The sequence below is a fragment of the Desulfovibrio sp. UIB00 genome (genome assembly GCF_022508225.1).
Lineage (GTDB): Bacteria > Desulfobacterota > Desulfovibrionia > Desulfovibrionales > Desulfovibrionaceae > Desulfovibrio.
The window spans coordinates 115,343-166,557 of the sequence record NZ_JAETXJ010000008.1 but is presented as its reverse complement, the minus strand read 5'-3'; the positions used below and the strand labels follow the sequence as shown (position 1 = coordinate 166,557).

Sequence of the window (51,215 nt, the reverse complement as noted above, 5' to 3'; positions counted from 1 at the left end):
CGGCGACCGTCAGTCGTTTTTCTCAAGGCGCGAGGAGCGTTTATGCTCCCCTTTGCTTTCGAAGTCAACAACTTTTTTTTCATTTCGTGAAACTTTCGTTTCGCCGTGAAGCCAGTCGTTTTCTTCAATCGCGAGGAGCGTTTATGCTCCCCCTTGCCTTCGAAGTCAACAACTTTTTTTCATTTCGTGAAACTTTCGTTTCACCGTGAAGCCAAGTCGTTTTCTTCAATCGCGAGGAGCGGTTATGCTCCCCTTCGCTTCAGGAGTCAACCGTTATTTTCGTTTCCGCGAAAATTCTTTTCGCTTGCGTTTCCCTTAACCGTTTTCCCTTGTCGCGAAGGGGGAGATTGCCTTAAAGCCCCCCGCAAGTCAAGCAACAAATGCAATTTTTTACAAAACAATCCATCCATATCTGCGCAAACTGGCTAACAGTGCGGCTTTCAGTCTACTGTTCCACAACAAGACGCGCGCCCGTGCGCAGGTTCTTTTCGTCCACGCTGTTCCAGCGCTTCAGATCATCCACACTCACATTGTAGGTGCGGGCTATCTTCCACAAGGTATCGTTGGCCTGTACGGTGTAGGTAGTTTTGCTGGCTTTGGCTGCTTTGGCAGACTTGTCCTTATCACGATCCTTGCCAAGACGCCCATCAGGCCCGGCAGCCACTGGCCGCCCAACTGCGGGCACAGCCTGCCCGCTGCTCTGACCGCCCCCCTGTGCCGGGATGCGCAGCACAGCGCCTGCATGCACCTTGTGCGGATCAGAAATACCATTGCTCTGCTGGAGATCCTGCACGCTCACACCATATTTGCGGGCCACAGAGGTGAGTGTTTCGTCCGACCGCAGGGTATGCTTTGGCCCATCATTGGCGGCAATCACCCGTGCAGAGGATGCCTGCGGTTCCCGGCTGGCAGCCTCATTGCCGGACTTGCCCGCCTTGGCCTGCCCCTTAGCCGGTTTGGCATCCAGAGCCGCCACCGCCTGGGCAGACATGTTCACCGAGCGCGGAACCAGCACAGTTTCGCCAGCTTTCAAATAGGGATTGCCTGGGTTGGCAGCCCGCAGCGAAGCCACAGGCACACCGCACCGACGGCTGATTTTGTCCCATGAGTCTGCACTGGAGGCCACAGTGCTTGGTGCCCAGCCCGCATAGGGTGCGCACTGGGATGAAGACAGAAATGCCTGAGCCGCACGCTCGCGGCTTGCCGGTACATATATATATGTTGTGCGGCTGGTGTCGGTCATGGGGCGCTTGTGATGTCGGTTGAAGGCCGAAAACTCGTCCATGCCCATGCGGCAGGCGTGGGCCACGCCCGCCAGATCTGTGCCGGGTTTGGCGGTCAGGCGCAGCACGCCTGGTGCATTGTCGGGATGGATGGGATCAAAGCCAAGCTGGGGAAGGTTGCGCATGATCTTGGTCACAGCCAGATAGCGCGGCACATACTGCTTGGTTTCATCGCGCAGCTGCGCCTTGTCGTCCAGCATATGGTTGCGCGACTTGATTTCAAAAAAGTCACGCCCGCCCGTGCCCTGCTTGGCGCGCCCAATCTTGCCTTCTCCGGCGTTGTAGGCCGCAATAGCTGTGGGCCAGTCGCCAAAATCGCCATAGAGTTTTTGCAGGTAGTCCGCCGCCGCCTCGGTGGATTTGAAGGGATCAAGCCGCTCGTCCGTCCACCAGTCCTGATTCAGACCATACTTTTGCCCGGTATAAGGCATGAACTGCCATGCTCCGGCGGCCCCGGCAGGGGAGCGTACCTCGCTACGATAACCGCTTTCCACAATCGCAAGATAGGCCAGATCTTCGGGCATGCCTCGCGAGCGGAACACGCGCTTGGCATAGGCAAGAAACTGCTCCGCCCTTTTTGATGATGCGCTCATGGTGGGGCGGCCCTTGCGCAAAAAGTATTTGTACTGGCGCGTCACGTCCGCCATTGCGCTTTCGGGGATGTTTCTGTCCACCTGCCCGGTGGTGTTGAGAGCGGCGGTTTCACTGGCCGTCAGCGGCGGTGAGGTGTCTTCTTCCGGCACAGACATCGACAATCCCCCTCCGGGGTCGCTGCCCTGCCGTGAGGCGCAGCCCCCGGCAAGCAGCAGACAGCAGACAACAGCCAGAAAAAACAGTCTTGCCATTGCCGATCCGTTCCTGTTCGATGCTGCAACCATTGTTCCCTCCCCTTTTGCCGCCCCGGCTTGCCATCTGCCGGGAAGATGCGTACACAGCCGCCAAGGGCTGACTGTTCCTTCCCCGTGCGCGAAGCCACGGCATGGACTGGCAAAAGCCCACACACGTGCGCAACCGCGCAGCATATCGCATAAATATTTCTAGCGGGTTCTTGCCCGCACAATCCTCTCCCATCACTCAGGCCGCACGGCGGCCAATGCACACAGCCCGGAGGCGCATATGCATAATGAAACTGAACAAGCCCCGCTGCTGCCGGGCCTCAAGCCTGTGCTGGAACTGCTTGCCAGCGAGCCCCAGCGCATCGACTGCGTCTTCTGCAAAAAAGGCCTGCGTGGCCCCGATGCGCAGGAAGTGCTGAACCTTTGCCGTCAGCACAACGTGCGCTTCAGTCTGGTAGACCAGGTGGCTCTTGACCGCCTGTGCCGTGGCGCTGGCGGTCAAACTGCCCAGGGGCGTCAAGGCCGTGACGGCGTTTCCCATCAGGGCGTTGTGGCCCGTCTGGCCGCCACCGGCTTTACCGAACTTGCCGACCTGCTGACTGCGGCAGCCGATGCCCCCCTGCCCCTCATTGTGGCCCTAGACCAGGTACAAGACCCCGGCAACGTGGGCACAATCTGCCGCACCCTCTATGCGCTGGGCGGTGCGGGCATCATTCTGCCCCAGCACAACAGCGCCTACCTTGGCCCCGCAGCCCGCAGGGCCGCTGCGGGCGCACTGGAAAAACTGCCCGTGACCCGCGTCACCAATCTGGGGCACGCCCTGGACAGCGCCGAAGAAGCTGGCCTGACCATTTACGGCGCAGGCGGTGATGGCCCATCAAGCCTCAATGCCTTTGATGACCCCATGCAGTTGCCTGCCGTGCTGGTTCTGGGCAATGAGGACAAAGGCCTTCGGCCCGGAGTTGCCAAGCGGTGCGCGCACATGCTGCGTATTCCGCTTGCCCGCTCCTTTGACTCGCTCAACGTGGCGCAAGCCGGAGCCGTACTGCTGGGCCTTGCCGCAGCGCACAAGGCAAAAAATTCTGCATCGTAGGGCAATTTCTGCTCAGCAAATCCCAAAGCAAAAAGCACGCCAACACAATAGGCCCTTTTTGCGCAGTTCAGACAAGCTCTTGACAGCATAAAAAAGGAAGTGCAACCACACTTCCTTTTTTATTACAAACAAAACAACCCTAAACTTTCTCTAGATATTTATTAGATAGATTTTATACATCACAAATAGCAAACCAACTGCGCAAAATACAGTTATGCTGTTGCTCATATCAGAATCAAAACACCCTAAACAACATAATGCGCCCCCTTGGAGCGTTACATCTGCGCAAATTGGCAAACCATCGTTGAACGCAAAAAACCCGCCCCATGCCAGTGCTGCGCAAGAATGCGCGGATGGCGGAGCGGGTTGTGCGCGCCGATAAGGGCGACCCGAGAGGCAGTCTTTACCGGATATAGGTGGGAATATTGATGAACACGTCGCGGGTAAAGGTAATCATGCGCTCCATGAGCCAGGGCAGGGCCATAAGCAGAGCCAGAAACATGCACACGACCTTGGGGATGAAGGTCAGCGTCATTTCCTGAATCTGGGTTGCCGCCTGAATAATGCTCACTACCACGCCCACACCAAGGCCCACACCAAGCATGGGCAAGGACATCATCAAGCAAAGTTCAATGGCCTGCCGACCGAAACCGATGACGAAATCTGGGGACATGGGTGACTCCTGAAAATTGACGGTGTGCGAATCTTTCCAACCCATAGGCAAAAACCGGGCCAAAGCTGAACGCAGAGCGTCGGTCAGAGCAGAAAACTGTTCACCAACGAGCCAACCAGCAGATTCCAGCCGTCCACCATGACAAAAAGCAGCAACTTGAAGGGCATGGACACCATCATGGGCGGCAGCATCATCATGCCCATGGCAAGCAGCACGCTGGAGATGACCATATCCAGCACCAGAAAAGGAATGTAGATGAGAAAGCCGATGGTAAAGGCGGTTTTAAGCTCGCTGATGACATAGGCGGCGGCCAGCAGCATGGTGGGCACTTCCTCCTTGCTGCGCGGCGCTTCCATCTTACTGATGGAATAAAAAACAGAGAGATCTTTTTCGCGCGTATGCTTGAACATAAAAGTGCGCAAAGGGGCCTGCGCCCTGTCAAGCGCCACCTTGTAGTCGATCTGCTCGGCCAGATAGGGCTGCAGGGCGTTATCATTGATCTGCTTGCCCACGGGATACATGATGACCACCGTCATAAAAATGGCAAGGCTGGCAAGAATCTGGGTGGGGGGCAACTGCTGCACGCCCATGGCCTGCCGCAGAAAGCTGAAAACAATGATGATGCGGGTAAAACTTGTAACAGTGAGCATGATGGCCGGGGCAACGGAAAGCACGGTGAGCAGGAAAAGAATTTCCAGCAGCACCGAGACCTTTTCCGGCGATTGCGCCCCACCAGCCAGAGTGAGCTGCATTGTGGGCATGGCCAGATCCTGAGCCGCAAGGGCCAGAACCGGCATGAGGAGGATGAAGAGGCTAGCTGCCGCCAGCGCCGCGACGGGCTTCTTCCATGATCTGTTTGAAATCGGCGTTTTCTGGCTCATGCTGTGCCTGCTCCTCTGTCAGAAGGGTAATCTGCTGGTCGGTAACGCCCAGCAGCAACCTTCTATTCAAAAAGCGTACCACCATCAAGCCTTTACGCGGCCCAAGCGGAAGCTGGGCCTCCATGACCAGGGCATCGCGCGGCAGCGCCCCCGGACGCGGCAGAAAATTGAACTTGCCGAAACGCCGCGCCAGCCATACGGCCAGCCACAGCACGGCCACCAGCAAAAACAGAATACCCACGGCCTGAATATAGCTACTCCAAGAAAAGGACGACTGTCCCAGCGTTGAAGCCGGTTCCGCCAGCGAGGCAGCGGCCTGTTCCGTAGCAATGCCCACGCTTTGCGCGGCCTGCGCGGCCATATCCAGCCCACGGAGCATCTGCTCGGCAGCGGCAGCCACGGTCTGTTCCAGCCCCGGCGGCACCGCTGGCGCGGATCCTTGCGCGCCAGAAGTGACCACGCCGCGTACCGCGCTGCCCGAAAGGCCGCCTTCGGCGGCGGCCAGCAGTAGGGGCAGGCTAGCCAAGCTGCTTCACCCTTTCAATGGGGCTGATGATGTCGGTGAGGCGCACGCCGAACTTTTCGTTGATGACCACGGCTTCGCCGCGCGCCACCAGCTTACCGTTCACAAATACTTCCAGCGGTTCGCCAGCCAGCTTGTTCAGCTCCACCACAGAACCCTGCCCAAGCTGCAGCAGTTCGTTGATAAGCAGACGGGTGCGCCCAAGTTCGGCGGACACATCCAGCGGAATATCCAGAATAAAATCCAGTTCCCGCTTGAGCTTGTTGTCCTTGGGCTGACGGGCCATTTCCGTCATGTCCTGAAAATGCGCGTCTACCGCATGACCGCCAAGCCCTGCACCAGCGCCGCCAAAGGAGGTCGGCCCCTTGTCTTCCTCATCCTGGGCCAGCGATTCAGCCCACTGAGCCGCCAGAGCTTCTTCATCCAAACCGCTGCCAGCCGCACCACCAGGCGCAGCATCAGCAGCAGGCGCAGCGGGTGCAGCAGGCGCAGCAGATTCTGCCGCATTGGCTTCATCTTCCAGTTGCGCGGCCCACTGGGCCGCCAAGGCTTCCTGATCTTCCTGCGACATACGTCACCTCATTCTCTATTCCAACATGCTCACCCGAAATTCGGGCGGCATCGCGGCAACAGCGCGCCCCGCACCGGGCATGGCTGCCAAAAGCCTCTATCTGAAACCGCGTCCGCACAAAAATCAGCTGCCAGAGGCAGAGCTTCCCGCGCTACTCCACTACAAAATCGGTAAAATATACGCGTATGACCCTTTGCGCGCCCAGAATCTGGTTCAGCCGCGCGGCCACTTCCGCCTTCAACAGCACCTTGCCGTCAGGCGTGGAGATATCATTAAACGTCTTGCCCGCCAGCAGCATGATGATGGCATCGCGGATACGCGGATTGTTGGCCTGCAACGCGGCGGCAACGTCCGCATTGACCTCGACCTCCATGCCCAGCTTGAGGTACCGCCGCCCCGAGGGGTCGGAAATATTCACGGTTATGGGCGGCAATGGCAAAACCTGACCACTGCTGCGCGGCAGATCGCCCTGCCGTTCAATGCGCCCGTCACCCGCGCCTCCAGCGCCGCCAGAACCGCCTGCCCCGGCATGGCCGGACGCACCGCCGTTGGCACCGCCGGAACCGCCCGCGCCTGTCTGGCCCGCCGCGCCCTTGCCTGCGGCATCAGCAGATGCAGCCTCAGCGGGCGCAGAATTTGCCGAAGACGGCGTACGCATAAAAAACCACCAATAGCCCCCAATGCCAGCGCCACTCAGAGTGATAAGCAATATCGCCAAAATAATGACGATGCGCTTGGCCTTGGAGCCCTTCTTGGGGTTTTCAGCCTGCCCTTCCGGCAGGGCCTTTGATTCTTTTTCTTTGGCCGCCATACGTACTCCACCGCTATTGTGGGGTCATGAATGCGAACCGCTCAAGTCATTCAGGTCTGCATGGCATATAGCAGACTTTGTGCCAAAGCTGTTCACACCTTGGCAGGACGCGGCCCGAAAATATCCGTACCTATGCGCACCATGGTGGCCCCTTCGGCCACAGCGCCTTCAAAATCGCCGCTCATACCCATGGAAAGCTCGGGCAGGGGCAGGCCAAGGCGGGTGCTCAAGGCATCGCGCAATTCACGCAGTCTTGCAAAATGGGGCCGCGCGGCATCGCCCGCGTCAAAAACCGGGGGCAGACACATGAGGCCCTGCACCTCAAGGTGCGGACAACGCTCAAGAACATAATCGGCCAATTCCGGCAAATCTGCAGACATCACACCGGATTTTTGCGATTCGCCACCAACATTTACTTCAAGCAACACTGGCTGGCGCGCACCGCCCTCCGCCAGACGCCGTTCAAAAGCGTCCGCAAGCTTGCGGGAATCAAGGGTATGCACAAGATTGAAAGCCCCAGCCACCAGCGGAGCCTTGCGGCTTTGCACATGACCGATCATGTGCCAGCGGATCCCGGCGCACTGAGCTGCTGTGGCCGGGTCTGCGCTCAGGTCTTGCCTTTTCTGCAAGGCCTCCTGAACGTAATTTTCGCCAAAATCAATCTGCCCGGCGGCGGCCACCTGGGCCAGGGATTCCGCCGGATGCAGCTTTGAAACGGCAATAAGCCTCACGCCTTCGCGGGAGCGACCAGCCGATGCGCAGGCAGCGTCAATGCGGTCAAGCACCCGCGCATAGCGTTCGAGCAACAAGGTATCGCCCATGACTACTCCGCCATCAGGCCCATCTCGCGCAGGAAGGCGGCGTCTTCTGTCCAGTGCTCGCGCACCTTGACCCAAAGCTCCAGATGCACCTTGCCGCCCACCAGATCCTGAATTTCCTTGCGGGCCTCAATGCCTATCTGCTTGATGGATGCGCCCGCACGGCCAATAACCATGGCCTTGTGCATGGGCCGCCCCACGTAGATGACCGCGTGGATCACAGTCTGGCCACGCTCTTCGTCTTCCTCCCAGTTTTCCACATCCACGGCCACGGAATAAGGCACTTCCTGGCGCAGATGCAGGAACAGCTTTTCTCGCACGATTTCCGCAGTCATGAAACGCATGGGGGCCGTGGAAATCTGGTCTTCGGGGAACTGGGCCTGAGCAACGGGCAGCTTGGAGCGGATAAGTTTTGCCAGTTCCGGCAGGCCGTCCCGGTTCAGGGCCGAAGTGGGGAAAATTTCCGCCTTGGGCCACATTTCGCTCAGACGGGTCAAAAGCGGCAGCATGCGGCTTTTGTCCGAGAACAGATCCACCTTGTTGACCACCACGACCATGGGCCGGTCATCGTTGGAAAGCGCCCTGGACAGCGGCTCAAGGTCGCGGTCCAGAAATTCCGGATGGCGGATGTACAGGTGGGCGTCAAGCACGGGCATGATGACTTCGGCCTGGGCAAGGCTCTGCCACACGGCCTGGAGCATGGTTTTGCTCAGCCGGCCGCGCACCTGGGCAAGGCCCGGCGTATCCATAAAAATAACCTGGGCTTTCTCGTCCGTAAGGATGCCCACAATCTGATTGCGCGTGGTCTGCGGCTTGGGGGTGACAATGGTCACCTTCTGGCCGAGCAAAGCGTTCAGCAGGGTGGATTTGCCCGCGTTGGGCGGCCCCATAAGCGCGACCCAGCCGCAACGATAGTTCTGATCCGACATTCTTTCTCCCGGCTGGAAACATCCAGCCTCTACCGCCGCAAACTTCGACGGATAATTTTCTGGCAATTTTGCAGGGCGCGGGCGCATTGGCACGACAAAGGCCGCCCTATGCGGGCTAACATCTCAAAGAAATTGCGCTTCCGCGTTCGGGCGGGCGTGGGTTTGCGCACCTGCCCGGCACAGTCAGAGTAAACTTTACTCTAGAAACATACTATAACTGGCTTTCTGTCCCACATCCGCGCTTCGGGGTCAAGACGCGCAGCATTGCCCCGACCCATCCTCCGGCCCAAAACCGGACAGATACAGGGGACAGACGTAGCCGCAAAACCGGGCGCAAAAATCGATCACGGGGCAACACATGCATTTTCCCTGTCGCCGGACAGCCCATCATATTATATTTCTGCCACGTCCCAAACAGCGGGGCATTCCACAGCCACCCTTGACTACAGGCGCGCCAATGCCTACTCTCCCGCCCATGTTCAGCCTATTTACCTATATTGCACTTATTGTGGGCGTTAACTTCGCCTTTTCTGTCACCCCGCTCATTCAGTTGCCCAATGGCGATATGTGGGCTCCCCTTTCGCTCATCGTCGGCTTTATTTTTGTGGTGCGCGATTACGCGCAGCGCCGCGTGGGGCATCATGTACTCTGGGGCATGCTGGTGGGCTGCGTGGTCAGCTGGTTCATGGCCAGCCCGCAGCTCGCGCTGGCCAGCGCCGCAGCCTTTGCCGTGGGCGAACTTGGCGATTGGGCGGTATACACCTTTACCCGCCGTCCCTTTTCACAGCGCATTCTCATTTCAAGCCTTGTGGGCGCGCCGCTGGACAGCATCGTGTTTCTGGGCATGATCGGCATTGCCACACCGTGGTCTGTCATTACCATGAGTCTGAGCAAACTGGCAGGATCGCTGCTTGTCTTCTGGCTGGTACGCCGCCGCGAGCAGCGCGAATGCGGGCTTGAGCACATTCAGGCATAGAGGGCGACCCTGCTGGGGCATGCCCCGCATCTGCCGCAAAGCACAACACACATTTTCAAACCCGTGGTCGCAGGATCACGGGTTTTTGTGATTTGAGAGCTTACCGTATAGACTCTGCCTCAAGCGGCACTCCGCACGAGGGGGATCAATGGACAAGCGACCTGAAGCCAGACAGACCGATGCCGAACTCCTGCTGCAACGCCTCGACAACGCAGGCCTCACGGAATATGTCCGCCTGTCGCAAAAAACCGGCAAGATCCTTTGGCTCAACTTTCTTTCGGGCATTGCCAGAGGGCTGGGGTTCAGTATTGGCGCATCGTTGGTTTTAGCCGTCCTTTACAAGATACTGGCCCGCATCATCAGCATGAACATCCCTTACCTTACAGAACTGCTGCAACAGATCATGAACATGGCGAAGGGCAGCTGACAGGAACGCGCATTCTTGCCACAAAAAAGGGAAGAAACCATAAAGCTCCTTCCCTTTATATGGACGATATTTGTTGCGCTTACGAGCCAGCGGCGGCGCGGGCGGCTTCGTCGGGATACAGGGCTGTGATTTTCGCCAGAAAATCCATATAGCGCCCTTCCACGATGGCCTGACGCGCGTTGCGCGCCAGATCGAGAAAATAGGTGAGGTTGTGAAGGGAATTGAGCCGGAAGGACAGCAATTCCTGACTGGCGTACAGATGCCGCAGATAGGCTCGCGAAAAATTGCGGCAGGCGTAGCAACGGCAGTTGGGGTCAAGGGGGCCGTCATCCTCGGCAAATTCGCGCCGCTTGATGTTGATCTTGCCAAGCGATGTGTAGAGCGTGCCATTACGCGCATTACGGGTGGGCAGCACGCAGTCGAACATATCCACCCCGGCATGGATGCCCGTGGCAATGTCCAGCGGCGTCCCCACGCCCATGAGGTAGCGCGGCTTTTCACCGGGCAGCAGGGGCGCTGTGTGGTAGAGCAGGTCGTACATCTTGTCTTTCGGCTCGCCCACCGAAAGCCCGCCAATGGCAAAGCCGTCAAAATCCATAGCGCACAGTTCGTTTACCGAGCGCTCGCGCAGGTCTTTGTAAAAACCGCCCTGCGTGATGCCAAACATCAGATTATGCGCCGAACCGGGCGGATAGGCGTCCATGGCGCGCTTGGCCCAGCGCGTGGTCAGGGCCAGGGATTTTTCCGTATAGGCGTAATCCGCGCCAAAGGGCACGCATTCGTCAAGCACCATCATGATGTCTGAATTCAGGTTACGCTGGATTTGCAGCACCTTTTCAGGCGTGAACAGATGCTTTGAGCCGTCGAGGTGCGAGCGGAACTCCACGCCTTCCTCGCGGATCTTGCGCAGCGAACTCAGGCTGAATACCTGAAAACCGCCGCTGTCCGTCAGGATGGAGCCGGGCCAGGAGGCGAACTTGTGCAGCCCCCCGCGCCTGTGCACAAGCTCATCGCCGGGGCGCAGATAAAGGTGATAGGTATTGCCCAGAATGATGGGCGCGCCAATGGCGGCCAGATCATCCGGGGCAAGCGCCTTGACGGAGCCCACGGTTCCCACGGGCATGAAGATAGGCGTGGGGATAGTGCCGTGAGCCGTGCGCAGCACCCCGGCGCGGGCCGCGCCGTCGGTGTGTTCGATGGTAAATACGGATTGGGACATGCCGCGCAGAGTAGCCGCAAGCGCCGCACTGCGCAAGAGGGGGAGCACGCCGCATCGTGAGCGGATATCCGCAGATTCCGGCTCAAAAAGTTATGGTTTGCGGCAAATGCGCGAGGATGCCGCACGGCTAATTGTTGTGCCTTGGGGGCAATATTGTTAAGCTTGCCCCCTTTCATTAAAGGGTGTTGCGCGCAATGGCCGGGGCCGTTGCGCCGGGGGGCCGCAAGGGACGGCGACCCTTCGCTGCCGCCATGCGCGGTGCGCGGACAAACCGCGCAGAATGTCCTTCAGCAAAGTTCAAATGAGGGAATTCCCTGTGAGCGACTGCACGTTTTCACCATCGCTGTGCCACATCGATCTGGCCGCCATCCGCCGCAATTTTGGCCGTATGGGCAAGGCTGAAAAGCTTATGCCGGTCATCAAATCCGATGCCTACGGCCACGGCCTTGTGCCTGTGGCGCGGATTTTGTCTGACGCTGGCGCGCGGCGCTTTGCCGTGGGAACCGTATCAGAAGGCATGGCCCTGCGCGACGCTGGCCTGCGGCAAACCATTGTGCCGCTTCTGGGCGCTCTCACCGATGTGGAATGGCAGGGAGCCGTCATGCAGGGACTGACCCCGGTGGTGGGCAACTTTGACCAGCTTGAGCGCGCCGCAGCCCACTGCCACGCCGGACGCACCCTGCGGGTTGCCATAAAGTGCGAAACCGGCATGGGCCGCCTTGGCTTTTCGCAGGAAGAACTGCCTCAGGTCATCGACCGCCTGCGCAACATCCCGGGCATCTGCCCGGCCATGGTCATATCGCACTTTTCCTGCGCCGACGTGCCGGAACAGGAAGCCTATTCGCAGGATCAGATCAAGCGCTTTACCGCCATGTCTGACGCGCTGCGCGCGGCATTTCCGGATATTGAGCGCTCGCTCTGCAATACGGCTGGCACCATAGGCCGCCCCGAAGCGCATTTCGAGGTATGCCGCCCCGGCATTTCGCTTTACGGCGGCAATCCCTTTACGGGGACCTCGTGGGAGGGCAAGGGCGCCGCGCTCGGTTTGGAATGGGCCATGAGCGTCAGCGCGCCCGTTATCGAAGTGCGTCAGGTAGCCGAGGGCCGCAGCGTGTCGTATGGTCGGCTGTTTACGGCGCAAAAGCCCGCCACCGTGGCGGTTGTTGCCATTGGCTACGCCACGGCTTTCAACCGCGCGCTCTCAACACGTGCCGCCATGCTCATCAACGGACGGCGCGCCCCCCAGGTTGGCCGGGTGTGCATGGGCATGATCATGGCCGATGTCAGCGATCTGCCGCTCGTGCGCGTGGGCGACACCGCATGGCTTGTGGGCGGCCCCGCCGAGGCGGGTCAAAAAGCGGTGACGCCGCAGGACATCGCCGACGCGCTGGGCACCATTTCGTACGAAGTGCTCTGCCTTTTTGGCGGTATGAACCCACGCGTGTACGCATAACCCACGGCATCACCCTGGCAGTGCAGGCTTTCGGCCTTCTGAAAATTTCGGCTTGACAGGCCCATTTGCCGGAAGTATAAGACTCGTTCCTTGCTCGCGCCCCGTGTGGCGTGGGCTGCCAATCCAAAAGGAGAATACCAATGCGGAAATTTGAAACCCTGCTGCTCCTTTCCCCGGAGCTTTCCGCCGATACTCGCGAGGGCACCATTGCCGCCCTTACCGCGATCATCGAGCGTGAGAAGGGCGTCATGGTGGAAGTGGACAATTGGGGCATGCGCGACCTCGCCTACCCGGTTCGCAAACTGATGCGCGGCTTTTATGTGCGTCTGGTGTACCAGGCTCCTGCTGAGCTTATCGCTGAGCTGGAACGCAACATTCGCATCACCGACGGCATCTTCAAGTTTGTGACCGTCAAGTTGGCCGACGAAGTGGCCGGGGAGGTTGCCTAACATGGCTTTTAAGAAGAAATTTGCCCCGCGCCGCAAGTTCTGCCGCTTCTGCGCAGATAAAGATCTGCCCCTGGATTACAAGCGCGCCGACATCCTGCGCGACTTCATCACCGAGCGCGGCAAGATCATTGCCCGCCGCATCACCGGCACCTGCGCACATCACCAGCGCCTGCTGACCCGCGAAATCAAGCGCGCCCGCCAGATGGCCCTGCTCATCTACACCGCGACGCACGATTCCGGCGTCAAGAAAAAGAGCACCATTTAAGGAGGCGCACATGAAACTGATACTTCGCGCCGACGTTGAAAATCTCGGCAGCCTTGGCGATGTGGTTGAAGTGAAAGCTGGTTATGGCCGCAATTTCCTGCTCCCGCAGGGTCTGGCCATGGTCGCTTCGCCTTCCAACCTCAAGAGCTTTGAACAGGAACGCAAAAAGCTTCAGGCCCGCATGGATGCCGTGCGCGCTGACGCCCAGGCCCTCCAGGCCCGCCTGGAAGCCCTGGAAGTTGTTATCCCCATGCACGTGGGCGACAACGACAAGCTTTACGGCTCCGTCACCACCACCATCATCGGCGACGCTCTTGCCGCCCTTGGTGTGGAAGTTGACCGCCGCCGCATCCTTATGGATGCCCCCATCCGTACCCTTGGTGAACATCCCGTTCGCGTGCGCCTGCACGCCAGCGTGATCGCCATGGTGCCGGTGAAGGTCATTTCCGACCATCAGCCCATCGAAGAAGAACCCGCACCTGCTGCTCCCGCTGAAGAAGCCGAGGCAGCCCAGTAGGGGTTTGCGTGGTTTCCCGCAACGATAGCAATTCCGCCCCCGGCCACGCGGCCGGGGGCTCGCCTTTTGGGCAGGGCCGCAACAAGGATGGACAGTCTCGCTCTTCAAACGCGCACAGCGCGGAAAAGGCCGAGGCCGACATTCTGCGGCGTGTGCCCCCCCACAGTGTTGAAGCCGAACAGGCTGTGCTCGGCGGCGTTTTCATGCGCCCCCAGCTCATGCACTCCATCGCAGACCAGCTCACTGACGAAGATTTTTATCTGCCCGCACACGCCACCATCTACAAGGCGTTTCTAGAGCTTTACCGCAAATCGGCCCCCCTCGACCTTATTGCCACCGCCGAACAGCTCAAGAGCATGAACGCCCTTGAAGAAGCTGGCGGCGCGGTCTATCTGGGCGAGCTGGCGCAGGCCGTTGTTTCTGGCGCCAATGCGGAATACTACGCCACCATAGTCCGCGACAAATCCTTGCAGCGCAGCCTGATCAACGCCTGCTCCGGCATCATAGTCAACTGTTACGATGCCACGCGCGAAGTTGGCGAACTGCTGGACGAATCCGAACAGGCGGTTTTTTCCATTTCGCAGCGCACCTCGGGCAAGGATTTTACCCCCACTCGAGAACTGCTGGAACGGGTGTTTGACAAACTTTCCAAGCTGGCCGATGCCAAGGACGTCATTACAGGCGTCACCACCGGCTATACCCGCCTGGACAAACTGACCGCTGGTCTGCAACCCTCAGATCTCATTATTGTTGCGGCCCGCCCCAGTATGGGCAAGACGGCATTTTCCATGTGCATGGCCATCAACGCTGCCGTGCGCCAGAACGTGCCTGTGGCTGTTTTTTCGCTCGAAATGAGCAAGGAACAGCTCATGCAGCGCATGCTGGCAGTTTGGGGCAAGGTGGATCTTTCCAAATTGCGCCGTCCTTCTCTTCTGACAGACGAAGACTGGCAGCGCCTCTATGACGCGGCGGACGTTGTGGCCCGTGCGCCCATATTTATTGACGACACCCCGGCGCTCACCACGTTGGAACTGCGCGCCCGCGCCCGTCGCCTCAAGGCGGACAAAGGCCTTGGCATGGTGGTTGTGGACTACCTGCAGCTCATGCGTACCAGCCGCCGCACCGATTCGCGCGAACTGGAAATTTCGGATATATCGCGTTCGCTCAAAGGCCTTGCCAAGGAAATGAACGTACCCGTGGTTGCGCTTTCGCAGCTTAACCGCAAGGTGGAAGAACGCAGCGACAAACGCCCCATGCTTTCGGACCTTCGCGAATCTGGCGCTATTGAGCAGGACGCCGACGTTATCATGTTTGTATACCGCGATGACGTATACAAATTTCAAAAACCCGCCGACCGACCGCCCCAGGGCATTGCCGAAATTATTATCGGCAAGCAGCGCAACGGCCCGGTGGGCGTTGCAGAGCTTATGTATATGTCGCCCTACACTTCGTTTGAAGATATCGCGCCAGACTGGATGCCCCCGCCATCAGAGGGCGGAGCCTAGCCAATTTCAGAGCCGTGCAACTGACGCAAAAGCTGTCGTTGTGCGGCTCTTTAGCACCCTAATTGGTATGACACTAATAATTACAGCCTGAACGTATTTTCCAAGCAATAGTTTTCTATTTTAATGTTGGTTGAACAACCAATTTGATTGTTAGCAATGCACTGTGCCACTATTTATCTTTTCAAGGCCCGTTGTGTCTGCGTGATGTATTGAACATCCGATGATCACCATATTTTGAGATTCTTTGCACAACCTCCTGCCAATCATTCGCCTATCTCCATTTCATCCTTTCTCACTGCGGGTTTGCGCCCTATTTTAAACACCAGGATACGCAATACCAACTTTTTTTTGGCGATTCGTTGACAAGGCCGACAAAGCGTGTTTCCATGTTTTTCATGGGCCGCGTACCGGTAATACGTTTTACTGGGCGTAAGCGCGGGAAGATTGTTTTTTTTGAGAGGGTGTTTCATGTCTAAGTCCATCTATGTCGGGAACCTTCCTTGGTCTGCCACTGAAGAACAGGTCCAGGACCTTTTTGCCGAATATGGCAGCGTCCTGTCTGTGAAACTTGTTAGCGACAGGGATACCGGCCGTGCCCGCGGCTTTGGCTTTGTGGAAATGGAAGACGGCGAGGCCGACTCCGCCATCGAAGCTTTGGACAACTTCAGCTTTGGCGGTCGCACGCTGCGCGTGAACGAAGCCAAACCCAGAGCCCCGCGCCAGCCCCGCTACTAGGGCGCTGTAACGGACAAAGACACGCCCCAATTGGGGCGTTTTTTGTTGCGCGCACCTTAGGATCGCCCAAGAGCGCTCCTGCACATTCTAGCGCGGCGGAGCTTTCGACAGACAATATCTGCCGAAAGCTCCGCCGCAGCATTTTTGCCTCCTACCGCACCATCCGCCGACGGCTTCTTCCCCATGCTCCACAGGCAAACGATGGGCCATCCCACGTATTGCTAAACTCGCCGCTAAACTGCCGTATACCCTTTTCCCGCACATCGCTCCTGCGCTCAGCCCCCCCCCCCATGCAGCCAAACTTCGCCCTGCTTATTGCGGATAAACGACTGCGCCCTCCTGCCCTTGCTTGCCTCCGCGTAAAAAGCAGACTGTATTGCTATGCAATGAGGCAAAGGCATTACAGCCAGCCTTAGGCCCTTGCCTGCGAAACAGCTTCTCGGCACGCCTCCCCCAATTGTTTGCTCTGACGAAGGGAAGCCCACAAGTCACAAAGCCGCTACTATTGCATGCCTCTTTTTTCTATTGAACCTGCATGCCCCAGCTACATATATTGCACACAATCCTGATTACTGAATTGTTTATGTGTATAAAAACGATCATTTTAACAAAAAAATTTATTTATAATTCATTTTTATTAATATTAATGACTATAAAAAATAATCATTGCACGACTTAAGATATTAATTGTAGTGTATTGATAATTTCAATAGCAAATTTTTTGTTAAACTTTGCTTCTATAAACTGTATAAACAATCAATGAAATATTTCACATACATTAGTTACATACAATAATTTTTATTTATTCATGAAGCACAAACAGCTCATTGATTGAACAGTTTCTATGAATTGCAAACATAATTCGCACAACAGAAAACTCACGCAGGCACGGCGCGGTCGGCAAAAATACAATCATACCGTAGGGACGCATTCGGGGCTGACTATGCCAAACACCCGCTTTGACCTCACGCACCCCCCCTTTGATCTGCTGACCAAGGCAGAGGCATCTGCCCTGTCGGCCTCTGCCGACATCCTTTTTTTCAGCAATGATCAGGAGATTCTTGCCTCGGGGAGTGCGGTCGATGCTCTCTATCTGGTCATGAAGGGCCTTGTTCGTGAAATGTCGGGCGAGGAAATTGTGGGTGCATACCGTGAACACGAGGCCTTTGACTGTCGCGCCTTGGCCACAGGCAGAACGCGGCACAGGTTTGTGGCACACGAAGAAGTGCTGCTTTGCGTGTTCCCTGGACGGGAGGTGCTGGCACTGACGGAAAAGAACTCGCTTTTCGGCGCGTACTTTTTTGCAACCGTGTCCGACAAGCTGGGTCAGCTTGCCCAAAGCCGCGACCGCCGCGAATGGCAGAGCCTTTTTGCGGTCAAGATCAGCGATGCGGGCTTTCGCCCCCCCATATTTGCCGAAGCAACGGATACCATTGCCCACGCCGCACAGCGCATGAAGAAAAGCCGGAGGCGATCCATCTTTGTGCGCGACGGTTCCAGCACCGGGATTTTCACCACGGGCGACTTTTGCGACATCGTGGCAAATGCGGTTTCCAACCAGACGCCACTCAGGGCCTGCGCCCAGTTTTCCCTGCTGAGCTGCGAAAAGGACGACTACCTTTTCAATGCCCTGCTTCTCATGACCCGCCACAACATCCACCGCATTGTGGTGACGGACAAGGGCCAGCCAGTGGGCGTTCTGGCCATGATCGACCTGCTTTCCTATTTTTCCAACCATTCCCTGTCGATCGCGCGGCAGCTCGAGGCAGCCACCACCCTGGCCGACCTGCACAGTGCCATGCGGGACATGGAAGCCCTGATAACAACCCTCGTTACCCAGGGCATAAAAACGCCCCAGCTCGCGCGCCTTGTGCAGGTGCTCAACGCGCAGCTTATGGCTCGTCTCTGGCAGATGACGGCCACGCCCGCCGTATTTGCCGGGAGCGCCCTGCTCGCTCTTGGCTCCGAAGGACGGGGCGAGCAGATACTGAAAACAGACCAGGACAACGCGCTGATTCTCGCGGAAGGCCTGGACGAAAAGGAGGTGGAACACTCTGCAAACAGCTTTACGGAGCGCATGCTCAGCCTTGGCTACCCGCCCTGCCCAGGCGATATGATGGTGAACCAGCCGCTTTGGCGGCATACAGTGCGAGGCTGGGAACAGACCCTGCGCCAGTGGGCGGATTCCGCGCAGGGCGAGGGGCTTATGCATCTGGCAATTTTTCTGGATGCGGAAACAGTCTCCGGCCCGGCCTCCTGGCTTGAGGCCTGCCGCAAGGCCTTGCGCTCGGCCCTGCACGATGACGCGGCGTGGCTAGCGCGCATGGCCCTGCCCATTGAGCAGTTCCCCACCCGAACAGGCGAAAGCGGCTTTTGGCGGCAACTGCTGAACCGCGAAAAAAACGCCCTGCTCGACATCAAGAAAGCGGGCATTTTCCCCATTGTGCACGGTGCCCGTATTCTGGCGCTGGAGGCGGGCATTTACGCCACCAACAGCTTTGACCGACTGGAGGCCCTCACATCACGGAGTATTATTGAAAAATCACAGGCAGATGACCTGGCCGAATCCCTGGCCTTTCTGATGCGCCTGCGGCTGGACGCAGGCCTTGAAATGCTGCGCAAGGGGAACCCCCTGAGCAACGAGATTGACACGGCCTCCCTGTCCACTCTGGACAAAGACCTGTTGCAGGATGCCCTCCAGGTGGTCAAGCGCTTCAAACGCTTGATCAATCAGCGCTACGGGCTGGACAGGTTCTGAAATGCAAAACACCTGGATACAGACCGTGGCGCGCCGCTGGCGCATACGCGGCCTGCGGGAACCCTACCGTTCCCTGCTGGATCAGGATGACGGCCTGCTTGTAAGCATTGATTGCGAAACGACCTCGCTCAATGTGAAGGAAGCTGAGCTTTTATCCATCGCCGCCGTCTGCATAGACGGCAGGCGTCTTTGCACCAGAGACGCCTTTTACGCGCTGATAACGCCGCAGCATGCCCCTGACGGGCAGAATGTGCGCGTGCACGGGTTGCGCCCGTGTGATTTCAGCACGGGTCTGCCGCTTCAGGATGTGTTGTCGGCTTTTCTTCAGTTTGTCAGAGGCAGAACACTGGTGGGCTATTATCTGCAATACGACCTTGCAGTGTTGAACAAAAACTTGAGGCCACTGATGGGGGCAGCATTGCCAAACAGTCGCATAGAGGTTTCAGGCCGCTATTACGACTGGCGATTTGCGCAATATCCTGGCGCCTACATTGATCTGCGATGGGAAACGATGGTCAAAAACCTTCGCCTTCCCACGCTGCCAAGGCACGATGCCATGAACGACGCCATAACAGCCGCCATGATGTATCTGGCGCTGCAATCGCGCGGATACGGCGCACACAGGCTCCCATAACATCCAATGTCTGCGCAAAAGACATTGCGGACAAATGTATGCGAGGAGGGAACAATGGCCTCAGAACTGACGCAACGAATCGAAAAGAATGCGCAATATCAGCACTTGATCAAGACGCGCAACGCCCTTGGCTGGCGACTCACGCTTGTGGTTTTTGCCGCGTATTACGGTTTTATTCTGGTTGTCGCCTTTGACAAGCAGCTCTTTGCCACACCTCTTGCAGCAGGAATGACGACGACATGGGGCATTCCCCTGGGCATCGGCATCATCCTGCTGACCGTTGTGCTTACAGCGGTCTATGTTCGCAAGGCCAACAACGAATTTGACCCTGCGCTCAAGCAGATTCTTGAAAAAGAGGTGCAGTCATGAGGGGAATAAGCGCTTGCACATGCGACCATAAATTCGGGCGACACAAACTCGCCCCAGCGATCACCGCCACAACCTTCTTCATGGTTCTTTTTGTCGCCCTTCTGCCCGGTCTGGCCCTGGCGGCGGGTGTCATTGAAGAAACGCAAAAACAGAACACCGACTGGACAGCCATCATCATGTTCACCATTTTTGTCGGTGCATCGCTGTGGATAACCAAGTGGGCCGCCAAGCGCACACGCTCCGCTGCGGATTTTTACACGGCAGGCGGCGGCATCACGGGCTTTCAGAACGGCCTTGCCATCGCGGGCGACTTTATGTCGGCGGCATCCTTTCTGGGCATTTCTGCCGCAGTCATGGCAACGGGCTTTGACGGCCTGATATACGCCATAGGCTTTCAGGTGGGCTGGCCGCTCATAACCTTCATGCTGGCGGAGCGTCTGCGTAATCTTGGGCGCTTCACCTTTGCCGATGTGGTGGCCTACAGACTCCAGCAGGTGCCTGTGCGCATTTTTGCCGCATCTGGCACCCTGGTTGTGGTGTTGTTCTATCTTATCGCTCAGATGGTGGGCGCGGGGCAGCTCATCAAGCTGCTCTTCGGGCTTGATTACCACTATGCGGTGGTTATCGTGGGCCTGCTCATGATGGCCTATGTGCTTTTTGGCGGCATGACGGCAACCACATGGGTGCAGATCATCAAGGCCTGCCTGCTGCTCGGCGGGGCCTCGTTTATGGCCTTTATGGTTATGGCCCAGTATGGTTTCAGCCCCGAAAAACTTTTCACCGCCGCTGTGGGCATCAAAAAAAGCGCGGCCATCATGGGGCCGGGCGGTTTTGTCAAAGACCCCGTTTCTGCCATTTCGCTCGGTATTGCCCTCATGTTCGGCACTGCCGGGCTGCCGCATATCCTGATGCGCTTTTTTACCGTGCCGGACGCCAGGGAAGCCAGAAAAAGCGTACTCTGGGCAACCACATGGATCGGCTATTTCTACATTCTGACCTTCATCATCGGCTTCGGGGCCATAGTGTTTGTGAGCACCAATCCCGAATTCCTCGATGCAAACGGCGTTTTGCGCGGGGGCAGCAACATGGCTGCCGTGCATCTGGCCAACGCCATTGGCGGAAATATCTTTCTTGGCTTCATGTCGGCGGTGGCATTTGCCACAATTCTGGCCGTGGTGGCTGGGCTGACGCTCTCGGGGGCGTCCGCCGTGGCGCACGATCTGTACGCCTCTGCCCTCAAAAAGGGCAAGGCCAGCTCCAGCGAGGAACTTAAGATATCCAAGCTGACAACCGTGGCCCTCGGCATCATCGCCATGTTTCTGGGCATTGTGTTTGAAAAACAGAACGTGGCCTTCATGGTGTCTCTGGCCTTTGCCATTGCGGCCTCGGCCAACTTTCCGGCTCTGATCCTCTCGGTGCTGTGGAAGGGCTGCACCACCAGAGGTGCTGTTGCCGGGGGCTTTGTGGGTCTGTTGGCCGCGCTGGTCATGACCATGCTCTCGGATGCCGTGTGGGTGGCAACCTTGGGTAATCCGCCAGGCTCCGCGCCCTTTCCGTATTCCTCCCCGGCCATTTTTTCCATGCCGCTGGCCTTTTTGTGCATATGGGTAGTGTCCATATGCGATCAGTCCCCGCAGGCGCAGAAGGAAAGGGAGGCTTTTGCCGACCAGAAAATCCGGTCTGAAACCGGCCTTGGAGCTTTCAAGCCCACGGCGCATTAAGACGACAGACACACTACGCCCACACCAAGGCCGTGTTGCAAAGCCTGACATGGGGCAGTGTTAGCCTTCAGCGGCCATCAAACAACCTGCCCGCCCGGAACAGATATTTTTCGGGCGGGCAGGCTCAATGAACTTGTAAACCTCATCCGCAAAAGCAACACGGCATTGCAGGGCATCTTATTTTACGGCGCGCGACTGCGAATGCCAACGCATTCCGGTTGCGGCGCTTTTCTTTGCGGGCTTGCCTTGCCGACTGCTGCAAATTTTGCCATGATGTTCATGAAGCTTCTGCCGGTTTTTTTGGCCCTTATACCCTTGTCCGGCGCAACAATCCTTTGAGGAGGGCATCCATGCTTACCCCCAACCAGTGTGTGCTTTACAGCGGCGGCGCCGCAGGAACAGAGCAGTTCTTCGGCGCTTTGGCCGAAAGCTGGGGTATGGAAGAAGTAAACTACAGCTTTGAAGGCCACCAGATCGAACGCACGCGCGGCGTGCGGGTGCTCACCTCTGAAGAACTGGCCCTTAAGGATGTCAGCCTGACCTATGTTTCGCGCCTCATGAGCCGCGAATACACGCGCGCACCCCTTTTCCGCAAAGTTTTGCAGTCCATCTGCTGGCAGGTCAGCAGCGGCGAGCAGATCATTGTCATCGGCGCAGTCCAGCCTGACGGCACCGTCAAGGGCGGCACCGGATGGGGAGCGGAATTTGCCAAGATATGCAACAAGCCCCTGCTTGTTTTTGATCAGCCCAAGAACGCCTGGTTGTTCTGGAACAAAGACAACTGGACCCAGACAGACGAACCCATGATCACCCATGCCCATTTTGCCGCCACAGGCACGCGTTTTCTTGAAGACAATGGCCGCATCGCCATTCAAGACCTGTTTGCGCGTTCTTTTTCGCGCTAAAGCAGAATAATTTAGTGTCAATGCACTAGAAAAATAATCCGCTTCTGCTGCAACGGCCCCTGGTTCGCAAACGGTCCGGGGGCCGTGCCTGCGACATGTATCCCACCTGCCGCAGGTTGCGCAGGCAGCGCCTCAGCCCATCGTACCGGAGAATTCATGAGCCGTCAGTTTACCCCCGCAGAACAAGCCGTGCTGCGCATCGTGCAGGACAACCTGCCGGATTCGCTCACGCCCTACGCAGATATTGCCGAAAAGGCAGGAATGACAGAAGCCCAGGTGCTTGAGCTGCTTGGTTCGCTCAAGGAATCCGGGGCAATCCGCCGTTTTGGCGCCAGCATCAAACACCAGAAAACCGGCTGGACGCACAACGCCATGGTGGCCTGGAAGATCGACGCCGACCTGGTGGAACAGTGCGGCACGCAGGCCGCACTGCACAACCATATCTCCCATGTCTACTACCGCCCGAGTTCCGCGCCAGACTGGCCGTATGAACTCTACACCATGATTCATGGCCGCAGCGAGGCCGAGTGCCTTGGCGTGGTGGAAGACCTCAAGCGTGATACCCTGCTGCGCGAGCATGCCGTGCTGCGCAGCCTCAAGGAACTGAAAAAAATTTCCATGACCTATTTTGCCTGATACAAGGAGCCTTTGATGGATACCACTTCTCGGCAGCTTTTTGAAAAGGCCTGCGCGGTTATTCCCGGCGGCGTCAACAGCCCTGTGCGCGCCTGCCACAACGTGGACAGCCAACCCCTGTTCATAGCCGAAGCTCACGGCTGCCGGATTACCGATGTGGACGGCCACGAGTACGTTGACTTTGTACTCTCCTGGGGGCCCATGATCCTTGGGCATGACGAACCTTCCGTCACCCGGGCCGTGTGCGAGGCCGCCAAACGCGGCACCAGCTACGGCGCTCCCTGCCCGGCGGAAGTAACCCTGGCCGAAGAAGTGGTTGCCGCCATGCCCAGCCTTGAAATGGTGCGCATGGTCAACTCCGGCACAGAGGCCACCATGAGCGCCCTGCGCCTGGCCCGCGCCGCCACCAAGCGGGACAAGGTGCTCAAGTTTGTGGGCTGCTACCACGGCCACGCCGATCCCTTCCTCGCCGCCGCAGGTTCCGGCCTTGCCACGTTCTCCATTCCCGGCACTCCCGGCGTGCCCGCCGCCGTTGTGGCCGACACCCTGCTTGCGCCTTACAACGACATTGATGCCGTCAAGGCCATCTTTGAGCAGCATGGCGCGAGTATTGCCGCCATCATTGTGGAGCCTGTAGCCGCCAACATGGGCCTTGTGCTCCCCAAACCCGGATTTCTTGAAGGCCTGCGCTCCGTCTGCGACCAGTACGGCAGCCTGCTCATTTTTGACGAAGTCATCACCGGTTTTCGCGCGGCCTTTGGCGGCGCGCAGGCCCGCTTCAGCATAGATCCCGACCTCACCACCTTTGGCAAGATCATTGGCGGCGGTCTGCCCGTGGGGGCCTTTGGCGGAAAGCGCCGCTACATGGAGCTCATCGCGCCCAGAGGCGGCGTGTATCAGGCGGGTACGCTTTCGGGCAATCCGCTGGCAATGGCTGCTGGCATAGCAACCTTGCGCTACCTCAAAACCGCTGACTACGCGGCACTTGAAAAGCGTACCCATGCCTTTGCCATGGAGCTGCGCGACATTCTGGCTTCCAAGGGCGTGCCGATTCAGATGCCCACCCTTGCTTCCATGTTCTGCCCCTATTTCAGCGAACAGGAAGTTACGGATTTTGCCAGCGCCACGCTGTGCGATCAGGCGCTTTTCACCACGTTCTACAAGCAGATGCGCACCCACGGCATCTACCTTGCGCCTTCCGGCTACGAGACGGGCATGGTTTCCTTTGTCCACACGGACGAGGATTTCAACAAGGCCCTGGACGCTGCCCGCAAGGTCATTTTTTAAGTCGAACCAGCAAGAAGGGGACCTCGCATGCAGGGGTTCCCTTCTTTATTTTTTCCTCGCAGCGGAATCCGCCGTATCCCCGTTGCCGCGCGTCACCAGACAAGCAGCCTAGGGAGGCCCCTTGCACAGTCCCCGCCGAATCACCGCGCTTGCCTGCTATGCGCTCAGCCAGTCTGCCCTGCCTCTGGCGCAGCGTCTGACGGACTGCCTTGCGGCCAAACCGTGGGGCCTGCCCGGTCAACTCCAGCCTCCCGCGCGTCCGGCCCAGCCATCAGAGCACACAGCCCCCGGCAAGCCCTCCGGTCTGGCCCGCGTGGAAATTTTCGCCCCCTCGCGGTTTTGCCCTGCGGGTGTTACGCCCTTTGAAAAAATCGGCTCTCTGCTGGCGGCAACCTATAAAAATTTTGCGGCGCATGCCTTCATCGGCGCTACGGGTATAGCCGTGCGCGCGCTTGCGCCCCTGCTGGCGCACAAGAGCACCGATGCCCCTGTGATTGTACTTGATCCTGCGGGGCAGCACGTCATAAGCCTGCTCTCCGGCCACTGGGGCGGAGCCAACGAACTGGCTAGCCATGTGGCCCACCTGCTCGGCGCTACGGCAGTTATCACCACAGCATCGGACACGGCCTCAGATGCGCCCGGAGCAGGGACAAACCACCCCCGCAAGAGCGCTCCTGCGCTGGATATGCTCCTGCGCGACGCGGGGCTGCTGCCCGTGGACTGGAACCGCCTGCCCGCAGCGCAGGCCGCCATGATCGAAGGGGAAAGCCTGAGCCTTTGGGATCCCTGCCATGCCGTGCCGGATCATCCCCAGTTGCAGCGCCTGCCCGCAGGGGAAGCCGAGGCCACGCCGCCAGAACAGTTCGGCCCTCTGGTTGCGGCGCATTGGCGCGAGCTTGCACCAAGCCCCGCAATCTTGCGTGTGGCAGTTCCCCGACTGGTGATAGGTCTTGGCTGCCGCAAAAACGCGCCCGGCGATATGGTGGAAACCGCTACACGCAAACTGCTGGCGGCCCAAGGGCTTGAACCTCTGGCTGTGGCTGCGCTGGCGACCGTGAAAGAAAAATTACAGGAGCCCGCCCTGCTGGCCCTTGCCGAGCGGCTTGGCGTTCCCTTGCATGGATTTGAAGCCGCCGATCTTGCGCGCTGCCCCACGCCCAATCCGTCCGCAGCGGCGGGCAGACGCTTTAAACAGCCGCCTTTCAGTGTGTGCGAAGCAGCGGCTCTGCTGGCGGCAGCGCAGATTTTTCCGGCGGGCGCGCCCCGCCTGCTCCTCCCCAAAACTATCGAGCAAGGCCAGTTGACTCTGGCCCTAGCCATCTCGGACAGGATTGAATGATGAACCCAGCCAGTCTGCATGTTGTCGGCCTTGGCCCCGGCGATGCCGCATGTCTTACCCCTCAGGCCCGCACGGCCATAGCGAATGCATCCTGCGTGGCTGGCTACAGCCTCTACATGGAACTGGTGCCGCCGGAACTGCTGGCAGGCAAGCAGTGCATCAGCACCGGTATGCGGCACGAGGAAGAACGCTGTTCTGCGGCGGTGGACGCAGCGCTGTCAGGCCAGCCCACGGCCCTTGTCTGCTCTGGCGACCCCGGTATCTATGCGCTGGCGGGTCTGGCCCTCGAAATTCTGGAAAGCCGGGGCCTTGTGGGCAGAGTGCCCTTCAATGTTGTGCCGGGCGTTCCGGCGGTCTGCGCGGCGGCAGCCCTGCTGGGCGCTCCCCTGATGCACGATTTTGCCTGCATCAGTCTGAGCGACCTGCTCACGCCCTGGGAAACCATTGAACGCAGGCTCCACGCGGCCCTTGAGGCCGATTTTGTCTGTGCTATCTATAATCCCCGTTCCAAGGGGCGCCCCCACCATCTGGAACAGGCTCTTGAAATTGCCCGGCAATCCCGCGCGCCGCACTGCCCTGTAGGACTTGTGCGTAAGGCCTTTCGCCCCGGCGAAGAGGCCCGCGTGTTCCGCCTTGACCAATTTGACCCGGAACAGGTCGACATGCTCTCCATACTCATCATTGGCAATGCAGAGAGTCGGGCGCTGGGGAACTTCATGCTCACCCCCAGAGGTTACGCGCGCAAAAAGACTTCCAATCTCGGCAACTTATCAAAATAGTTGGAATGTCATTTTTCCATAGTCATTGACTTACCGTAATGAGAGCCGTAAAATCACACCAATTTGTTCTCATCTGCCGCACAAAAGGAGGTCTGCCGTGAAGAAAGTTCTGGTTCTTACCTGTATCATGGTGTTTGCCCTGGCTCTGCCCGCGCTTGCAGCGCCCGCCGCTCCTGACAAACCGCTGGAATTCAAGGGTTCCCAAAAGACCGTTATGTTCCCGCACGCTGTGCATGCCAAGGTTGAATGCGTTACCTGTCACCATCAGGTTGACGGCAAGGAAAGCTTTGCCAAGTGCGGCAGCTCCGGTTGCCACGACGACCTCGCAGGCAAGCAGGGCGAAAAGAGCCTGTACTATGTTGTGCACACCAAGAAAGAACTCAAGCACTCCAACTGCATCGGCTGCCACTCCAAGGTTGTGGAAGAAAAGCCCGAACTCAAGAAAGATCTGACCGCCTGCGCCAAGTCCAAGTGCCATCCGTAGGTCTGGTTAGCTGCCTAGCTCCAAAAGCCGCCTCTAGGCGGCTTTTTTGTTGGCTTGGCGATCTTGCCTCTGACGGCAACAGTTCCTGACTGTTTTCCGGCCCGACTTTTTTTGCAAAATCGCGGCAGAAGGCAATTCTGGCGCAAAGAGTTTTGTCCTATTTGCGTCTTTTGCCATAAACTGATACGAAAATCTGTCGTTTTTGCAGTATGAAACGATGTATTTTGCATGACTCCGGCCTTTGGCCGCTGCACATAACCCCATGAGGTGGCGCATGGTTGCCAAGAACACCGCTGAAACCGATGACCAGATCATCGATCTCACAGAACTGATCGAAAAAGGCGAAGTTCCGGCAAACGATCCGTCCGAGCAGCCCCAGGCCGCTGCCGCCCCCGATGTGGAGGCGGATCAGGAGGCGCTGAACGAACATCTGCGCGGCCTCAACGATGGTTCAAATGCTGCGGATGCAGAAATTGACGACCTGCTCGCCCAGATGGACATCAAGGACGAAGGCCAGGACGCCCCCAATGACGTGGCGCTGGACTTCTCCGCTCCGTCTACGCAGACCGATCACCCCATTGACCCCAATGAGCAGTTGCTCATGCCGGGCATGGGCGATGTGGACAACCTGCTCAACGCCCTTGATATCCCCCCGCAGCCATCGGAAAGGGAGCCGGAAATTGCCGCCCCTGCCAGCGCAAGCCCTGTCGCAAGTCAGGCCGCTGACGATGCCGTGGACGCCCTGCTGAATGATTTTCATGCTACTGCGCCCGCGCCTCAAGCGTCTGCTGAACCACAAAACAGTATTCCTGATCTGGACGAACTGCTGGCATCTGTGAGTGCCGCCCCGGCCACCGGAAACACAAGCGATATTGACGACCTGCTCAACGCTGGCAACCTCGCAGATGCAAAGGCCGAACCTGCGACAGCAGCACCTTCCGCTGCGCAAAGCCCAGCCTTTTCCAACGATGATCTCGACAGCCTGCTGGCCGCTGCGGCCAATGGGCTGGATGTGCCCCCAAGTCCTGCGCAGGCAGCTGCCCCGGCACCAGCTGCCGTTTCTGCTCCAGCTTCGACACCTGCACCAGCACCCGCTGCAAGCCCAGACATGGGCGCCGACCTCGGTGTGGATATCGACAGCCTGCTGGCTGCCGCCGCAGACGACTTGCAGGGCAAGCTCGACGCTGTCCAGCCAGAAGCGGCTCCCACGCCGCAACCGAATCCTGTTCCTGCGCCAGCTCCAGCGCCAACCCCTGCTGCAAGCCCGGATATGGGTGCCGACCTCGGCGTGGACATCGACAGCCTGCTGGCTGCCGCCGCAGACGATTTGCAGAGCAAGCTTGACGCTGTCCAGCCAGAAGCGGCTCCCGCGACGCAACCAACTCCTGTTCCTGCGCCAGCTCCAGCGCCAGCCCCTGCTGCAAGCCCGGATATGGGTGCCGACCTCGGCGTGGATATCGACAGCCTGCTGGCTGCCGCCGCAGACGACTTGCAGAGCAAACTTGACGCTGCCCAGCCCGAAACGGCCCCCGCGCCTGCTTCGGAACCTCAGCCCGATCTGAATGCAGACCTCGACAGCCTGCTGGCTGCTGTGACCGGCGGTGCGGCCCCTGCCTCTGAACCGCAGGAAGAAATTTCCGATGTTCTGCTCCATCCCGAGCTGGAACTCATGGCCGATGCACAGCCAGAGCCTGTTGCTGAAACATTGCCCGACTCTTCGCCAGAACTGGAACCAGTGTTGGAGTCAGTTCAGGCCCCCCAGCCGGAACAGGCTATGGAACTGCCCACAGATTTTGACGCACTGCTGGCCGCCGCTACGGAACAAGCAGCCACAGACCATGCGGATGTGGCCTCGGCAGACATGCAGGACATTATGGCAGATGCCTCAGCTCAGGCAGAATCCGATGTATTTGAAGCCGTTGCCGCCGCTGAACCAGCGCAGGCCGATGAGCTTCCCCTGCTTGAACCCGATGAAATCCTGCCGCCGGATGCCGACGTGCGGACAGAGCCTTCCGTAGATGAACCTGCCGAAATGGAAGCTGCCGAAGTGGAGCCTGATGCGGCAGATATGCCGGAAAGCGCCGGGCAGTTCTCCTATGAACCCGCATTCAGGCCTCAGGCGGCCCCTGTTACGGATTCGACAGATATGACAACTGCCGTTGCCGCCGCAGCCGTTTCCGGCGCAGCCCTTGAGGCTGTCATGGAGCAGGCCAAAGAGGCCTCGTCTCACGCCATTGACGCCTTTGCCCAGGCCTTTGACGCCTCCACGCGCGCGGCAGATGCTGCCGAAACCGCCAGCAAGCTTACCGAACGAGTTGAGCAGTGCGAGGCCGCGCTTCAGGAAGCCGGGGATCGCATCATTGCGCTGGAAACCGCGCTGGAAGCCCAGATTCACGCATCGCATGAGCTGGCCGCCAACAGCCTGCCCCGTCAGGAACTGGAAGACATGTTTGTCGAGGGGCATCCCCTGCATCAGAGCCTCATGGATTGCATCGGCAAGGCGGTTGCGGCAGCCCTGGCATCTGCGCCGCCCCCGCAGGCCGAACCTAACGATGCGCAATCGCTTGTGGAAGAGCGCCTGCAACCCGTTGTCACTGCCGCCCGCAGCGCCACGGCGCGCATAGACGCCCTTGAAACACGGCTGGATGCCCTTGAACCGCGCTTCAACGACAGGGTGGAACGGGCCGCTGCCGCAGCTGCGGCGCGCATACTGCGCGAAGAGATCGGCAGACTGCTCGAAGACCAGTAGGGGGCTTTTTGCCCTATGCAGCGGGGCGCAACCAGCCGCCGAACCATTCCGGATTGTTGGTGCCTGTTGGCAGCATGACTGCCCGTCTGTACTACGAGATTTTTGGAGTAATCCCCTTGGCAACGTGCCCCAAGGCGAACCAGATTCGCCCCTTGCCAGGGCCCCGCTTCAATCGTTGCTTCGCCGACAGCGGGTATTTCAAGGTTAAACGGCTCCAGGCGCACAGGCATGTCGGCCTTGCCAATGACAGGCGGAACGCATATGCTGTTGCGCGGTTTCGCGGGCGCTGCCCCGTGATTCTCAATCAAAAAACAAAGGGGCGGGGGCTGTTGCTTCCGTTTCTTAACCCGTCCAGGCAATACCCGCTGTGGGTCACGGCCGTTCCCCAAAGGGGCGGGTTTTTCATATTTGCCGCGCCCGTCAGGGCCGGAAGCTGAGGCCCGCATGGATAAGGATCGCAAGGAAGCCCTTCAGGTTGCCAAGGAACTGACCGCCAAATTCATAGAAACGCGCACGGTTTCCCCCAGCAATTTTGCTGAGGTATTTCCTTCGGTCTATCGTGTTGTCTGCGCCGCCATCGGTGTGGATGCCGACCAGGACAAGGCCGGGAAATAACGTGGAATCTCCCCGCAACAACGCTACGGAAACTGTTGTCAAACCTGCGCACGATGCGGCTGTGGCAGGCATGTTTGGTCGTATTGTGCCTTTTTATGACCTGCTGAACCGCGTGCTCAGCCTCGGGCTTGACCAATACTGGCGCAAGGTGCTGGCGCAAAACGTGCGCTTGGGCGATACCGGGCGCGTACTGGATCTGGCGGCTGGCACGTTGGATGTTTCCCTTGCCATTCGCCGCCGCCACCCCTCGGCCATTGTTCCGGCCATGGATTTTTGCCCGCCCATGCTGGTGCGCGGCAGCCGCAAGCTCAAGGACGCCAACGCCCGCTGCATTCTGCCTGTTGCCGCAGACGCCAAGCGTCTGCCCCTGCCCGATGCTTCTGTTGACTGCATCACCATTGCCTTTGGCATTCGCAATATTCTGCCCCGCGAGGCGGCTTTTGCCGAAATGCTGCGCGTTCTGCGCCCCGGCGGCAGGGCCTGCATTCTTGAATTCGGTTCCGGGCAGGAGCGCATCTGGGGCGGCCTGTACAACGTGTATCTCAACCACCTGCTGCCCAGGGTTGGCAAAGTCTTTTCAAAAGATCCGGGCGCGTATGAGTACCTTGCCGATACCATCCGCAAGTTCCCCTCGGCCCTCAGCCTTGAAAAAGAAATGCGCGCAGCGGGCTTTGAACGTGCATGGCACGAAAAGCTCACGTCCGGCATTGTCTGCCTGCATGTGGGTGAAAAAGCGCGCTAGATCAGATTGACGCACAAGAATATGCTGTTTCCTTGCCATCTGACGGCAAACGGCATCTGGAGGCTCACCGGTCGGCAAGCCAGACGAGGTGACGCAGGGAACCATGCCTCACCGCGAGGCCAATGCCACCAGACCAAGCCCTACGGCCAGGGCGATCAGCCCAAGGACGCGGAGACGGCTTTCCGGCTGGGGCAGCAATTGCAGCAGGGCACGCCGCATGCCGCCGGGAAAGAGTGTCCAGCAAAGGCCCTCAATAACGATGGCCAGACCAAGAGCGCGGAGAAAAAGGGCGTAATCGAATTTCATGGTTTTCTGGTGACGGAAAACCCGCCTTTTGTAAAGGAACGAATCATGGCTGCTCACACGGCGCTGTACAAAGGCACAAGCTTGACCTGCGGGGGAAATCCCGCAGGCGCGCTCTGTCCAGACCTGCGTCCGGCAAGCAGCAGCCAAAGGCAGTAATCCTGTGAGCCTGCTGCTTTGCGCCGCCACCGGCCCGGAACTGGCGAGCCTTGTGCCCGGTTTTTCCCCGGCGGGGCTTGCCGCCACAGCCGGGGAAGCAACTGAAAGCCCGGCAAAATCCTGGCCAGAAATGCACCTTTGGCCCGTGAGCCTCAAGCATGGCACCGCGCTGTGCTGCATTACCGGAGTCGGCCCCATTAACGCCGCTCTGGCCATGGGCATGGCCCTTTGCCGGGCTAAAGCCGAGGGTACGCCCATAACGGCTGTGCTCAACGCAGGCCTTGCCGGGGCCTTTGACCTGACAGAGCGTCGGCTTCTGGGATTGTGCATGGTGAGCGAAGAAATCTGGCCCGAATACGGTCTGCACGACGGGCGCTCCGTCACCGCCGAAGCTTTTGGCTTTCCGCAGTGGCAACCAGAGAGCGGGCCTGCGGTGCGCAACCGCCTGTCCCTGGCAGGGCCGGAAGCGCTGGAACGCTTTGGCGCACGTCAGCAACGGCATGTTTTTTTGCCATGCACATCGCTCACCGTGGCCGGGGTCAGCGCAAGTTTTGCCAGAGCGGCAGACCTACGCGCCCGCTACCGGGCTGATCTGGAAAATATGGAAGGCTTTGCCGTAGCGTATGCCTGCGCCCGCGAGGGCATCCCCTGTGTGGAAGCGCGCAGCGTTTCCAACAAGGTCGGGCCGCGCGCCAATGATGAAAAGGATTTTCCCGGCGCGCTGCGCGCGCTTACGCGGGTGTTGCCCGCGCTTAACCTTATCTGAGTAGCATATGATCCAACTGAAAGCACGTCTGGCCCTTGAGCTGCCCGGCATCAACCGCGCTCTGAACAAGGCAGTGGATACCCTGCCGGAACCGGTGCGGCCTGTGGCCCGGCATATTTTTGATGCGGGCGGCAAGCGCCTGCGGCCCCTGCTGACCGTGCTCACGGCCCGTCTGCTGGGGCATGAGGCCAAGAGCATACAGGATCTGGCGATCACGCTGGAAATGCTCCACGCCGCAACCCTGCTGCACGACGATGTGCTGGACAATGCCGTAAGCCGCCGTGGCAAGCCCGCTGCGCATACGCTTTTTGACGTTTCCAGCGTCATTCTTGCAGGCGATGCCCTGCTGGCCGGGGCCAACGCCCTGGTGGCCAATTACGGCGACACGCGACTGACCCGCTGTTTTTCGGAAGCCACCAGCCGCACAGCGGCGGGTGAAATCCTCGAGATCGCGGCCCAGCGCCGCGTGGATTCCAGCAGCGCCGACTATGAAGACATGGTGCGCGGCAAAACGGCCTGGCTTATTCGCGCTGCCTGTGAAATGGGCGCGCTTGCCGCCGGGGCCGATGATGCCGCAGTGGCCGCTGCCGCCGCCTATGGCGAAAACCTTGGCATGGCCTTTCAGATGGTGGACGATGCCCTTGATTTCGCGCCAGAAAGCGTGACAGGCAAGCCCACTGGCGGCGATGTGCGCGAGGGCAAGCTCACGCCGCCCCTGCGCCTCTACCGCGACAGCCTGAGCACCGCAGAACGCAGCGCCTTTGACGCCGCCTTTTGCGCAGGGCTGATGACGGAAACCGATGCCGCAAGCATTGCCGAGAGCATCCGGCAGGCCGGACATGACGATGCCGTGCGCCGTCAGGCCGATGAATTTCTTGACGCGGCCAGGCAGGCATTAGAAACTCTGCCTGACAGACCCGAGCGCGAGCTTATGCGCCAGATGGCCGACTACGTGCGCGACAGAAAAAAGTAAGCAGCCAAACCAAGAGGAATGCAAATCATGCTCTATAGGGTGGAAACCGGCCCCCGCGCCGGACTTGACGATACCCAGGGCCGCAAGACGGCCCAGCACCTGCGCAAGGCGCTGAACATTTCTGTTTCTGGCGTTCGCCAGATCAAGGTCTTTACGGCTGACGGGCTTGATGCCGCGCAGGTGGCCCGCTTGCTGGACGAAAGCATCTGGCACGACCCCATCCTTCAGGAAGCCTCCCTTGAACCGCTGCCACTGCTGGACCCTGCGGCAGACTGGTTTGTGGAAGTGGGCTTCCGCCCCGGCGTGACAGATAACGAGGCCCGCACCGCACGCGACACCGCCGCCATGGTGCTGGACATCCCGCGCGACAGCCTGCGCGTGTATACTGCCGTGCAGTACCGCATCAGCAGCGACAAGGCCGCGCCCCTCACACGCGAGCAGGTGGACATGCTGGCCCGCGACCTTTTGTGCAACACGCTCATCCAGCGCTACCGCATCAAGAGCCGTCAGGAATGGGACGCCCAGCCCGGCTTTGAAGCGCAGGCCGCCAGGGTTACAGGCGAGATCAACGAAACCGTTGACACCATCGCTCTTTCCGCCATGGACGACGAAGCCCTGACCAAGGCCAGCCGCGAAAATACCTGGGCGCTCAACCTCAAGGAAATGCACAGTATCCGCGAGCAGTTCACCGCGCAGGAAGAAGCTGACCGCCGCAAGGCCCTTGGCCTGCCCGCCGACCCCACGGATGTGGAAATGGAAGTGCTGGCCCAGACGTGGTCCGAGCACTGCAAGCACAAGATTTTTGCCTCGCGCATCAATTATACCGATGCCGCCACGGGCCGCAGCGAAGTGGTGGACAACCTCTACAAGACCTGCATCCGCGACGCCACGGCCATGCTGCGCGAGCGCATGGGTGAAGACGACTACTGCAAGTCCGTTTTCAAGGACAACGCGGGCGTTATCGCCTTTATCAACGGCTACGACGCCTGCATCAAGGTTGAAACCCACAACAGCCCTTCGGCGCTCGACCCGTACGGCGGCGCGCTCACCGGCATTGTGGGCGTGAACCGTGACCCCATGGGCACCGGCATGGGCGCGGAACTGGTGTGCAATACGGACGTGTTCTGCTTTGCCTCGCCCTTCCACGATAAAAACCTGCCCCCGCGCCTGCTGCACCCCCGCCGCGTGCTGGAAGGCGTGCGCGAAGGCGTGGAACACGGCGGCAACAAGTCGGGCATTCCCACGGTCAACGGTTCGCTGGTTTTTGACGAGCGCTATCTTGGCAAGCCGCTGGTTTACTGCGGCACCGTGGGCATCATCCCCGCAGAGATTCATGGCCGCCCCGGCTGGTTCAAGCAGGCCGAAGAAGGCGACTACATTGTCATGACCGGCGGCCGCATCGGCAAGGACGGCATCCACGGCGCGACCTTCTCTTCTGAAGAGCTGCACGAAGGCTCGCCCGCCACTGCGGTGCAGATCGGCGACCCCATCACCCAGCGCAAGATGTACGACTTCATCATGCGCGCCCGCGATATGGGCCTGTACCACGCCATCACCGACAACGGCGCCGGCGGCCTTTCCTCCTCAGTGGGTGAAATGGCAGAAGATACGGGCGGCTGCGTGCTGGATATCGCCAAGGCTCCGCTGAAATACGATGGCCTGCGCCCCTGGGAAATTCTGCTTTCTGAAGCGCAGGAACGCATGACCCTGGCCGTTTCGCCGGAAAAGCTCGAAGAATTCATGGCCCTTGCCGCCCGCATGGATGTGGAGGCCACGGCCCTTGGCCGCTTCACCACATCCGGCTTCTTTGAAGTGCGCTACCACGACCGCATCATCGCCTCCATGCCCATGGAATTCATGCACGACGGCGTGCCGCAGCTCGAGCTTGAAGCCGAATGGAAGGCCCCTGAGATCACCGACGTCACCGTGGACGTGGCCGAAGTTGAGCAGACCGCATTTTTGCAGCGCATGCTCGGCACGCTCAATATCTGCTCCAAGGAATACATCATCCGCCAGTATGACCACGAAGTGCGCGGCGGTAGCGTGGTGAAACCCCTTGTGGGCGTCAAGCGCGACGGCCCGGCGGACGCTGGCGTTATCCGCCCCTTGCTGGAATCGGACGCGGGCCTTGTGATCTCCCATGGCATCTGCCCCAAGTTCAGCGATTACGACACCTACTGGATGATGGCCAACGCCATGGACGAAGCCATCCGCAATGCCGTTGCCGTGGGTGCAGACCCTGACGCCCTGGCAGGTGTGGACAACTTCTGCTGGTGCGACCCGGTGGTCAGCCCATCCAACCCTGACGGACGTTACAAGCTGGCTCAGCTTGTGCGCGCCTGCCGCGCCCTGCGCCAGTTCTCGCTGGCCTACGGCGTGCCGTGCATCTCGGGCAAGGACTCCATGAAGAACGACTACACCGGCGGCGGTGAGCGCATTTCCATTCCGCCCACGGTGCTGTTCTCCATTCTTGGCGTCATCCGCAACGTCACTGCGGCCCAGACCTCGGACTTCAAGCAGCCCGGCGATGCCATCTACGTGCTCGGCGGCACCTGGCGCGAAATGGCAGGCAGCGAAGCCGCTACGGAACTAGGCCTCAAGGGTGGCCGCGTACCCCATGTGGACGCCTCCAACGCCATGCTGCGCTACCGCGCGGTCAACGCCCTCATGGGCCAGCGCGCCATTTCCGCCTGCCACGACTGCTCTGACGGCGGCCTTGCCGTGGCCATTGCAGAAATGTGCATCGGCGGTCGCCTGGGTGCGGAAATCAACCTTGATGCCGTGCCCGCCTTTGAAGCCATGAACGTGACCGAACTGCTCTACAGCGAAAGCGCCAGCCGCCTGGTTGTGAGCGTCAAGCCCGATCTGGCCATGATTCTCGATGCGCTGGGAATGTGGCAGCCCTGTACCCGTATCGGTACTGTCACCGGTAACGGTCAGCTGACCATGAAATCCGGCGACAGCGTCATCGTCAACTCTTCGGTGGAAGATCTGGCCCGCGCTTTCAAGCGCACGCTGGACTGGTAACACCGCTACGACGGAACTGTCAGGGCAGGTAGCTTTGCGGCTGCCTGCCCTTTTTATTTGGCGGAATCCGGTGCCATTCCCTGCATTTCTGCGCAAATATTTCTGCCGCACGCAGGCTTTTGCCTCACCTCCATGCCAGTTCGCCATGCCGCGCGATCGTACCGATTTCATACTCCCCTGCTGCAATTTTGACATTTTCTAGACTATCTTTTTCAATAACCAATTGAATTAAAAGATTTTATCAGTTTGACACGGAGCATTTTTTTACTGTATAGTGCCTCTACAAAGAACAGGCATTCCCCTGGGGAACCGATGGACGTTGAGCGCAAGGCGCGCTTGCTGCCATCATTGGAAGGTTCCTGGGGTCAGAACCGCGGGCGCGGTTCGTCCGGCAATTTCGCTGGCCAGCCTCGAACACTAACAAAGGAACGATCATGAAGTATTCACGCTGGCCATTAGTGCTGGCGGCCATAGCCTTATGCATGCTTTTGGCCTCCCCCATGAACGCCGACGCGGCTTCACAAAGCGCTCCCTCCGATCAAAAGCATTCGAACGCTACCCCCCACGCCGCCAAAAAGTCTTCCGGCGACACTGAGACTCGCAAATCCAAACGCGAAAAGACCAGTGACAAAACCGCCTCTTCGCACAGCTCGCGCTCCAAGCGCGATAAAGCTGAATCGCGCTCCAAATCCAAGCAACGCAAATCCTCATCCACTGCGTCCTTATCCGAAAAAGAACGCCGGGATAGCACCGACAGCCGTGATATCTGGCTGAAACGCGCTCAGGAAAGCGAAATCATGGCCGGCAAGGCCTCATGGTATGGACGCGATTTCCATGGCGGCTCCACCGCCAGCGGGCTTGATTACGACATGTACACCTTTACCGCCGCGCACCGCACCCTGCCCATGGGCACGGTTGTTCGCGTCACCGACCAGAATAACGGCAAGAGCGTTATGGTCTGTGTGACAGACAGAGGCCCCTTTGTGCGCGGGCGCATCATTGATCTTTCCTTTGCCGCAGCGCAACAGATTGATATTGATGATAAAGGCATCAGCAAGGTCAAGCTGGAAGTCATCAGTGACGAAAGCGGCACGCCCCTCAAACCCGATGAAGCATATTTTGTGCGCTACAACGCCGCTCAGGGTGATGAAAAAATCGGCCCCTTCCGCGCATTTGCGGATGCAGCCGCCATGCATGAAGCACTGCGCCAGGTTCACCCCGAGGCTGAAGTGGTCATGGATCAATCCAAGTAACAGCGCGATACCTTCCGCGCTGCACACGCGCGACAACGTCCCCGGTTTGTACCGGGGACGTTTTTTTATGCCGTGCGCAAGCTTGCCACACTGTCGCTTCCCCGGTATGGAATCTGTTTGTTGTTCCCCACCAAGAAGGATGTCATGGGCTTTTTTTACAGTATTCTTTCTTCTGCGGCCTTTGGCCTTATCCCGCTGTTTACACTACCGCTGATGCATGGCGGCGTTTCAGGGCCTTCCGCCCTGTTCTATCGCTTTGCCATTGCCACAGTGGTGCTGGGCATAGTGCTTGCCGTACGCGGCGAAAGATTCAGCGCGCGCGGCATTGATCTGTGCAAGCTTGCCGCCATGAGTTCCATGTACACAATGGCGGCCCTGCTCTTTTTTTGGGGATTCAAGCACATGCCGAGCGGTGTTGTGGCAACGCTGCAATTTACCTATCCCGTCATGGTCATGCTGATTATGATTGTGTTTTATCACGAGCGCTTCTCGTGGATCACGGCCCTATCCATCCTGCTGGCAATTGCTGGCGTGTATCTGCTCTGCGGCGGAAGTGACGGCGACATGGGCGGGGCAAGCTTGCTGGCCGTGGCCCTGCTTCTGCTTTCCGCACTGTGCAACGCCGTATACATCACAACCATTTATGCCGCGCGCATTCCCAACATGAGCGGTCTTGTGATGACTTTTTACGTGCTGGCCTTTGGGGCGGTTATTTCCGGGGCCAACGCCCTGTTGTCAGACTCGTTCCAGCCCCTGCACTCATGGTGGGAACTGCTGCTCGCAACATTGCTGGCAGTGGTGACAGCCGTTATTTCAAACCTCACCCTCATTCTTGCAGTACAGCGCATCGGCTCCACGCTGACATCCATCCTTGGCGTTATGGAGCCTGTAACCGCCGTGGTGGTGGGTATTCTGGTATTCAGCGAGCCGTTCAGCATGTCGCTGGTCGCAGGGGTGGCCTTTATTGCCGCATCGGTTGTACTGGTCATGCTGGGCAAACAGATAACAGCCTTTTTTCAGCGCCACAAACACGCATAAAACAAAAGGCCGCCCGATGATGCGGACGGCCTTTTGAAATGGTTCGGAGCAGCGGCTACAGCCGCTCCACAACCTTGTCGCCCATCTCTTTGCAACCCAGCAGAGTTTTGCCGGGTTCCATAATGTCGCCAGTGCGGAAACCATCAGCCAAGGCCTTGCGCACTGCCGCCTCGATGGCATCGGCTTCCTTGCCCATATCAAAGCCAAGGCGCAGCATCATGGCCCCGGAAAGGATGGTGGCAAGGGGGTTGGCCTTGTTCTGCCCCGCGATGTCGGGAGCGGAGCCATGGATGGGTTCAAACAGGCCGGGGCCGGAAGCGCCCATGGAGGCCGAAGGCAGCATGCCCAGCGAGCCGGTGATGACCGAGGCTTCGTCAGACAGAATATCGCCAAAAATATTACCCGTGAGGATCACGTCAAACTGCGAAGGATCGCGCACAAGCTGCATGGCGGCATTGTCCACGTACATGTGAGTCAGTTCCACATCGGCGTATTGGCGATGGGTTTCAATGACCACTTCCTTCCACAGGCGCGAGGTTTCCAGCACGTTGCTCTTTTCCACAGAGCAGACCTTGTTGCGGCGTTTACGTGCCGTTTCAAAGGCCACCGTGGCAATGCGGCGGATTTCTTCCTCGTTGTACACCATGGTGTTGTAGCCGGTGCGCAGGCCATCGCGCATTTCCTGCCCGCGCGGTTCGCCAAAATAGATGTCGCCGGTCAGTTCGCGCACAACCACGAGGTCAAGGCCCTTGGCGGCGATGTCGGCGCGCAACAGGCACGCGCCGGCCAGTTCGGGCAACAGCATGGCCGGACGCAGGTTTGCAAAAAGCTCAAGCTCTTTGCGGATGCGCAGCAGGCCTTTTTCCGGCCGTTTTTCGGGCGCGAGGGCGTCCCACTTGGGGCCGCCCACAGCCGCCAGAAATACGGCGTCGGCATTGCGGCACTTGCGCACGGTTTCTTCCGGCAGGGGGTCGCCAGCCGCATCAATGGCGGAACCGCCGATGTGCGCGGTGTCGAAAACAAATTCGTGGCCAAACTTTTCAGCGGCGGCCTTGAGAACCTTAACACCTTCGGCCAGAATCTCCGGGCCGATGCCGTCACCCGGCAAGAGGCAGATGGTCTTTTTCATAAAATATCCTTGAACTCAATTCTTTCTGTTGATGCTCATTTTCTTATAATTAGCCGACTACCAGCTCTTTTTTACATGAAGATTTTTGCGCCAGAACAAGGAAAAAAGGGGATTGCCGACAGGAATATACTCTTACGGTATTTGACTGGAGGCAAAAGCCCGTTTTGACGCAGTTCTGACCAAAAATATCCTGTAAAAATTGGATTTTTGTTCTCAGGCAAGGCAGATAATCCTTTTACGCAGGGAGTGTACTCTCATGGTACTCGACCGGAGTAAAAAGGATTATCTAACGCAGCCAGAGGGCAAAAGGCCAATTTAGGCCAAGCGTTCCTTGACATAGCCAACCAACCCACCCTTATTCAGGATGGCAGCCATGGACTTGGGCAGCGGCGGGCAGGTTATCTGCGTGCCGTTGGTCAGATCGCGGATAATGCCGGTGGCGGCGTCGATTTCCAGCTCGTCGCCGTCATTGATCTTGTCCACGTCATCGCCCACTTCCATGAGCAGAAGGCCCATATTGAAGGAGTTGCGGTAAAAAATGCGCGCAAAGCTGTGTCCGATCACCACGTGCATGCCCGCGCCAAGAATGGCTATGGGCGCGTGTTCACGGGAAGAGCCGCAACCGAAGTTACGGCCCGCAACCATGATGTCACCGGGGGTCACGCGCTTGACCCAATCGGGTTCAAGGCCGGACATGCAGTTTTCACCCAGCTTTTTGGAATCGGTGGTAACCAGAAAACGCGCGGGAATGATGGCGTCCGTATCAATGTGTTCGCCCACTTTGTGAGCCTTACCTTTGTAATTCATGAGGCTGTCCTTCTTTCTCTGCGCCGGGCGCGGTGGGCCGTGGCACAGACAGGTGCTGATGTGTGCTGCCTACAGCTGATCAGGCCCGGCCACGCAACCCGCAATGGCCGAAGCGGCTGCCACGATGGGGCTTGCCAGATAAACCTCGGAACTCAAGCTGCCCATACGGCCCTTGAAGTTACGGTTGGTGGTGGCCACGGCGCGTTCTCCATCGCCCAGAATGCCCATGTGACCGCCAAGGCAGGGGCCGCATGTGCAGGGGCCGACCACGCAGCCGGATTCCATGAAGGTTTCGATGAGGCCTTCCTTGAGGCACTGCTTCCATACCGTGGGCGTGGAGGGCAGCACAATACAGCGCAGGTGCTTGGCAACCTTGCGGCCCCGCAGCACTTCGGCGGCGTCACGCATGTCGCTGATGCGGCCATTGGTGCAGGAACCGATAACCACCTGCTGGATGGGCGTATCACGCACCTCGGAAACAGGCTTGACGTTGGAGGGCAGGTGCGGGCAGGCCACCACAGGCTCCTTGCCGGTCACGTCAATATTGACTACGCGCTCGTAAACCGCGCCGGGGTCTGCGGCCAGATCCTGCGTCAGGCCGGGGCGCTTGTGCTCCGCACAGTAGGTGCGCGTTTTGGCGTCCACGGCAAACAGGCCCACCTTGCCGCCAGCTTCAATAGCCATGTTTGCCATGCACAGGCGGCCTTCAACAGAAAGATCGTCCACCACAGAGCCGCCGAATTCCAGGGCCTTGTAGAGAGCGCCGTCCACGCCGATGGCGCCGATGAGCATGAGCATCAGATCTTTGCCGCGCAGCCACTTGGGCATCTGACCGTTGATGTTCACGCGGATGGTGGAAGGCACCTTGAACCATGTTTCGCCCAGCGCCATTGCGGCGGCGATATCAGTAGAGCCCATACCCGTGGCAAAAGCGCCGATGCCGCCGTAGGTGCAGGTGTGGCTGTCTGCGCCAATGACCACATCGCCGGGGCCCACAAGTCCCTGCTCGGGCAGCAGGGTGTGCTCCACGCCGCAGTCGCCGCCTTCGTAATAGTGGGTGATGTTCTGTTCTTCGGCGAACTTGCGCGTCACCATGACCTGATTGGCGGAATCAATATCTTTTTGCGGCGTAAAGTGATCCATGACCAGAGCGATCTTGTCTTTGTCAAAAACCTTTTCCGCGCCCATTCCCTTGAAAGATTTGATGGCCAGCGGCCCGGTGATATCGTTGGCGAGCACCAGCGACACGCGGCACTGAACAATCTGGCCGTCCTGTTCCACAACTTCGTCTGTGTGGGCTTGCAAAATTTTTTGCGCAAGCGTCTGTGGCATGATCTACTCCTTTCATCCTGGCTCCACCGAGGGGGGGCGCGGCGAATACGGTGTTTCGTAAGGCGCGGCAAAAACCGAGCGCCTGTTTTTTATGTAATTCGCACAGGCTTTACCTGCACGGCGAGGGTGCACCTTGGCTCCACAGGTCAGCCGCCCCAGGGAGGGGCGGTCAGACCCGCTCAGACCAGAGGAACAGCCATTAATCGTGCTGGCAGTGCAGCCTCGGCCCTTCCTGCTCCTTCTTGAACAGGTGGTTAAGGGCGTTGACGTACGCACGTGCACTGGCAACAAAAATATCCGGATGGGTACCGCGTCCCACGGCGCTCACTTCACCCTCGCGCAGGCGCACGGTCACTTCGCCCTGGGCATCGGTGCCGCCGGTGATGGCGTTGATGGCGTACTGCTCAAGCTCGGGCTGGCGACCCACCATGTCGGCGATCACGTTGAACAGGGCGTCCACAGGGCCAACGCCAAAACCAGCGCCGCTGCTCTCAATCCCCTTAATGTCCATGATGACGGCAGCCGTGGGCGGCACGCCGCCCGCATCGGAGCTCTGCACGCTCACATGGCGCAGGCGGAAAAGATCGGGCATGCGGTAGACTTCTTCCTGTACAAGAGCCATGAGGTCATCGTCGTGCAGGGTTTTCTTGCGGTCAGCCAGCTGCTTCACAGCTTCAAACACGAGGTTGAGCTGCTCATCGTCCAGCTTGTAGCCCATGCTCTCAAACTTGTTGCGCACGGCGTTGCGGCCAGAGTGCTTGCCAATCACAAGATTGCTCTCGGTGCGGCCCACAGACTGAGGCGTCATGATTTCGTAAGTTTCGCGGTTCTTGAGCATGCCGTCCTGATGGATGCCCGACTCGTGCGCAAAGGCGTTGGCACCCACAATAGCCTTGTTGTTGGCAATGGGCTGGCCGATGGTCATGGAAAGCAGGCGGCACGAAGGATAAAGCTGCTCGGTGACGATGTTGTGCTCAAGCTGGTAATAGTCGTGGCGCACACGCAGATTCATGACCACTTCTTCAAGGGCGGCGTTACCGGCGCGCTCGCCGATACCGCACAGCGTAACCTCTGCCTGGCGCACGCCAACGCGGAAGGCGGCAAGCGTGTTGGCCACGGCAAGGCCGAGGTCGTTGTGGCAGTGCACGCTGAAGATGGCCTTGTCGCTGTTGGGCGTGTTTTTGATGACGTGGTCAAGCAGCGCGGCGTATTCCTGCGGCTCGGCATAGCCCACGGTATCGGGCAAATTGATGGTGCTGGCCCCGGCCTTAATGGCGGCCTCGACCACGCGGCAGGCAAAATCGCCTTCGGTACGCGAAAAATCCTCGAGGGAAAATTCCACGTTGCTGGTATATGTGGCGCAGCGTTTGACGCCCTCGACGATCATCTTAAGAACGTCCTCGGGATCTTTGCGCAGCTTGTGCTTCATGTGCAGGGGAGAGGTGGACAAAAAGACATGGATGCGGGGATTTTTAGCCACTTTGACGGCTTCCCAGCAACGATCAATGTCATTGGGGACGCAACGGGCAAGGCCCGCCACCTGAATGTCGCCAGCCTGTGAGGCAATGCGCTGCACTGACTCGAAATCGCCGGGGCTGGAGGCGGGAAAGCCCGCTTCCATAATGTCCACGCCGAGCACTTCAAGCTGGTGGGCTACACGCAGCTTTTCCTGCAAGTTCATGGTGGCGCCGGGCGACTGCTCGCCATCGCGCAAGGTGGTATCGAAAAAATAGACGCGGTTGTTCATGACAAACTCCTCTGGTTCTGACAAAGATGGCTATATCTTGCATAACGGCCACCGTAAAGGGCGGCTGTCCAGGGGAGCGTTTCCGCCCTTAGGGGGCGGCAACCGTTACGCAACCTCAATCGCTCTGGGGCGATAGGGCGCGTAGTAGCTGACGATTGCGGCGGGGAAGGATGACGAAGGTGTAGACAACGCCGCCAATGATGTAGACGGCGCAAAGCACAAATCCCATGACGCGCGGAAAGGAAATGACCGTTCCGAGCACAAGCAGGAAGAAAAGCATGCTGCGGATGGGATGGGCGCGCAGGAAATCGTATTCCTTAAAGGAAAAATAGCGCACCTTGCTGACCATCAAAACCCCAACGCCAATGGCAAGAAAAAGGGTCATGTAGGGCAGGGCCGAAGCCATGATAGCAGGGAAATGCGCGGCGCAAAAAACAAAGGTAACAACAGTGCAGCCGCCCGCAGGAATGGGCAGACCGATGAAAAAGCGCTTGCCCACAGCAGCGGTGCTCACATTGAAGCGAGCAAGACGCAAAGCGCCGCAGGCAGCGTAAATGAAGGCGGCGGCAAGCCCCATACGTCCAAGGGCCGAAAGCTCCCACTGCCACATGAGCATGGCTGGGGCAATGCCAAAGGCCACAAGATCGGAAAGCGAATCGTACTGAACGCCGAACTCGCTGGCAGTATTGGTGAGGCGGGCAACCTTGCCGTCCAGGCCGTCCATGACGGCAGAGAGCAGGATGGCGAAGCAGGCCGACTCAAAACGTCCCTGCACGGCCCAGACCATAGACAAAAAGCCGAGAAACATGCTCAACGTCGTGATCATGTTCGGCAGGAGGTATACTCCTTTGCGCGGCTTTTTAACTTCCGGGGCCATCATTCACCATCTTTACTAAACTAAGTGCCGGTCTGTCGGCTTTTGAGCGTGGCATTGGGCGCGTTTTTCGGCCAGGCTACTTCGCTCTGGCCACCACGCTCTGCCCGGCGAAGACCTGTTCGCCGATGCGCGTGGCCGCAACATATCCCTGAGGAAGGTAAAGGTCAACTCGCGAACCAAAGCGGATCATGCCGTAGCGCTCCCCACGTGCAAGGGCGTCGCCTTCGTCAACGCGGCAGACAATACGGCGGGCGATAAGCCCGGCAATCTGCACCATGGTCCAGGGGTTGCCGTCCGCATCGCGCATGCTGTAGGCGCAGCGCTCGTTGTGCGTGGAGGCCTTGTCAAAAGCGGCATTGACAAACGCGCCGGGGAAATAGCGGATGCCTTCAACTATTCCCGCTACGGGCGCGCGGTTCACGTGCACGCTGAACACGTTCATAAAAATGCTGATGCACAGCTTGGGTTCATCGGTGAAGGGGTCGGGGCGCTCCTCAATGCGGATAACCTTGCCGTCCGCAGGGCTTACGGCAAGCCCCTCGCCCTGTGGCACCACCCGCTCGGGATCGCGGAAAAAGTGCATGCTGAACCAGCAAAGGGCCAGAAAAATCACGGCCAGAAGCCACCAGCCCATGCAGGCAAAAACCAACGCGCTGAGCGCGGTAAGGCCGATACAAGGCCAACCTTCGGGGGTGATGCCGCTATTGGGTGCACGCATGGCGACTCCTGTATGAATTGGCGCAGCCAGCCAACGCCGGACAACGCTTGAATAAAAAAGGGCAAGTGTTGAACATGCTACATACCCTGCGTTTTTCTGCAAGGCAAGCCCACAGGTGGATGCCGTGCCGCAAGGATGCGCGCGGGCGGAGGAGCATCACGATCACGTCGTAGCGGCCGATATGCCTTCACGGTCAGCGCTCAGCCCCAGAATCCAGGATTTGCCCGCAGGAAGCGTGCCTCAGCCCCTGTTGCAGAGTTTTTGCGACACAGCTATACTATGGATATGAACAGAAAGTCCGTTGCCTGCCTTTTTGTACTACTGCTGGCCGCCGTTGGCGGGCTGGGCGGTTGCGGCCCCAAGGACATCGGCGCGGGTTCCTCCATCGAGAGCGATTCGCAGCCCCAGGGCGTGAGCGTGGAAGATCAGTTGCGCTACCCCGTGTACGGGTCGAACAACACCCAGCGCATGCTCTATTATCAAAACCGCCCCGATGTCATGACCAACATGCAGCAGTGGCGCATGCAGCAGTTTCGCCGCATGAACGGTCTTGATACGGACGTAAGCCCAGAAGACCCGCAATACAGGTCTGTGCCCAAACAGCGCAGCCCGTTCAGGCAGTAACTATATGGATCCAATAACTCACGCCGCAAGCGGCGCGGTGGTCATGCTCGCCATGCCCCACCGTCCCGCGAGCCGCTGGGCGGTGCCTCTGGCCGCCCTGGCCGCCGCCTCCCCCGATGTTGATGTGCTCATGGCGAACACCCCCCTTCAATTTTTGCTATTGCACCGGGGCATTACGCATTCCCTTTTTTTTGCTCCGCTGCTGGGGCTGGTGCTGGCGCTCGTGGGCTGCTCGCTGTGGAGGGCGCAAACGCCCGGTCACTGGCGGTTTGCAAAAACATGGCTGTTCATGACGGCTATGGTCTTGCTGCACATCTGGCTGGACTGCATCACCACATACGGCACCATGATCTTTGTGCCCTTCTCGCACCTACGGGTGCGGCTGAACGCGGTGTTTATCATTGACCTGCTGATCACCCTGCCCCTGCTATGGGCCATCTGGCGCTGGCGCGCACGGCGCGGGCTCCTGCTGGTGGCAATGGCGTGGCTCTTTGTCTATCCCGGCATTTCCATAGGCCTCAACGCATGGCATACGGCGCAAATCCGCGAACGACTCACGGCGGAAGGCCGTGCGCCTCAGGAAATTGTGGTGCTGCCGGATGCCTTTTCGCCCTTTTTCTGGCGCGCCCTGTATTCAGAAGCCACACCCAACGGGGGCACGGTGTACACTCAGGGCTTGAACGCCCTTGGCACCCCTCAAGGCCCGGAAGGTGCCGCCACCGCCCTGCCCGAGAGCCTTGCCCGCGACCTTACGCGACAGTCTGTTGTGGCTGACGCTTTTTTGAATTTCACCCTGCTGCCAGTGGTGGCCCCCCTGCCAACCGACATGCTGCCCGCCGATAATCCGCAGGCAACGCAGCCAGCAAACACCCCGGCCCCCACCTATGTAATGATCCACGACCAGCGGTTTGGCAGCAGCCTTGCCATTGTGCGCAAAATCATGAGCATGCGCCCCAGTGCGGACATTCCTTTTAAATATATGGCGGAGCTGACTCCTGCACCGCAGCCTGCCGAGCAGGATGCCCCTGACGAAAATTCCGTGCAGGAAAATGCCGCAACCGCAGGGCCGCTCGTATCCACAAAGGCCGCATTTCCGCAACGCCTGCTGCGGGAGCGGATGCGCTTTTCTGACAGCGGGCGCGACTCTTTCTGGCAAGCCCCCCGCCCGCCCACAACTCCCCCGCTGCTGCAATGGCTTGTGGGCTTGCGCTAAGCCTGCCCTGTCCGGCCCAGCTCAATGCCCCACAGCTCAATGTTCAACCAGCACTTTCTCCTTTCGGGAAACTGCGGCGAGGAGCGCGATTACAGGCGCAATGACTCCCGTCGCTTTTTGGGGTAGCATCATAATTTGCTCCCGCTTGCTGCGTGTTACCAGCAGGACATGCGGAACGCATATTTGAAACAACATCCCGGCAGCCCGCGCTGCGGGAATTTTTTGAGGTATCAATGAACGACAACTTTACGCATCTCGACAGCCAGGGCAACGTAACCATGGTGGATGTAGGCGCAAAAACGCCTACAGAACGAGTAGCCATAGCTGAAGCAGTTGTAGAACTGGCCCCGGCCACCATGGAACTGCTGATCAAAAACGCCTTGCCCAAGGGCGATGTGCTCACCTGCGCCAAGATTGGCGGCATTATGGCTGCCAAACGCACCGGCGAACTTATCCCCATGTGCCACCCCCTCAACCTCACCTATGTGGACGTGCGCTTTACGGTAACAGAAATGCCGCCCACGGTGCGTATTGAAGCGGAAACCCGCACGGTCGGCCCTACCGGCGTGGAGATGGAAGCCATTGTTGCGGCCCAGACCGCAGCGGCCACCATTTACGACATGTGCAAGGCCGTTCAGCGGGATATCGTCATCAGCCGTGTACGCCTGCTGCACAAACGCGGCGGCAAAAGCGGCGAATTCAACGCCTCGGATATTGACGCATGAACCTCGCTCAAATCGACCCCGTAGCCCTTTCCATCGGCAGCCTGCAATTGCGCTGGTACGGGCTTATGTATCTGGCGGGCTTTGGCCTTGGTTGGGCACTGGGCCGCTGGCGCGCCTCGCGGCCCGGCTCCGGCTGGACTGCCCCCGATGTGGACGACCTGCTGACCTGCGTGATGATCGGCATCATCCTGGGCGGCAGAATCGGTTACGTGCTGTTTTATGATCTGCCTGTCTACATCAGCGATCCCATGGAGATTCTGCGCATCTGGAACGGCGGCATGTCCTTTCATGGCGGGCTGCTGGGTGTACTCGGCGCATTCTGGTATTTTGCCCGCTCGCGGGGCAGGTCGTTTCTGGAAGTATCAGACTTCATCGCCCCACTGGTGCCGCAAGGACTCTTTTTCGGGCGGCTCGGCAACTTTATCAACGGCGAGTTGTGGGGCAAGGTCAGCGACGTGCCGTGGGCCATTGTGTTTCCCGGTGCCGGGCCTAATCCGCGCCATCCATCGCAGCTTTACGAGGCTGCGCTTGAAGGGCTGGTGCTCTTTTTCATGGTTTGGATTTTTTCGTCCAGACCGCGAAAGACGGGCGCGGTCTCCGGCCTGTTCGCACTGGGCTACGGCGTGTTCCGCTTTGCCGTGGAATTTGTGCGCATGCCTGACGTGCAGCTTGGCTATCTGGCCTTTGGCTGGCTGACCATGGGCCAACTACTCTGCGTACCGCTCATACTGGCTGGCCTGTGGCTGCTGTGCCGCAAGGCCCCGGTGCTTGCACCCCATGTGCCCCCTGTGGAGAACAAGCCCCGCCCCGGCGGCAAATCATCCAAGGGACGCAAGAAATAACTTTCTACCCGTGCAGTGACAGCGGGCGCTGTTTGCGCGCCGAATATCCCCCGAGCAGGGACACCGGCGTGTTGACAGCGCCCCGCTTTTTTGTGAAGCTGACCGGCGTTTATCCACATCATATTTTGGAGTACTCATGGCCAAGGAAGGATCAATCGAAGTAGACGGCGTGGTGCAGGAAGCTCTGCCCAACGCCATGTTCCGTGTGGAACTGGAGAACGGCCACGAAGTTCTGGCCCACATTTCCGGCAAGATGCGCAAGTTTTACATCCGCATTCTGCCCGGCGACCGCGTCAAGGTCGAGCTTTCCCCTTACGACCTTACCCGTGGGCGCATCACCTACCGCATGAAGTAGCTGCGGGCGCGGCGGCTTTTTCCGCCACCAGAGTGGCCTTTTGCGCCATTGGCCGCGCCCCCTTGCAGCTTTCCGCCTATTCTGTGGCCCTGCTCTCGCGGCCTATACAAGGCCCATCACACGCAGCAGAGCCACGCACAGCAAGGCCCACACGCCAGCCACAACATCATCGATCATGATGCCAAACCCGGCGGGCAGCCAGTTTTCAGAAGCCCGCACGGGCCATGGCTTGCAGATGTCGAACAGCCGGAAAAAGGCAAAAGCCGCCAGCACCAGCCAGAAACTGGGACTTTCAAAAGGCAGCAGCACAAGCCACACCCCTACCAACTCGTCGATGACAACTTCGCCGGGGTCTTTGCGCTCAAGCAAGTGCTCGGCACGGGTGGAGGCCAGACCGCCGACCACAAAAATCACGACCAGCAGCACAGCCCGCCACGGCAGGGACAGAGGCAGAAAAATATACGGCGCGAGCAGGCAGGCGATGGCCGTGCCCCACGTGCCGGGAGCCTTGGGGTCAAGCCCGGCAACGCCCAGACGACAAAACGACAGAATCAGCTTGTCAAAAAAACTCATGCGGCCTCCGCTATGTGCGTGTTTTTTGTGCATCTTACGCCCAAAGCGCCCGCAAGACCAGCACTGAAGACATCCACGCGCAATTATTGCCTAAAGGGCTTCTTTGCCGTATATGCAAGCTCATGGACAAAAACCGCAGCGAACTTTTTGCCCACTTCAGCTATGACGACAGCCTCACATACGAGGCCCTGCTTGAAGTGGAAGAAGAACTGACCCGCGAGGTGGAGCAGTTGCTCCAGCGGGCCGGGGCGGCCCATCTGGACTTTACGCCTCTGGGCGACGCGCTCATGTTCCAGTGCGTGTTTGAAGCGCACAGACTGTATGTGTACCGCAAGATTGCGCTCGAAATTGCGGCCCTGCTGCCGCAGGGCGTGCGCGGCAGATTGCTGTGCCTGGACAAGAATTTTGAATCCATGCACGTTTTCTGGCTGCGCCCCGGCGAATGGCAGGAAGAGGAACGCCCTGTCCCCGAAGACCCGCCAAGCGGCCTCAAAACATGGCGCATCGCAGGCTCCGGCCCGCAGGATCTCGCAGAGGATGACCTGAAAGATTTGTCACGAAAAGAATAAAGAAATGTGCCTGGGTGGTGGAATGGTAGACACAGGGGACTTAAAATCCCTGGCCGTAATGGTGTGCGGGTTCAAGTCCCGCCCTGGGCACCACATTACTATCTGTCTTTTTTAGTAAAAAATTATTCTGCAGATCAGTTCGCAAACAGACCAAGGAGTATTTTCTTGTCGAAACTTAACTGGGACAAGTGGATATCAAATGATGGAGAAAGCTCCTTTTGCAGAACACTTAACATAGTTCAAATTAATACCCCCCAAGCCCTCATCCAAGCTGTTGGCTACGCAAAAAGTGTTCTTTCTTGTGAACATATTGTCTTTTACAGGGGCCAGTGTTCTTTTTACCCTTCTCTAATTCCATATTTATTTCGTGATATTGCAAAAGACACAGACAGGACAGACATCAAAATTAATTTGGCACTCAGAGAAAAGATTAAAAGATTAAGCACGTTAATAAATGGATCCCTCAAAAACGAGCTAAAAGGTGTATATCCACCCGCAATAGAAGGTCTATTGCAACACTATGGAGTACCAACAAGATATCTTGATTTTGTAGATAATATATGGGTTGCTCTCTGGTTTGCTTCTCACAAAAGATTAACTGCTAAAGGAGTTAATTTTTCTAAATATGTAAAAAGCAAATCTGAATTTTCTTATGTCTATATAATGAAATTTGGAAAAGCATCAGACCCCAAAGAATATAAAAAACTTCATGATGTTAAGATTGATGAACTTCAGAAAGATATGGACAATGGGATATTTTTAACAAATGAAAGCTTTCAAATAATTGACTTGAGACTCGCTGTAGGCAGCAATTTTTTAAGACCCCACGCACAGCATGGGATTGTTGTGCGAAGGTATGGCGATATAACCACTGCCAATTATGATTTCAGTGACAGCATAGAGTGTATTTTGCGAATAAAGACGCAAGATGCATTAGATTGGCTTGGCACTGGATCCCTTTCTCAAGAGTCCTACATGTTCCCATCCCCTTTTTATGATATTGGATATAGAACATTACACAACATACTTCCTCAAAATGCTGGAATTGGTGAAATTGACTATGTCTGGTAAAAAGTTTTCACTAATTCGATCCTCCTCAGAATATCATTTCTGGTGACGCCTACTTCTGAATAAAATCTATTCTACTAGTATTATCGAATAAAGTTATAATATTTTAATCTATCTGCACAATATTTTTCAGCC

General features: G+C 58.4%; 52 protein-coding genes and 1 tRNA gene. 36 read left to right on the top strand and 17 right to left on the bottom strand.

The annotated features are described in order from the left end of the window. Window positions 1-209, top strand: a 209-nt coding sequence (locus JMF94_RS12790; RefSeq protein WP_240825530.1) for a hypothetical protein, incomplete at its 5' end; no start/stop codon positions are given. A gap of 236 nt (window positions 210-445) precedes the next feature. Here the strand turns inward: JMF94_RS12790 and JMF94_RS12785 are convergent. Further along, the gene (locus JMF94_RS12785; protein ID WP_240825529.1) at window positions 446-2,128 is read right to left on the bottom strand and encodes a lytic transglycosylase domain-containing protein; all 1,683 of its coding nucleotides are present in this window, start codon (window positions 2,126-2,128) and stop codon (window positions 446-448) included. Window positions 2,129-2,399: 271 nt separating this feature from the next. Between JMF94_RS12785 and JMF94_RS12780 the strand changes: the two genes are divergently transcribed. Next, window positions 2,400-3,212: an RNA methyltransferase gene (locus JMF94_RS12780; protein ID WP_240825527.1), complete on the top strand. Its 813-nt coding sequence runs from the start codon at window positions 2,400-2,402 to the stop codon at window positions 3,210-3,212. A gap of 403 nt (window positions 3,213-3,615) precedes the next feature. On the opposite strand, the gene fliQ is transcribed toward JMF94_RS12780, so the two are convergent. From fliQ to era, 7 genes are all read right to left on the bottom strand, one after another. Continuing rightward, the gene (gene fliQ / locus JMF94_RS12775; RefSeq protein ID WP_240825525.1) at window positions 3,616-3,885 is read right to left on the bottom strand and encodes a flagellar biosynthesis protein FliQ; all 270 of its coding nucleotides are present in this window, start codon (window positions 3,883-3,885) and stop codon (window positions 3,616-3,618) included. An 83-nt stretch (window positions 3,886-3,968) separates the two neighbouring features. Continuing rightward, complete coding sequence (fliP, locus tag JMF94_RS12770; protein ID WP_022659839.1) at window positions 3,969-4,682, bottom strand: flagellar type III secretion system pore protein FliP; 714 nt, start codon at window positions 4,680-4,682, stop codon at window positions 3,969-3,971. A gap of 16 nt (window positions 4,683-4,698) precedes the next feature. Next, entirely contained in the window at window positions 4,699-5,292 is a 594-nt protein-coding gene (fliO, locus tag JMF94_RS12765; RefSeq protein WP_240825524.1) for a flagellar biosynthetic protein FliO, read from the bottom strand. Continuing rightward, window positions 5,285-5,860 carry a flagellar motor switch protein FliN gene (gene fliN / locus JMF94_RS12760; protein WP_240825523.1) on the bottom strand — a complete coding sequence of 192 codons (576 nt, stop codon included), beginning with the start codon at window positions 5,858-5,860 and terminating at the stop codon, window positions 5,285-5,287. Before fliN ends, fliO begins: the two co-directional genes overlap by 8 nt. 151 nt (window positions 5,861-6,011) lie before the next feature. Then, window positions 6,012-6,671 (bottom strand): flagellar basal body-associated FliL family protein, encoded by a 660-nt coding sequence (locus tag JMF94_RS12755; protein ID WP_240825522.1) that lies wholly within the window; start codon window positions 6,669-6,671, stop codon window positions 6,012-6,014. 92 nt (window positions 6,672-6,763) lie between these two features. After that, the gene (locus JMF94_RS12750) at window positions 6,764-7,492 is read right to left on the bottom strand and encodes a YggS family pyridoxal phosphate-dependent enzyme (RefSeq protein ID WP_240825521.1); all 729 of its coding nucleotides are present in this window, start codon (window positions 7,490-7,492) and stop codon (window positions 6,764-6,766) included. A 2-nt stretch (window positions 7,493-7,494) separates the two neighbouring features. Beyond that, complete coding sequence (gene era, locus JMF94_RS12745; protein WP_240825519.1) at window positions 7,495-8,418, bottom strand: GTPase Era; 924 nt, start codon at window positions 8,416-8,418, stop codon at window positions 7,495-7,497. 457 nt (window positions 8,419-8,875) lie between these two features. On the opposite strand from era, the gene JMF94_RS12740 reads away from it, so the two are divergent. Together JMF94_RS12740 and JMF94_RS12735 are read left to right on the top strand one after the other, a co-directional pair. Next, on the top strand, window positions 8,876-9,394 hold the full coding sequence (locus JMF94_RS12740) for a VUT family protein (RefSeq protein ID WP_192112801.1): 519 nt from the start codon (window positions 8,876-8,878) through the stop codon (window positions 9,392-9,394). Window positions 9,395-9,542: 148 nt separating this feature from the next. Further along, window positions 9,543-9,821 (top strand): DUF5665 domain-containing protein, encoded by a 279-nt coding sequence (locus tag JMF94_RS12735; protein WP_240825518.1) that lies wholly within the window; start codon window positions 9,543-9,545, stop codon window positions 9,819-9,821. Between the two features lie 79 nt (window positions 9,822-9,900). Here JMF94_RS12735 and tgt read toward each other — a convergent pair whose 3' ends face one another. Continuing rightward, entirely contained in the window at window positions 9,901-11,040 is a 1,140-nt protein-coding gene (gene tgt, locus JMF94_RS12730; protein ID WP_240825517.1) for a tRNA guanosine(34) transglycosylase Tgt, read from the bottom strand. Window positions 11,041-11,341: 301 nt separating this feature from the next. On the opposite strand from tgt, the gene alr reads away from it, so the two are divergent. The 19 genes from alr to JMF94_RS12635 all read left to right on the top strand — a co-directional run bounded on the left by alr (window position 11,342) and on the right by JMF94_RS12635 (window position 30,982). Beyond that, window positions 11,342-12,493: an alanine racemase gene (gene alr, locus JMF94_RS12725; protein WP_240825516.1), complete on the top strand. Its 1,152-nt coding sequence runs from the start codon at window positions 11,342-11,344 to the stop codon at window positions 12,491-12,493. Between the two features lie 140 nt (window positions 12,494-12,633). Further along, window positions 12,634-12,942, top strand: coding sequence for a 30S ribosomal protein S6 (gene rpsF, locus JMF94_RS12720; RefSeq protein ID WP_240825515.1), 309 nt, complete (start codon window positions 12,634-12,636; stop codon window positions 12,940-12,942). A gap of 1 nt (window position 12,943) precedes the next feature. Further along, complete coding sequence (gene rpsR, locus JMF94_RS12715) at window positions 12,944-13,207, top strand: 30S ribosomal protein S18 (RefSeq protein ID WP_022659828.1); 264 nt, start codon at window positions 12,944-12,946, stop codon at window positions 13,205-13,207. A 10-nt stretch (window positions 13,208-13,217) separates the two neighbouring features. Further along, window positions 13,218-13,724, top strand: a complete 507-nt coding sequence (gene rplI, locus JMF94_RS12710) for a 50S ribosomal protein L9 (protein ID WP_192112797.1) — start codon at window positions 13,218-13,220, stop codon at window positions 13,722-13,724. A gap of 143 nt (window positions 13,725-13,867) precedes the next feature. After that, entirely contained in the window at window positions 13,868-15,229 is a 1,362-nt protein-coding gene (dnaB, locus tag JMF94_RS12705) for a replicative DNA helicase (RefSeq protein ID WP_276612925.1), read from the top strand. Between the two features lie 468 nt (window positions 15,230-15,697). Further along, window positions 15,698-15,964 carry an RNA-binding protein gene (locus JMF94_RS12700; protein WP_022659825.1) on the top strand — a complete coding sequence of 89 codons (267 nt, stop codon included), beginning with the start codon at window positions 15,698-15,700 and terminating at the stop codon, window positions 15,962-15,964. A gap of 943 nt (window positions 15,965-16,907) precedes the next feature. After that, window positions 16,908-18,722 carry a DUF294 nucleotidyltransferase-like domain-containing protein gene (locus JMF94_RS12695; protein ID WP_240825512.1) on the top strand — a complete coding sequence of 605 codons (1,815 nt, stop codon included), beginning with the start codon at window positions 16,908-16,910 and terminating at the stop codon, window positions 18,720-18,722. A 1-nt stretch (window position 18,723) separates the two neighbouring features. After that, window positions 18,724-19,356, top strand: coding sequence for a 3'-5' exonuclease (locus tag JMF94_RS12690; protein ID WP_240825511.1), 633 nt, complete (start codon window positions 18,724-18,726; stop codon window positions 19,354-19,356). Window positions 19,357-19,410: 54 nt separating this feature from the next. Continuing rightward, window positions 19,411-19,725, top strand: a complete 315-nt coding sequence (locus JMF94_RS12685; RefSeq protein ID WP_240825509.1) for a DUF485 domain-containing protein — start codon at window positions 19,411-19,413, stop codon at window positions 19,723-19,725. 80 nt (window positions 19,726-19,805) lie between these two features. Further along, window positions 19,806-21,446 carry a cation acetate symporter gene (locus tag JMF94_RS12680; RefSeq protein ID WP_240825508.1) on the top strand — a complete coding sequence of 547 codons (1,641 nt, stop codon included), beginning with the start codon at window positions 19,806-19,808 and terminating at the stop codon, window positions 21,444-21,446. Between the two features lie 350 nt (window positions 21,447-21,796). After that, window positions 21,797-22,351 carry a hypothetical protein gene (locus tag JMF94_RS12675; protein ID WP_240825507.1) on the top strand — a complete coding sequence of 185 codons (555 nt, stop codon included), beginning with the start codon at window positions 21,797-21,799 and terminating at the stop codon, window positions 22,349-22,351. A gap of 156 nt (window positions 22,352-22,507) precedes the next feature. After that, window positions 22,508-22,987, top strand: a complete 480-nt coding sequence (locus JMF94_RS12670) for a siroheme decarboxylase subunit beta (RefSeq protein ID WP_240825506.1) — start codon at window positions 22,508-22,510, stop codon at window positions 22,985-22,987. 15 nt (window positions 22,988-23,002) lie between these two features. Then, the gene (gene hemL / locus JMF94_RS12665; protein WP_240825505.1) at window positions 23,003-24,274 is read left to right on the top strand and encodes a glutamate-1-semialdehyde 2,1-aminomutase; all 1,272 of its coding nucleotides are present in this window, start codon (window positions 23,003-23,005) and stop codon (window positions 24,272-24,274) included. Between the two features lie 121 nt (window positions 24,275-24,395). Continuing rightward, the gene (locus tag JMF94_RS12660; protein WP_240825503.1) at window positions 24,396-25,613 is read left to right on the top strand and encodes a cobalamin biosynthesis protein; all 1,218 of its coding nucleotides are present in this window, start codon (window positions 24,396-24,398) and stop codon (window positions 25,611-25,613) included. Beyond that, window positions 25,613-26,392 (top strand): precorrin-3B C(17)-methyltransferase, encoded by a 780-nt coding sequence (cobJ, locus tag JMF94_RS12655; RefSeq protein ID WP_240825500.1) that lies wholly within the window; start codon window positions 25,613-25,615, stop codon window positions 26,390-26,392. The genes JMF94_RS12660 and cobJ overlap by 1 nt, the downstream gene beginning before the upstream one ends. A 97-nt stretch (window positions 26,393-26,489) precedes the next feature. Next, window positions 26,490-26,876: a cytochrome c3 family protein gene (locus JMF94_RS12650; protein ID WP_240825498.1), complete on the top strand. Its 387-nt coding sequence runs from the start codon at window positions 26,490-26,492 to the stop codon at window positions 26,874-26,876. 262 nt (window positions 26,877-27,138) lie between these two features. Next, the gene (locus JMF94_RS12645; protein ID WP_240825496.1) at window positions 27,139-29,625 is read left to right on the top strand and encodes a hypothetical protein; all 2,487 of its coding nucleotides are present in this window, start codon (window positions 27,139-27,141) and stop codon (window positions 29,623-29,625) included. Window positions 29,626-30,069: 444 nt separating this feature from the next. Continuing rightward, complete coding sequence (locus JMF94_RS12640; protein ID WP_192112785.1) at window positions 30,070-30,240, top strand: hypothetical protein; 171 nt, start codon at window positions 30,070-30,072, stop codon at window positions 30,238-30,240. Between the two features lies 1 nt (window position 30,241). Further along, window positions 30,242-30,982: a ubiquinone/menaquinone biosynthesis methyltransferase gene (locus tag JMF94_RS12635; protein ID WP_346770025.1), complete on the top strand. Its 741-nt coding sequence runs from the start codon at window positions 30,242-30,244 to the stop codon at window positions 30,980-30,982. Between the two features lie 108 nt (window positions 30,983-31,090). On the opposite strand, the gene JMF94_RS12630 is transcribed toward JMF94_RS12635, so the two are convergent. After that, window positions 31,091-31,288, bottom strand: coding sequence for a DUF2065 domain-containing protein (locus JMF94_RS12630; RefSeq protein WP_240825494.1), 198 nt, complete (start codon window positions 31,286-31,288; stop codon window positions 31,091-31,093). Window positions 31,289-31,448: 160 nt separating this feature from the next. On the opposite strand from JMF94_RS12630, the gene mqnB reads away from it, so the two are divergent. From mqnB to JMF94_RS12605, 5 genes are all read left to right on the top strand, one after another. Beyond that, window positions 31,449-32,210, top strand: a complete 762-nt coding sequence (gene mqnB / locus JMF94_RS12625; protein WP_240825492.1) for a futalosine hydrolase — start codon at window positions 31,449-31,451, stop codon at window positions 32,208-32,210. Between the two features lie 7 nt (window positions 32,211-32,217). Continuing rightward, on the top strand, window positions 32,218-33,183 hold the full coding sequence (locus JMF94_RS12620) for a polyprenyl synthetase family protein (RefSeq protein WP_192112781.1): 966 nt from the start codon (window positions 32,218-32,220) through the stop codon (window positions 33,181-33,183). A 27-nt stretch (window positions 33,184-33,210) separates the two neighbouring features. Next, a complete protein-coding gene (locus JMF94_RS12615; protein WP_240825490.1) occupies window positions 33,211-36,210 on the top strand; it encodes an AIR synthase-related protein in 3,000 nt (999 codons plus the stop codon). A 434-nt stretch (window positions 36,211-36,644) separates the two neighbouring features. Then, window positions 36,645-37,463 carry a septal ring lytic transglycosylase RlpA family protein gene (locus JMF94_RS12610; protein ID WP_240825487.1) on the top strand — a complete coding sequence of 273 codons (819 nt, stop codon included), beginning with the start codon at window positions 36,645-36,647 and terminating at the stop codon, window positions 37,461-37,463. 144 nt (window positions 37,464-37,607) lie between these two features. Beyond that, the gene (locus JMF94_RS12605) at window positions 37,608-38,501 is read left to right on the top strand and encodes a DMT family transporter (protein WP_240825484.1); all 894 of its coding nucleotides are present in this window, start codon (window positions 37,608-37,610) and stop codon (window positions 38,499-38,501) included. A gap of 55 nt (window positions 38,502-38,556) precedes the next feature. Here JMF94_RS12605 and leuB read toward each other — a convergent pair whose 3' ends face one another. The 6 genes from leuB to JMF94_RS12575 form a co-directional block, all read right to left on the bottom strand. After that, window positions 38,557-39,630 (bottom strand): 3-isopropylmalate dehydrogenase, encoded by a 1,074-nt coding sequence (gene leuB / locus JMF94_RS12600; RefSeq protein ID WP_192112777.1) that lies wholly within the window; start codon window positions 39,628-39,630, stop codon window positions 38,557-38,559. Between the two features lie 315 nt (window positions 39,631-39,945). Beyond that, on the bottom strand, window positions 39,946-40,437 hold the full coding sequence (gene leuD / locus JMF94_RS12595; protein ID WP_240825481.1) for a 3-isopropylmalate dehydratase small subunit: 492 nt from the start codon (window positions 40,435-40,437) through the stop codon (window positions 39,946-39,948). Between the two features lie 69 nt (window positions 40,438-40,506). Next, window positions 40,507-41,769, bottom strand: a complete 1,263-nt coding sequence (locus JMF94_RS12590; RefSeq protein ID WP_240825479.1) for a 3-isopropylmalate dehydratase large subunit — start codon at window positions 41,767-41,769, stop codon at window positions 40,507-40,509. Window positions 41,770-41,968: 199 nt separating this feature from the next. Beyond that, on the bottom strand, window positions 41,969-43,516 hold the full coding sequence (locus tag JMF94_RS12585; protein WP_192112774.1) for a 2-isopropylmalate synthase: 1,548 nt from the start codon (window positions 43,514-43,516) through the stop codon (window positions 41,969-41,971). Window positions 43,517-43,631: 115 nt separating this feature from the next. After that, complete coding sequence (gene pssA / locus JMF94_RS12580; RefSeq protein WP_240825535.1) at window positions 43,632-44,393, bottom strand: CDP-diacylglycerol--serine O-phosphatidyltransferase; 762 nt, start codon at window positions 44,391-44,393, stop codon at window positions 43,632-43,634. A 76-nt stretch (window positions 44,394-44,469) separates the two neighbouring features. Beyond that, on the bottom strand, window positions 44,470-45,111 hold the full coding sequence (locus JMF94_RS12575) for a phosphatidylserine decarboxylase family protein (protein ID WP_240825478.1): 642 nt from the start codon (window positions 45,109-45,111) through the stop codon (window positions 44,470-44,472). Window positions 45,112-45,396: 285 nt separating this feature from the next. On the opposite strand from JMF94_RS12575, the gene JMF94_RS12570 reads away from it, so the two are divergent. From JMF94_RS12570 to infA, 5 genes are all read left to right on the top strand, one after another. Then, window positions 45,397-45,735 (top strand): chemotaxis protein, encoded by a 339-nt coding sequence (locus tag JMF94_RS12570; protein WP_240825476.1) that lies wholly within the window; start codon window positions 45,397-45,399, stop codon window positions 45,733-45,735. A gap of 4 nt (window positions 45,736-45,739) precedes the next feature. Then, window positions 45,740-46,948, top strand: a complete 1,209-nt coding sequence (locus JMF94_RS12565) for a metal-dependent hydrolase (RefSeq protein WP_240825474.1) — start codon at window positions 45,740-45,742, stop codon at window positions 46,946-46,948. Window positions 46,949-47,181: 233 nt separating this feature from the next. After that, complete coding sequence (gene moaC / locus JMF94_RS12560) at window positions 47,182-47,673, top strand: cyclic pyranopterin monophosphate synthase MoaC (protein ID WP_027180997.1); 492 nt, start codon at window positions 47,182-47,184, stop codon at window positions 47,671-47,673. Further along, window positions 47,670-48,515 (top strand): prolipoprotein diacylglyceryl transferase, encoded by an 846-nt coding sequence (gene lgt, locus JMF94_RS12555; protein ID WP_240825472.1) that lies wholly within the window; start codon window positions 47,670-47,672, stop codon window positions 48,513-48,515. The genes moaC and lgt overlap by 4 nt, the downstream gene beginning before the upstream one ends. 136 nt (window positions 48,516-48,651) lie before the next feature. Then, window positions 48,652-48,870, top strand: a complete 219-nt coding sequence (infA, locus tag JMF94_RS12550) for a translation initiation factor IF-1 (protein WP_006008898.1) — start codon at window positions 48,652-48,654, stop codon at window positions 48,868-48,870. Window positions 48,871-48,972: 102 nt separating this feature from the next. On the opposite strand, the gene JMF94_RS12545 is transcribed toward infA, so the two are convergent. Continuing rightward, window positions 48,973-49,443 carry a phosphatidylglycerophosphatase A gene (locus JMF94_RS12545; RefSeq protein ID WP_240825471.1) on the bottom strand — a complete coding sequence of 157 codons (471 nt, stop codon included), beginning with the start codon at window positions 49,441-49,443 and terminating at the stop codon, window positions 48,973-48,975. 122 nt (window positions 49,444-49,565) lie between these two features. On the opposite strand from JMF94_RS12545, the gene JMF94_RS12540 reads away from it, so the two are divergent. The 3 genes from JMF94_RS12540 to JMF94_RS12530 all read left to right on the top strand — a co-directional run bounded on the left by JMF94_RS12540 (window position 49,566) and on the right by JMF94_RS12530 (window position 51,083). Beyond that, window positions 49,566-50,012: a hypothetical protein gene (locus JMF94_RS12540; RefSeq protein ID WP_240825469.1), complete on the top strand. Its 447-nt coding sequence runs from the start codon at window positions 49,566-49,568 to the stop codon at window positions 50,010-50,012. Between the two features lie 8 nt (window positions 50,013-50,020). Next, window positions 50,021-50,105 (top strand) — tRNA-Leu (locus JMF94_RS12535). A gap of 72 nt (window positions 50,106-50,177) precedes the next feature. Further along, complete coding sequence (locus tag JMF94_RS12530; protein ID WP_240825467.1) at window positions 50,178-51,083, top strand: FRG domain-containing protein; 906 nt, start codon at window positions 50,178-50,180, stop codon at window positions 51,081-51,083. Window positions 51,084-51,215 lie beyond the last annotated feature (132 nt).

Coding starts and splice junctions, on each gene's coding strand:
- lgt (WP_240825472.1), top strand. CDS start 47,670: ATGAACCTCGCTCAAATCGACCCCGTAGCCCTTTCCATCGGCAGCCTG.
- rpsF (WP_240825515.1), top strand. CDS start 12,634: ATGCGGAAATTTGAAACCCTGCTGCTCCTTTCCCCGGAGCTTTCCGCC.
- JMF94_RS12735 (WP_240825518.1), top strand. CDS start 9,543: ATGGACAAGCGACCTGAAGCCAGACAGACCGATGCCGAACTCCTGCTG.
- JMF94_RS12675 (WP_240825507.1), top strand. CDS start 21,797: ATGCTTACCCCCAACCAGTGTGTGCTTTACAGCGGCGGCGCCGCAGGA.
- JMF94_RS12610 (WP_240825487.1), top strand. CDS start 36,645: ATGAAGTATTCACGCTGGCCATTAGTGCTGGCGGCCATAGCCTTATGC.
- fliP (WP_022659839.1), bottom strand. CDS start 4,682: ATGCCGGTTCTGGCCCTTGCGGCTCAGGATCTGGCCATGCCCACAATG.
- JMF94_RS12645 (WP_240825496.1), top strand. CDS start 27,139: ATGAGGTGGCGCATGGTTGCCAAGAACACCGCTGAAACCGATGACCAG.
- moaC (WP_027180997.1), top strand. CDS start 47,182: ATGAACGACAACTTTACGCATCTCGACAGCCAGGGCAACGTAACCATG.
- JMF94_RS12605 (WP_240825484.1), top strand. CDS start 37,608: ATGGGCTTTTTTTACAGTATTCTTTCTTCTGCGGCCTTTGGCCTTATC.
- JMF94_RS12545 (WP_240825471.1), bottom strand. CDS start 49,443: ATGAGTTTTTTTGACAAGCTGATTCTGTCGTTTTGTCGTCTGGGCGTT.
- JMF94_RS12700 (WP_022659825.1), top strand. CDS start 15,698: ATGTCTAAGTCCATCTATGTCGGGAACCTTCCTTGGTCTGCCACTGAA.
- JMF94_RS12755 (WP_240825522.1), bottom strand. CDS start 6,671: ATGGCGGCCAAAGAAAAAGAATCAAAGGCCCTGCCGGAAGGGCAGGCT.
- JMF94_RS12615 (WP_240825490.1), top strand. CDS start 33,211: ATGCTCTATAGGGTGGAAACCGGCCCCCGCGCCGGACTTGACGATACC.
- JMF94_RS12690 (WP_240825511.1), top strand. CDS start 18,724: ATGCAAAACACCTGGATACAGACCGTGGCGCGCCGCTGGCGCATACGC.
- alr (WP_240825516.1), top strand. CDS start 11,342: ATGAGGGAATTCCCTGTGAGCGACTGCACGTTTTCACCATCGCTGTGC.
- JMF94_RS12785 (WP_240825529.1), bottom strand. CDS start 2,128: ATGGCAAGACTGTTTTTTCTGGCTGTTGTCTGCTGTCTGCTGCTTGCC.
- JMF94_RS12680 (WP_240825508.1), top strand. CDS start 19,806: ATGGTTCTTTTTGTCGCCCTTCTGCCCGGTCTGGCCCTGGCGGCGGGT.
- tgt (WP_240825517.1), bottom strand. CDS start 11,040: ATGTCCCAATCCGTATTTACCATCGAACACACCGACGGCGCGGCCCGC.
- leuB (WP_192112777.1), bottom strand. CDS start 39,630: ATGAAAAAGACCATCTGCCTCTTGCCGGGTGACGGCATCGGCCCGGAG.
- fliN (WP_240825523.1), bottom strand. CDS start 5,860: ATGTCGCAGGAAGATCAGGAAGCCTTGGCGGCCCAGTGGGCCGCGCAA.
- JMF94_RS12570 (WP_240825476.1), top strand. CDS start 45,397: ATGAACAGAAAGTCCGTTGCCTGCCTTTTTGTACTACTGCTGGCCGCC.
- JMF94_RS12740 (WP_192112801.1), top strand. CDS start 8,876: ATGCCTACTCTCCCGCCCATGTTCAGCCTATTTACCTATATTGCACTT.
- leuD (WP_240825481.1), bottom strand. CDS start 40,437: ATGAATTACAAAGGTAAGGCTCACAAAGTGGGCGAACACATTGATACG.
- JMF94_RS12585 (WP_192112774.1), bottom strand. CDS start 43,516: ATGAACAACCGCGTCTATTTTTTCGATACCACCTTGCGCGATGGCGAG.
- JMF94_RS12695 (WP_240825512.1), top strand. CDS start 16,908: ATGCCAAACACCCGCTTTGACCTCACGCACCCCCCCTTTGATCTGCTG.
- JMF94_RS12750 (WP_240825521.1), bottom strand. CDS start 7,492: ATGGGCGATACCTTGTTGCTCGAACGCTATGCGCGGGTGCTTGACCGC.
- era (WP_240825519.1), bottom strand. CDS start 8,418: ATGTCGGATCAGAACTATCGTTGCGGCTGGGTCGCGCTTATGGGGCCG.
- JMF94_RS12540 (WP_240825469.1), top strand. CDS start 49,566: ATGGACAAAAACCGCAGCGAACTTTTTGCCCACTTCAGCTATGACGAC.
- cobJ (WP_240825500.1), top strand. CDS start 25,613: ATGAACCCAGCCAGTCTGCATGTTGTCGGCCTTGGCCCCGGCGATGCC.
- fliQ (WP_240825525.1), bottom strand. CDS start 3,885: ATGTCCCCAGATTTCGTCATCGGTTTCGGTCGGCAGGCCATTGAACTT.
- JMF94_RS12630 (WP_240825494.1), bottom strand. CDS start 31,288: ATGAAATTCGATTACGCCCTTTTTCTCCGCGCTCTTGGTCTGGCCATC.
- JMF94_RS12620 (WP_192112781.1), top strand. CDS start 32,218: ATGATCCAACTGAAAGCACGTCTGGCCCTTGAGCTGCCCGGCATCAAC.
- JMF94_RS12590 (WP_240825479.1), bottom strand. CDS start 41,769: ATGCCACAGACGCTTGCGCAAAAAATTTTGCAAGCCCACACAGACGAA.
- JMF94_RS12685 (WP_240825509.1), top strand. CDS start 19,411: ATGGCCTCAGAACTGACGCAACGAATCGAAAAGAATGCGCAATATCAG.
- hemL (WP_240825505.1), top strand. CDS start 23,003: ATGGATACCACTTCTCGGCAGCTTTTTGAAAAGGCCTGCGCGGTTATT.
- rplI (WP_192112797.1), top strand. CDS start 13,218: ATGAAACTGATACTTCGCGCCGACGTTGAAAATCTCGGCAGCCTTGGC.
- JMF94_RS12565 (WP_240825474.1), top strand. CDS start 45,740: ATGGATCCAATAACTCACGCCGCAAGCGGCGCGGTGGTCATGCTCGCC.
- infA (WP_006008898.1), top strand. CDS start 48,652: ATGGCCAAGGAAGGATCAATCGAAGTAGACGGCGTGGTGCAGGAAGCT.
- rpsR (WP_022659828.1), top strand. CDS start 12,944: ATGGCTTTTAAGAAGAAATTTGCCCCGCGCCGCAAGTTCTGCCGCTTC.
- JMF94_RS12640 (WP_192112785.1), top strand. CDS start 30,070: ATGGATAAGGATCGCAAGGAAGCCCTTCAGGTTGCCAAGGAACTGACC.
- JMF94_RS12670 (WP_240825506.1), top strand. CDS start 22,508: ATGAGCCGTCAGTTTACCCCCGCAGAACAAGCCGTGCTGCGCATCGTG.
- JMF94_RS12575 (WP_240825478.1), bottom strand. CDS start 45,111: ATGCGTGCACCCAATAGCGGCATCACCCCCGAAGGTTGGCCTTGTATC.
- pssA (WP_240825535.1), bottom strand. CDS start 44,393: ATGGCCCCGGAAGTTAAAAAGCCGCGCAAAGGAGTATACCTCCTGCCG.
- JMF94_RS12780 (WP_240825527.1), top strand. CDS start 2,400: ATGCATAATGAAACTGAACAAGCCCCGCTGCTGCCGGGCCTCAAGCCT.